The organism is Streptomyces sp. NPDC007162, from assembly GCF_040634175.1.
Classification (GTDB): domain Bacteria; phylum Actinomycetota; class Actinomycetes; order Streptomycetales; family Streptomycetaceae; genus Streptomyces.
The window spans coordinates 1-57671 of sequence record NZ_JBEYFC010000001.1 but is presented as its reverse complement, the minus strand read 5'-3'; the positions used below and the strand labels follow the sequence as shown (position 1 = coordinate 57671).

Below are 57671 nucleotides of genomic sequence, written 5' to 3'. Positions count from 1 at the left end.
ACCCGCACATCTTCGACATACTGCGGCGCACCGAGCCGGGCCGCGGCGGCGAGATCCAGCTCACCGACGCCCTCCAGCAGCTCGCCCAGGACGAAAAGGCCGGCGGACCGGTGCACGGCGTCGTCTTCAAGGGCCGGCGTTACGACACCGGCGACCGCGGCGACTATCTGCGTGCCATTGTCAGACTCGCGTGCGAACGTGAAGACCTGGGCCCGGACTTCCGGGCCTGGCTTCGCAGTTACGTAGCCGAGGAGATGCAGCAGAGTTGAGCAGCGCCGCGACCCGCCCCGCCGGCCCGGACCGCCTGTGGTCGGTGGACGAGCACCTGGAGGACATCCTCTCGACCGTCCGCCCCCTGGACCCCATCGAGCTGCAACTCCTCGACGCGCAGGGCTGTGTCCTGGTCGACGACGTCATGGTGCCGGTCTCGCTGCCGCCGTTCGACAACAGCTCCATGGACGGGTACGCGGTACGGGTCACGGACGTGGCGGGCGCGAGCGAGGAGTTCCCGGCCGTCCTGGAGGTCGTCGGGGACGTCGCGGCGGGCGCGGCCGAACTGACCGCCGTCGGCCCCGGCCAGGCGGCCCGCATCATGACCGGCGCCCCGCTGCCGCCCGGCGCGGAGGCCGTCGTCCCCGTGGAGTGGACCGACGGCGGGCTCGGCGAGGGACCGGTCACCGGGATGCGAGCGAGCAGCCTCGCGCCCGAGGGCGCCCGGGGGCACGTGCGCGTGCACCGGCCGGCCGAGGCACGCGCGCACGTGCGCGCGAAGAGCAGCGACGTGAAGGCGGGCGACCTCGCCCTGGAGGCCGGCACCGTGCTCGGCCCGCCGCAGATCGCCCTGCTCGCCGCGGTCGGCCGCGGCACGGTGCGGGTGCGCCCGCGCCCGCGCGTGGTCGTCGTGTCCACCGGCAGCGAACTCGTCCAGCCCGGCGAGGAACTGGGCAGCGGCCAGATCTACGACTCCAACAGCTTCGCCCTCACCGCCGCCGCCCGGGACGCCGGTGCCATCGCCTACCGGGTGGGCGCCGTCGTGGACGACGCCGAGACGCTGCGCTCCACCATCGAGGACCAGCTCGTCCGCGCCGACCTGATGGTCACCACCGGCGGGGTGAGCGTGGGGGCGTACGACGTCGTCAAGGAGGCGCTGGCACACGTCGCCGACGAGGACGAGGCGGGTGGCGGCATCGACTTCCGCAAGCTCGCCATGCAGCCCGGCAAGCCCCAGGGCTTCGGCTCCATCGGCCCCGAGCACACCCCGCTGCTGGCCCTGCCCGGCAACCCCGTGTCGTCGTACGTCTCCTTCGAGCTGTTCGTCCGGCCCGTCATCCGCACCCTGATGGGACTGCCCGACGTCCACCGCCCCCGCGCCAAGGCGACGCTCAGGGCGGGCAAGGCGCTGAGCTCCCCGAAGGGACGCAGGCAGTTCCTGCGCGGGGCGTACGCGGACGGCGAGGTCACCGCTGTGGGCGGGGCCGGCTCGCACCTGGTCGCGGCACTGGCACACGCCGACGCTCTGATCGTCGTACCGGAGGACGTGGAAACCGTCGAGCCGGGCACCGAGGTCGAGGTCGTCCTGCTCGGTTAGCCCGGTGGGCGGTGCTGCCCGGCGGGCGGTCCTGCCCGGTCGTGTGCGCCCGCTTGGCGGTACCGTGTCGCGCACAGCAGGCCCGAGCGCCGCACCGCGACGGGCCCGGACCGGGAGCGCCACACAGCATGACTGAGCCCTTCCGGGGGGAGACCCCCGGACCCCCTGTGCCCGAGCGTCTGACGCACATCGACGACGCGGGCGCCGCCCGCATGGTCGACGTGTCCGGCAAGGACGTGACGGCGCGCACCGCCCGCGCGAGCGGACGCGTCCTCGTCTCGCCCCGCGTGGTGGAGCTGCTGCGCGGCGAGGGCGTTCCCAAGGGCGACGCCCTCGCCACCGCGCGCATCGCCGGGATCATGGGTGCCAAGCGCACCCCCGATCTGATCCCGCTGTGCCACCCCTTGTCGGTCTCCGGTGTGAAACTGGATCTGTCGGTCGCGGACGACGCGGTGGAGATCCTGGCCACCGTGAGGACGACGGACCGCACGGGTGTCGAGATGGAGGCCCTCACGGCGGTCTCCGTCGCGGCGCTCACCGTGATCGACATGGTCAAGGCGGTCGACAAGGGAGCGGTCATCACGGACGTACGCGTGGAGGAGAAGACGGGCGGCAAGTCGGGCGACTGGAGCCGGACGTGACGGGCGGCCCCGCGGGCGGCGGGGCGCCGTACCGGGCGCTCGTCGTGACCGCGTCCAACCGTGCCGCCGCCGGGGTCTACGAGGACCGGGGCGGCCCGCTGGTCGCGGCCGGCCTCAGGGGCTTCGGGTTCGCCGTCGACGGACCGCGGGTCGTGCCCGACGGGGAGCCCGTGACGGCCGCGCTGCGCGCCGGGGTCGAGGCCGGGTACGACGTCGTGGTGACCACCGGCGGCACCGGCGTCTCGCCCACCGACCGCACCCCCGAGGCGACCCGCGCGGTGATCGACTACGAGGTCCCGGGCATCGCGGAGGCCGTCCGGGCGTTCGGACGGGAGAAGGTGCCCACCGCCGCGCTCTCCCGGGGCCTGGCCGGGGTGGCGCGCCGGACACTGATCGTCAACCTTCCGGGGTCCACCGGCGGGGTGCGGGACGGCCTCGCCGTCCTGGAACCGCTGCTGGCACACGCCGTCGACCAGATCCGCGGCGGCGACCACCCCGGAACTGGCAGTGGAGGTGCGAGCTGAACAGCCCTTCCTGGCCCGTGGTGCTGGTGGACGGCGAGGTCGTCCTGCGGCCCATAAAAGTGCGCGACCAGCGGGCCTGGCGCGAGGTCAACCGGCGCAACCGGGACTGGCTGCGCCCCTGGGAGGCGACCATTCCGCCGCCCACCCCCAGCGGGCCGGTCGCGCACCGCCCGACCTTCCGGCAGATGGTCCGGCACCTGCGCTCCGAGGCGAACGCGGGGCGCATGCTGCCGTTCGTCATCGAGTACCAGGGGCGGCTGGTGGGGCAGCTGACGGTCGCCGGGATCACCTGGGGGTCGATGTGCTCGGGGCATGTCGGCTACTGGGTGGACCGGTCGGTGGCGGGCCGCGGGGTGATGCCGACGGCCGTCGCGCTCGTGGTGGACCACTGTTTCCGTACCGTCGGGCTGCACCGCATCGAGGTCTGCATTCGCCCGGAGAACCGGCCCAGCCGCCGGGTGGTGGAGAAACTCGGATTCCGCGAGGAGGGGCTGCGGCCGCGTTATCTGCACATCGACGGAGCCTGGCGTGACCACCTCGTCTTCGCCCTGACGGCGGAAGAGGTGCCCGAGGGGTTGCTCGCGCGCTGGCAGCGGGCACGCTCCAGGAGTGCGTCCGCGAAGGCGCCGGACACGACGGGCGGCCCGAACGCCCCCTGGAATCAGCAGAACACGTCGGGGAATCCCGGCTAGCCCCGGAAATGGAATACATGTTCGAAATTGATCGGTTGATGACCGTCTCCGGGCGTTGAATTCGCGACTCCGGTGGCCTGTTGATCGCATCGGTCACAAAAAAAGCTCGAAATATCAGCCGGATCGTGCGACACACCGACGCAATTGGCAGATGGCCCCACGCAAACCCCTCTACCGTGTGAGGCGTGAGCAGCAGCGGCCTCATCTACGCAGTCATTGTCGGGGCCTGGGCCGCCTACTTGGTGCCGATGTGGCTCCGTAGGCAGGACGAGCTGAACGAGGCCCGTCCGACGGAACGCTTCAGCACCGCCATCCGGCTGCTGTCCGGACGGGCGGGGATGGAGCGCCGGTACGCCAGGGACCTAAGGGCGCGCTCCGCCTCGGAGGGGGAGCAGGACGCCGGTGATCCGGACGCCACCGACTCGGTGGACGTCCGGGCCTTCGCCATGCCTCCGACCCGCCGTCAGGTTCGGGCGGAGGCGGAGCCGGAGGCACCCGGGTACCGGGAGGCGGCCCGCGACCAGCAGGCCGCTGTGGCGGCCAAGTCGCCCTCCGCGCCGGCACGTCAGCAAGGCGGCACGGCCGCCTCCGGGCAGGCTCCGGCATCCACCTCCGCGACCGAACCGGACGCGGCGCGCAAGCGGGTCCCGGCGGCCCGACGCGCGCCCAGCGCGCAGACGGCGGCAGCGCGCGCCCAGCGCTCGAAGGTGCTCGCCCGCCGTCGGCGCACCACCGTCCTGCTCTTCGTCGCCTTCACGCTCGGCGCGATCGTCGCGGCCGTCGGCGGGCTGGCGTTCCTGTGGGCGCCCGGCGTGCCCGCCGTGATGCTCAGCACGTACATCGCCCACCTGCGCACGCAGGAACGGCGCCGCTTCGCCTACCAGATGGACCGGCGTCAGGCCGAGGCCGCCGCACAGCGGTTGCGTGAGCGGCAGCCCCGGCGGCGCGCGCCCCTCGAACCGGGCGCGGTCGCCGACGAACCGGACGAGGGCCCGGCGACCGAGACCGACCCCGGGCTGTCCGCGCTCGCCGCCGACCGGCGTGCCCTCGTCGAGCAGACCGACCACGCCGAGTGGGTCGACCAGCAGCGCGAGCGGCAGCGGCGGCCCGGACAGGGAGACAGCTGGGACCCGGTACCGGTGCCGCTGCCGACCTACGTGACCGCGCCGGTCGCGCCGCGCGCCACCTCCGACGTGGACCTCGGGGCGCCCGACGCGTGGAGTTCCGCGCGGTCCAGCTCCGTCGCACCGGAGCAGGAGGCGAGGCCGGCGGCGCCGGAGGCCGAGGCGCAGGAGCCCGCCACCGACGACGACAGGCCGGACGACGGCCGCACCGACGCCCGCCGGGCGGCCTCCGCGCGCAGGGCACGGGAGCGCGGCCGTACGCCGCTCTTCGACCAGTACGAGGACGGCGAGCGCCCGCGCGCGGCCAACGAGTGATCCGCAGCGGGCCCGGGGCTCCCTCGGGACCCCGGTCCTGACCAGTCAGGGAACGGATTTCCAAGCACCCCGACGGGGATGCTAGAGTTTCACTCGTTGCAAGGGCCTGTGGCGCAGTCCGGTAGCGCACCTCGTTCGCATCGAGGGGGCCAGGGGTTCAAATCCCCTCAGGTCCACTGCACATCTGTTCTCGAGTCCGCTCGGGAGCGGTTGACGAGATCCCGTCGATCTTCATGATCGGTCGGGATCTTCGTCGTTTCCGGGGTCCGTTCGAACCCGCTCCCTGTTCGGGGTGGGACAGGGGGGACGGCGGCTGTCGGCGGATTCGGCGGGGAGCGGTGCGCTATGCCGGAGGGGTTGGCCCAGTGGGGATACGAGCTGTTCCTGAGGCGGGAAGCGGCGCGACGGCGCGGCCCGGCACCGGAGAACCACGCGGGAAAGGACATCGCGCAAAGGGGGTTCGAGCCATGCCTGCTGGCCCTGCTCCGGTTGTCGGTGGGCACCGACCCCGGCCCCGGTCTCACCACGGGGTGGTTCCCGGCGGCGCTCGTCCGCACCGGCCACCTCGTCCGCGCGGCCGAGCTGGCCTGGACGATCGGCGACGAACTCGAACGGAGCAGGCAGCTCCTGGCCCTGGTGAAGGCCGCGGCCGACGCCGGGGACCTGTACGGCGCCCAGGCGCTCGCCGAGTCCGTTCCGCTGCCGCAGCTGCGGGACGAGGCGCTGGTCGCCCTCGTACCGGCGTGGGCCCGTGCCGGTGAACGCGACCTGGCCACGGCGCTCGCAGAAGGGATTCGCTACCCGCACAACTGGGCGAGGGCCTGGGCCGTGCTGGCGCGGGCGGTGGCGGACGACGGCGACATCCAGGACGCGCTCGGGTTCGTCGGCCGCGCCGACGACGAGGCGCGGGCTTTCGTCTTCGACGGGACGGGAGAGGTACTCGTCCTTCTCATGGAGGCGGCCGCCGCCACCGGCGACCAGGAGCGGGCCGCCGCACTCGCCGACCGCGTGGAGGACTTCACCCGCTCCCACACCAGGGCGGCCTGGTCCAAGTCCCGGCCCCTGGCGGCGGTATTGGCCCGGGAGGCCCTGAGCGGAGACCTGGACCGGCTCGACACCCTGCTGCGTACCCCGTCAAGACCCTCCGCCGCCGGGGACGTACTGTGCGGTTGGGCGCTCGACGCGGCGGCCGACCAGGGCGGGGCGCAGGCCGACCAGGGCGGGGCGGGGGACGACCAGGGCGGGGCGGAGGACGTGGTCCAGGACTTGACCCGGGACGTGGGCCAAGGCGCGCCCCGGGAAGGAGAGTTCGACGAGTTCAGCCCCCGCCCCCTCCCACCCCGACCCTTCCTCACCGCCTGGGAGCTGGCGTGGGTGCTGGACGCCGTCGCGGAAGCCGCGGACCTGGATGTGGCCCTGGCCCTCGCCGACCGGGCCGAGGCGCTGCTCGAAAGCGGTGGTGCCGGCCGTGATCACGACCATCTGCTGAGGGCCGTGACACTTCTGCTGGCCCGCCGGGGACAGGCGGAGCGGGCCATGGCCCTCGCCGACCGGATCGACGCCGACCTGCGCGCGGGACGGCAGGCGGAGATCGTCGGGGAGCTGGCGCGTTCCGGCGACACGGACACCGCCGAGTCCCTCGCGCACGCGATCACCGATCCCCGGGCACGGGCCAGGGCGTTGATCGAGGTGGTCCGGGAGCTGGCCCGACGCGGTGCCCCGGACGCGGCCGAGACCGTTGCCAACCTGATCGACGACCGCTGGGCACAGGACGAGGCACTGGTGGCGGTCGTCCAGGGGCGGGCCCGGCGCGGCGACCCGGACCGGGCCGAGACCCTCGCCCACTCGATCGCCCACCGCGCGACCCGGGCCCGCGCCCTGGCCGCGCTCGCGGAGGTGTCCGAGCCGTCCCGCGCCCGCCGGCTCGCCGCCCAGGTCGTGGTTCTCGGCGGCTGGGACGCCGCCCTGCCCGTCCTGGAACGGATCGTGCCCCGTTCCACGGCCGTTGTCGTCGACCAGATGATGATCCGCGACGGACTATGACGCCCTGCCCGACCACCGCTGATTGCGAGCAGCCCCCGATGATCCCGAAACTGCCCCTGCACAGCCCTCGTTGGCGTGAACTCGACGGTGTGTCAGCCGAGGAGGTGAGAGCACTCCTGGAGGACATGGCGTCGGACGGTGCCACCGGGAGCGGCGACGCGTGGCCGGGCGCCTGGAAGGACCTGGCCGACGGCCTCATCGACGACGGAACCGTCTTCGACGGAGCCTATGCGGCCCTGCCGCACCTCGTAGCGGCCGCAGCGGCTCTGCCCCCGGACCGGACCGTGGATTTCTGGGTGGACATGGGACTCATCGTGACCGCGGAGGACCGGTCCCCCGTCCCGGCCGATCTCCAGGAGGGCTTCAGCGCCGCACTCCTGCTGGCAGAGCGGGCGGCCGTACGGAGTCTCCTCGCCACCGACGCCCCGGCAGAGGCCCGTACCTCCCTCGCGCTGAGCTGCCTCGCCTTCGCCGGTCACCACATCGGCACCGCCCTGTGGTCCCTCGAACCGCAGGAGGGGTACCTCGGGCTGCTGTGCCCCGGGTGCGGGAGCGACACCGAGATCCCCGACTTCTTCGTGGACCCGGTGCGTCCGCCCCTTGAGGCTCCGCAGCTGCCAGGAGCCGTTCCGGTCCGTCCGGGGGAGCACCCCTGGGGCGCGGTCGCCACCGCGTTGCGCGAGGAGTCGCTGGGGGAGGGGTGGGAACCCTTCCTGGGGGTGGCACGCGACGTCGCGGCGGCCGGCGTACACCCCGCAACGCCGGGCCGGGCCGCCCTGTGCCTGGTCGCCGGCATGGTCGCGGCCGACGGCGCCGGGCAGGCGGGGCGGGCACGGGCCCGCGAACTGATGCAGCTCACCGGGTACTTCAGCTGCTGGGACTGCGAACGGACCTGGACGATCGCCGACGGCCTGGCGGAGAACCCGGACGGCGCGCGCCCTCAGAACCACCCCTCGGCGGAGCGGACGGCCGCCGACCGTCCGGCTCCCGCCGCGGGGTCGGTGCGGGACGCCCCCACGCGTGAAGTGCCGGCCCGGCTCCGGCGGGACGGGAGGGCGCTGGTCACGGCCGACGGCACCGTCTGGGGTCACCTGACGGAGTTCTCCGACTCCGCACCCGACCCCGTGGCTGTCTCCATCGGAGGTGTCGACGCGCTGGCGGCCGTGTCCCGTCCCGGTCGGCCCGCACTCGTCGCCGGTGCCGGGGACCGGGGCGCGGTGTGCCTGTGGGATCCGGCCGACGGCCGGCTGGTCCACGGCCCGCTGCCGGGGTGCCCCGACCGGGTCCGCTCGCTGGCGGCCCTCCCCCTGCCCGACGGCCGCGTCCTCCTGGCCGCCGGGAGTGAGACAGGGACGATCGTCCTGTGGGATCCCGGCACCGGGCAGCCGGTCCTAGAACCGGTCCGCAGCACGCCGGGCGAGGTGGTCGGGATGTGCGCCGCGACCGTCCCCGACGGCCGGACCCTGCTCGTCACCGCCACCTCCCGAGGCGCGGTCCGGTCGTGGGACCCGGTCACCGGCGAGGCCGTCGGGAGCCTCAACCCGTACGGCAGCCCGATCCGGTCGATCACCGCCGTCCCGATCTCCGCCGGCCATACGCTGGTCGTCGCCGCGGACACCGGGGGCGGCGTCCACGTGTGGGACCCGGCCGTCGGCGACCCCTGGGAGCGGGGCGCGGCCGTGCAGTTGAGCGGACGCGCCCTCGGCGGTGTCGTTCACCGGGTGGCAGCCGTGGCGGCCGTACCCGCACCGGACCGCACGCTGCTGGCCACCGCGGACGACCAGGGCGTGGTCAGGCTGTGGGACCTCGCCACCGGAGAGCCGGCCGGCGACGCCCTGCCCGCCTCGACGGGCACCGCGGGCCTCCCGGTGGTGACCGCCACCACGCTGCCCGACGGGCGCCGCGTCCTGGCCGTCGGCAGCAGCCTCGGGCGCCTGCGGATATGGGAACCGGAGACCGGCACGGTGCAGCACATCGCACTGGACCTGGCGCCCACCTGTCTGGCCACCGCGGGTCCCGGCCTGATCGTCGGACACGCCCGCGGAGCAGTCGGGCTCCCACTCACCGGCCGGTGAGAACGCCGCCACCGGCCGCCTGCGGTGGGAGCGGGTGACCGGCCACGTGGACCGAGCCCGGCCCGCGGTGGCCGACGGCACGGCGTACACCGCCGGCGGGAAGCCGCGCGCCCACGAGCACGTCACCACCCCCGCCGTGGCCGACGGCCGGGTCCACCGGTGGTGGCCGACGCCCCCGTCTGCACCGGCGGTCACCACGGCCTGTGCGCGCTGGACGCCGTCGACGGCACGAAGCGCTGGGAGCGGCGCTTCGCCCCCCCCGGGGGCAGCCCGGACTGGCGCGGGCTACAGATCTCCGCCCAGGTCCTTCGCGAAGCAGCGGCTCGACTCGTGGTGGCGGTAGTAGCCGAACTTGGTGCACGGGGCGTAGCCACTGGAGGTGTAGAGGGCGATGGCCTCCGGCTGCTTGGTGCCGGTCTCCAGGACCATGCGCAGCCGGCCGGCCGCGCGGGCGTCGTCCTCCAGGGCCGTGAGGATCCGGCGGGCCAGGCCCCGGCCGCGCATCCCCTCGACGACGAACATGCGCTTGAGCTCGGCGTCGCCGTCCTCGTTGCCCTCACCGTTCGCGTCCTGGCTGCGCCAGCCGCCGGTGGCCACCGGGCGCTCGGACTCGTCGTACGCGATCAGGTAGACCCCGTTCGGCGGTGCGAAATCGGATGCGTCGAGGACCGTGGCGTCACCACCGTCGCCGTAGCGGACGTGGTACTCGGCCTGGACCTCGTCGTTGAGCTTGACGGCGTCGGGATGGTCGAACGCAACGCGACGTATATTCATGTGAGGTATCGTATATTCGTGCGGGCGGCCGGTCGGGCGGCGCGGTGGGCATCGGGACGCCGTCCAGTGTGCCGGTATCGTTCCCGCCGTGCTGACTGTGACCTCGGTGAATGTGAACGGGCTGCGGGCCGCCGCGAAGAAGGGCTTCGTCGAGTGGCTCGCTCAGACCTCCGCGGACGTGCTCTGCCTCCAGGAGGTGCGCGCGGAACCGCAGCAGCTCCCGGAAGAGGCGCGCGCGCCCGGCGGCTGGCACGTCGTGCACGCCCCCGCGGCGGCCAAGGGGCGCGCGGGCGTCTCCCTGTACACCCGGCGTGAGCCGGACCGGGTGCGGATCGGCTTCGGGTCGGACGAGTTCGACACGAGTGGGCGCTACGTCGAGGCCGACCTCCCCGGCGTCACCGTGGCCTCCCTCTACCTGCCCTCCGGCGAGGTCGGCACCGAGCGGCAGGACGAGAAGGTCCGCTTCATGGGCGAGTTCCACGCCCACCTGAAGGAACTGCGCGAGCGGGCCGCCGCCGACGGACGCGAGGTCGTCGTCTGCGGCGACTGGAACATCGCCCACCAGCAGGCCGACCTGAAGAACTGGCGCGCCAACGCCAAGAATTCCGGCTTCCTCCCGGAGGAACGGGAGTGGCTCGGCACCGTCCTGGACCCGGCCGACGGCGGCTACGTCGACGTCGTACGCGCCCTCCACCCGGACATGGAGGGGCCGTACACCTGGTGGTCGTATCGGGGCCGGGCGTTCGACAACGATTCAGGATGGAGGATCGACCTCGCCGTGGCGACCCCTGGACTGGCGGCCCGCGCCGTCAAGGCGTTCGTGGAGCGGGCGGCCAGTCATGAGGAGCGGTGGTCGGATCACGCTCCTGTGACGGTGGTCTTCGAGACGTGAGCCGAGGCGGGCCGTCAGGCGGAGGTGAAGGTCAGGCGTGAGGTGTCGGGCCCGGCCGGCCGGTCAGGTCCGCCACCCGAGCGCCCCTTGCCGACGTTGACGCGCACTCCGTCCCTGAGCAACTGTTCCCGCGTCACCTCACCGGCCGTGCCGAACGCCTCGCGGTAGCGGTTGACGGCGTACTCGTCGAGCCAGTCAGAGCGGATTCCGGTGGAGCGGGGACAGATGTCGCCGCGTGCTGTCGCGCGGCACACGTAGTCGCCGTACGGATAGCCCTTGCATGCGGCGAAGTACATGCGCCCTTCGCGGCCTGCGCAATGCGCGATGCCGGTGAGCAGGGCGGTTGTCCGGCTTCTCGGTCGGCGAGTGCCGTTGGAACGGGCCGCCAGGATGTCCTGCAAGGCTTGGAACTCCTCCTCGGAGAGCAGCGCGGACACGTCGACGCTCCTAGGCGGAGTCGGCCGTACCCCGGGGCTGGTCGCACAGCCGCCGGGGCCTTTCGACTCACTCTCGGAGCACGAACATCATTCCGAGGGGCAGTCTCCGGAAAGTACCCCGAAGGAGTGAGTCCCTGCGGTCGGCGATCTAGCCATGTTTCCGCAGCCGGCGGTCCAGGGCCAGCGAGACCTCCGCCTCCACCACGCTGCGGGCCAGCGGGCGTAGCCGGGCCAGGTCCTCCTCGGAGCCGTGGCGCAGGACGAGGCGGGCGAAGAGGTCGGCGAGGGCGTCGGCGTGTTCGCGTACGCTGCGGCCCGCCGCCAGCACCTCCGCCAGCGGGAGGCCCTCGCGGACCAGGGCCGAGGAGGCGTCGAGGAGGCGGCGGCTGATGTGGACGATGTCGTCGCCGTCGGTGCCCAGGTAGCCGAGCTCCATGGCGGCGGCGAGGTTCTCCGGGGTGACCTCGCCCTCGAAGCGGGCGGCGAGCTCCTCGGGGGTCAGGCGGACCGGTTCCTCCTCGCTGGGGGTGTCCACGCCGAGCAGGTCGGCGACGTCCCGGCCGTGGTCGAGGGCCTCCGCCAGTTCGGCGATGCCGTTGAGGGTGTGGCCGCGCTCCAGGAGTGCCGAGATGGTGCGCAGCCGGGCCAGGTGGTGGTCGTCGTACCAGGCGATACGGCCCTCGCGGCGGGGTGGCGCGATCAGCTTGCGTTCGCGGTAGAAGCGCAGCGTGCGCACGGTTATGCCGGCCCTTCCGGCCAGCTCCTCCATGCGGTACTCGCGCGGTCCGTCGTCTTCTGCCACGGCCGCAGCCTATGTCGTACCACCGGTACCCGCGGCGGAGCCGCTTACGGGAACGTCCTCCGCGCAGCCCCTACCCATCAGTACGGAGCTGCCCTAAAGTGCGACTGCGCCAGTGATTACTGGCGTAATCGCGGTCGAGGTGTGGAGGCTCCGGGATGGCCCAGCACGAACATGCAAGGGTGGCGGTGATCGGGTCCGGGTTCGGCGGACTGGGCGCGGCCGTGCGGTTGCGCCGGGAGGGGGTCACCGACTTCGTCGTCCTGGAACGGGCGGGCAGCGTCGGCGGCACCTGGCGGGACAACAGCTATCCGGGGTGCGCCTGCGACGTGCCGTCCCACCTGTACTCCTTCTCCTTCGCCCCGAACCCCGACTGGCCGCGCACCTTCTCCGGGCAGGAGCACATCCGCGCCTATCTCGAGCATGTCGCCGACACCTTCGGGCTCCGGCCCCATCTGCGCTTCGACGCCGAGGTGAAGCGCATGACCTGGGACGCGCGGCAGCTGCGCTGGGACATCGAGACGGCCGCCGGCACCTTCTCCGCCGACGTCGTCGTCTCGGCCACCGGCCCGCTGTCCGACCCGAAGATCCCCGCGATCCCGGGCCTGGACTCCTTCGAGGGCGAGGTCTTCCACTCGGCGCGCTGGAACCACGACTACGACCTGCGCGGCAAACGGGTCGCCATGGTCGGCACCGGTGCCTCCGCGATCCAGATCGTGCCCGCGATCCAGCCCGAGGTCGCCCGCCTCACCCTCTTCCAGCGCACCCCGCCCTGGGTGATGCCCCGCGTGGACCGCGCCATCGGCGCCGCCGAACGCGGGCTGCACCGGGCGCTGCCCTTCACCACCCGGGCCCGGCGCGGGCTCCTGTGGGGCATCCGGGAACTCCAGGTCCAGGCGTTCACCAAGCACCCCGACGAACTCGGCCTGGTCGAGAAGCTCGCCCTGCGCAACATGGCCCGCGCCGTCAAGGACCCGGCGCTGCGGGCGAAACTCACCCCGGACTACCGCATCGGCTGCAAGCGGATCCTGCTGTCCAGCACCTACTATCCGGCGCTCGCGCGGCGGAACGTGGACGTGGTGGCGAGCGGGCTCGCCGAGATCCGCGGTTCGACGGTGGTCGCCGCCGACGGCAGCACCGCCGAGGTGGACGCGATCATCTTCGGCACCGGCTTCCACGTCACCGACATGCCGATCGCGGAACGGGTCGTCGGCGCCGACGGACGCACCCTCGCGGAGTCCTGGCAGGACGGCATGCAGGCGCTGCGCGGTGCCTCGGCCGCCGGGTTCCCCAACTGGATGACGATCATCGGACCCAACACCGGCCTCGGGAACTCCTCCATGATCCTCATGATCGAGTCCCAGCTGAACTACCTGGCCGACTACCTGCGCCAGCTCCGGGTCCTCGGCGGCCGGGCGGCCCTCGACGCGCGCCCCGGTGCGGTGGCCGCCTGGAACGACAAGGTCCAGGAACGGATGAAGCGCACCGTCTGGAACACCGGCGGCTGCACCAGCTGGTACCTGGACGCGAACGGCCGCAACACCACCATCTGGCCCGGCACGACGACCGAGTTCCGGCGCGCGACCCAGCGCGTGGACCTGGGGGAGTACGACGTGATCCGCCCGCCCCTGCCGGACGACGCGGGCCGCGCGGACGGTGCCAGGTCCGGCGCGGAGGTGGGCGCGTGAGCCGGCTCGCCCATGTGACCAGCGGGCCCTACGCCCCGCCGGTGCCCGCGCGGGAACTCACCGTCGTCTCCGCCGACGGCGCCCGGCTGCACGTCGAGGTGCACGGCCCCGAGGACGCGCCCCCCGTCGTCCTCGCCCACGGCTGGACCTGCTCCACCGCCTTCTGGGCCGCGCAGATCCGGGAACTCGCCGTCGACCACCGGGTCGTCGCGTACGACCAGCGGGGTCACGGGCGCAGTCCCGCGAGCCCCGCGTGCACCACCGGCGCGCTGGCGGACGACCTGGAAGCGGTGCTGGCCGAGACACTCGCACGCGGGGAGAAAGCCGTGATCGTCGGCCACTCCATGGGCGGCATGACGGTCATGGCGGCCGCCGCGCGTCCCCGCTTCCGGGAGCACGCCGCCGCCGTTCTGCTGTGCAGCACGGGGAGTTCACGGCTGATCGCGGAGGCGCTCGTCATACCGTTGCGCGCCGGGGCGGCACGCACCTGGCTCACGGCGCGCGTCCTGGGCTCACGCGCCCCACTCGGACCGGTCACGCCCGTCGCGAAGCGCGTCCTCAGGTACGCGACCATGGGCGCCGGTTCCGCCCCGCACATGGTGGAGGCGTGCGCGCGGATCGTGCACGCCTGCCCGCGCGCCGTACGGCATGCCTGGGCGGGTGTCCTCGCGGAACTCGACCTCGACTCCGGCGTACGGGAGTTGCGGGTCCCCACGGCCGTCCTCACCGGTACGGCCGACCGGCTCACGCCCCCGCTGCACGCCCGCGCGCTGGTCGCCACGCTGCCGCACTCCCTCGGCGTCACCGAGCTGCCCGGCGTGGGCCACATGACGCCGGTCGAGGCGTCGGAGCCGGTCAACGGGAAGATCCGGGAACTCGTCACCACGTATGTGGCGGTCACCCCGGCGGACACCGGCGCCGAGGCGCCCGAGCGGATCACGGAGGGCTCATGAGCAGGGTCGGTCTCGAAGGACAGGTCGCGGTCGTCACCGGAGCGGCGCGCGGGGTCGGCGAGTTGCTCGCCCGCAAGCTCTCCGCGCGCGGGGTGAAGGTGGCGCTCGTGGGGCTGGAGGAGGAGGCGCTGAAGGAGGCCGCCGGACGGCTGCACACCGAAGGCGCCCACTGGTACGCCGACGTCACCGACCACGAGGCGATGAGCCGGGTCGCGGCCGAGGTCAAGGAGCGGTTCGGCAGGGTCGACATCGTGGTGGCCAACGCCGGGGTGGCGAACGGCGGTCCGTTCGCGGACTCGGATCCCGAGGCCTGGCGGCGGGTGATCGAGGTCAACCTGATCGGCTCGGCGGTGACGGCACGGGCGTTCCTGCCGGTGCTCCGGGAGAGCCGCGGCTATCTGCTCCAGGTCGCCTCGCTGGCCGCCATCACACCGGCACCGATGATGAGCGCGTACTGCGCGTCCAAGTCGGGTGTGGAGGCGTACGCGCACAGTCTGCGCGCGGAGATCGGCCACCAGGGCGTGCGCGTCGGCGTCGCGTACCTGTCGTGGACGGACACCGACATGGTGCGCGGCGCCGACCAGGACGACGTGATGCGGGAGTTGCGGCAGCGGCTGCCGTGGCCGTCGAACAAGACGTACCCGCTGGGTCCGGCGGTGGACCGGATGGTCGCCGGGATCGAACGGCGCTCGGCGCACGTGTACGGGCAGTGGTGGCTGCGCGGGATGCAGGGCGTGCGCGGCTACCTGCCGGCGCTCATCGGGACGGTCGGGCAACGTGAGATGAAGCGGTTCGCGCCCCGCCTGCAGGGTGTGCGCACGGGGCTCGTCGGTGCGGGTGGGGCGGCCGACGAGGAGGCGCGCACTACGCAGCGTCACTGATCGACATGCGTGCGTAGCCGGCCCGTGTGAATCTGGTCGAGGCCCCACTGAGGGCCGATTCCCCACACCTTCCACGGGAGTGAACCCACATGGGTATGAAGGACAAGGCCGGCAAGACGCAGGGTCAGGCCAAGCAGAAGGCGCGCGAGGGCCAGCAGCACGGCCAGCAGCAGGCGCAGCAGCACGGCCAGCAGACGCAGCAGCGTGGCCAGCAGGCGCAGCAGCGTGGCCAGCAGGCGCAGCAGCACGGCCAGCAGGCGCGTGAGCGCGGTCGTCAGAACATGGACGACACCGAGCAGGAGATGCAGGACCGGTTCAGCCAGGACTACGACGCCTAGCCGTCGTACCTGGCTGAGCCGGATCGTGTGGGGCGCCCTTCGTTCCGGAGGGTGCCCCGCGCTCTGACGGGGCTCTCCGGTGACGGGGTGCTCAGGGCGCCGTCGGTCTCGGGGGGAGCTTGGGGCGGGAGCGGTCGGGGGTCTCGGTGTAGTCCGGGGGGATCGCCGCCGGGTGGTCGGTCAGCAGGTCCAGGGCCAGTTGGATCGCTTCGTCCATCTCCACATGGCGGCCCTCCGCCCAGTCCAGAGGGGTGCGCAGGACCTCGCGGTCGGGGGCGACGCCGTGGTTCTCCACCGACCAGCCGTACTCCTCGAACCAGGCCGCGTTCATCGGCACCGTGATCACCGTGCCGTCGCCGAGCCGGTGCCGTCCGGTCATGCCGACCACTCCGCCCCAGGTGCGCTGCCCGACCACCGGGCCGAGCCTGAGCAGCCTGATCGCGGCCGTGATCATGTCACCGTCGGAGGAGGTGGCCTCGTCGGTGAGCGCCACGATCGGGCCGCGCGGGGCGTTGGAGGCGTACGACACCGGCTGGGCGTTCCTCGTCAGGTCCCAGCCGAGGATGGTCCGGGTGAGTTTCTCCACGACGAGTTCGCTGATGTGCCCGCCCGCGTTGCCGCGCACGTCGACGATGAGCGCCGGCCGCGACACCTCCCCGCGCAGGTCGCGGTTGAACTGGGCCCAGCCCGAACCGCCCATGTCCGGGATGTGCAGGTAGCCGCACGTGCCGCCGCTCATCTCCCGTACCACCTCACGGCGTTTGGCCACCCAGTCCTGGTAGCGCAGCGGCCGTTCGTCGATCAGCGGGAGGACGGCGACCCGGCGCGGCGGTCCCGGCTCGCCCGCGCCCGGGGTGAACGTCAGCTCCACCGTCGTACCGCCCGCGCCCGCGAGCAGCGGGTAGGGGCCGGTCACCGGATCCACCGGCCTGCCGTCCACGTGGGTGAGGACCGCGCCCTCGCGGATCCCGGTGCCCGCGAGCGGGGAGCGGGCCTTGGAGTCGGAGGAGTCGCCGGGCAGGATCCGCTGGACCGTCCAGCCGCCTTCCCGGCGGGCGAAGTTGGCGCCGAGCAGGCCCTGGAAGCGCTGGTAGTGCGGCGGGCCCTCGTTGCGGCGGGCGGGGGTGACGTAGGCGTGCGAGGTGCCCAGCTCGCCGAGGAGCTCGCGCATCAGGTCGGCGAACTCGTCGGGGGAGGCGACGCGTTCGACCAGCGGACGGTACTGGTCCAGCACCCCGTCCCAGTCGATGCCGCACATCCCGGGGTCCCAGAAGTAGTCGCGGATGAGCCGGCCGGCCTCGGCGTACGCCTGGCGCCACTCGGCGGGCGGGTCGACCTCGTGCAGGATGCGGCGCAGGTCGATCCAGACGGTCGTGTCCCCGTCGCCCGACTCGGTCGACGGGACGGCCCGCAACTCCCCCTCGTCGACCACGACCAGCCGAGTGCCGTCGCCGCTGACCGTGAACCAGTCGAGGTGGTCGACGAGTTCGGCCTTCTTCGCCTTGCTGATGTGGAAGTACTCCAGGGTCGGCCGGCCGCTGGTGTCGGCGGGGTTGGCGAAGGTCTCGCCGAGCGCGCCCGAGATCGGCCAGCGCAGCCAGACCAGACCGCCGCCGGCGACCGGGTACATGGTGGAGTACTTGGAGGCGGCGACCGGGAAGGGGGTCACCCGGTTCTCCAGTCCCTCGACCTCGACCGTCACCGTGCTGCCGTCGCCGGGCTCCTCGTCCTCGACGGGGTCCAGACCGCCGGCGGCGGGCCGTCCGTCCGGGCTGAGGGCGAAGGGGGACGGGGTCGCCGAGGAGAGCGGGACCAGGTAGGGGCGGCAGCCCAGCGGGAAGGAGAGGTCGCCGGTGTGCACGTCGTACACCGGGTCGAAGCCGCGCCAGGACAGGAACGCGAGGTAGCGGCCGTCGCGTGTGAACACCGGGTTCTCGTCCTCGAAGCGGCCGTTGGTGATGTCGATGACGAGCCGGTCGCTGATCCGCGCCATCTTGATCTGCCGCAACGTGCGGCCGATCCCCGGATGCGACCAGGTCAGCCATGACCCGTCCGGCGAGAAGGCCAGATCGCGGACGGGACCGTTGAGCGAGTGGATCAACTCGACCGGATCGACCGGATCGACCGGATCAACGGAATCGGCGGAATCAACGGACTCAACGGACTCAACGGGGTCGGCAGACACGGAATCAACGGGATCGGCAGCGGACTCGGCGCCCTCGGCCCCTTCGGCACCCTCGTCCTGCGGCATGTCGATCAGCAGCAGCCGTCCGTCGTGCGAGGCGACCGCCAGCCGTTCGCCCAGCGGGTCGGAGACCAGTTCGAGCACGCGGCCCAGCCGCCCGGAGGCCAGCCGGTGCGGCGGGCGGTCGCCGCTCGCCCGGGGCAGCGAGGCGACCTCGATCGCGTCCTCGCCCCCGGCGTCCGTGACGTAGGCGATCCGGCCGGTGGAGCCGAGCATCTCCGGGAGCCGTACCCGTACCCCGGGTGTGTCCGCGATGGTGCGGGCCGGGCCGTCGCGGTGGGTGAGCCAGTACAGGCTGCCGCGTACGACGACGGCGCTGGCCCGTCCCGTCTCGTCGACCGAGACGCCGTCGACGTGCTGGGCGGCCGGCACCTGGTAGGGGCGGCGGCCCGCGCGCGGGCCGGACAGCCGTACGTCCAGCCTGCGCGGCTCCGCCTCGGGGCCGAGGTCGTCGACGAGCCACAGGTCGCCTGCGCACTGGTACACCACCCGGGTGCCGTCGCTGGCGGCGTGCCGGGCGTAGAAGGCGTCGTGGTCGGTGTGCCGGCGCAGGTCGGAGCCGTCGTGGGCGCAGGAGTAGAGGTTGCCGATGCCCTCGTGGTCGGAGAGGAAGGCGATCCGGTCGCCGACGAACATCGGGGCGTCCAGATGGCCCCCGATGCCGGCCAGCAGCCGCCGGCCGTGCAGCCACAGCCGGCCCGTGGCACCGCCCCGGTAGCGCTTCCAGCCGGCCGGTTCGTGCGGCGGGGTGCCGGTGAGCAGCAGGGTCCTGCGCTCGCCGGCGAGGTCGGCGACCTGGATGTCGGCGACCGGGCCCCAGGGCAGCTTGCGCCCGGGGTCGCCGTCGGGGGAGACCTTGTAGGCCCAGGTGAAGTAGGAGAACGGCTGGCCGTGCGAGGCGACCGCCAGGATGTCCCCGTCGGGTGTCCAGCCGCACACCCGGGTGTCCGCGCTGCCCCAGTAGGTCAGCTGCCGCCCGGGGCCGCCGTCGACGTCGGTCAGGTGGATCTCGGGCACCAGGCTGCGCCAGCTCGTGTACGCGACCCGGCGGCCGTCGGGGGAGAATCGCGGATGGCCGACCTTGGTGCGGTCGACGGTGAGCCGCCAGGCGCGGCCCGGGGTGTCGAGGGAGGTCAGCCAGAGGTCGTCCTCGGCCACGAAGCACAACAGGTCGCCGTGGAGATGCGGCAGGCGCAGATAGCTCACCTCCCCATGCTTTTCCGGGCCGGGAGGGGCAGCAACTCGTGGAGACGTACGCGTGCGACACGCGGCGTGAGAGAGCACACGTACGAAACGGTTTCGTTTCTATAGATCTCGGGGTATCTTCGTGGTGTAAGCGGGAAGACACCGATGGAGCAACGGAGGGTGAGTGGCATGACTGAGGTCGCAACGGCGCGTCGCAGTCGGATCACGCCCGAGCGCGAGGCCGAGCTGTACGAGGCCGTGCTCGACCTGCTCCGGGAGGTCGGCTACGACGCCCTCACCATGGACGCCGTCGCCGCCCGCACCAAGTCCAGCAAGGCCACCCTCTACCGCCAGTGGGGCGGCAAGGCCGAGCTGGTGGCCAAGGCGGTCCGGCACAACAAGCCGGGCGGCTTCGGGAACATCGACACCGGCTCGCTCAAGGGCGACCTGCACGCCCTCACCCTGCGCTCGGACGACTGCCAGATGGAGCAGAGTTCCGCGCTCATGCGAGGGCTCGCCATGGCGGTCCACGGCAGCCCGGAGCTCCTGGCGGCGTTCAAGGAGCACCTGATCGAGCCCGAGATGATCGAGTTCCGCCGCGTGCTGCAGCGGGCGATCGACCGGGGCGAGGTCCGTGCGGACAACCCGGCCATCGACTTCGTGATGCACATGATGATCGGCGGGTTCGCCGCCCGTTCGCTGATCGACGAGCAGCCTCCCACCCAGGACTTCCTGCTGCAGTACATCGACGCCGTGGTGCTCCCCGCCCTCGGCGTCTGCACCCACTGACCCTTCCCCGCAGCCTGCCCACCTGACGCCTCCGCTCACGTCGTCGGGCCGATCACCCCTGCCACCCACCGGGTTGATCACCCCTGCCCTGCACACCCCACGACCTGACCAGGAGTACGCCCTCGTGGCCACGTTCCTCTACAAACTGGGCCGGCTCGCCTTTCGGCGACGGCACTTCGTCACCCTCCTGTGGGTGGCGCTGCTGACCCTCGCGGGGGTCGGCGCGGCCAGTGCCCCCGCCGCGGGCTCCACGTCCTTCTCGATCCCCGGCACGGAGGCGCAGAAGGCCTTCGACCTGCTGGACCAGCGCTTCCCCGGATCGAGCTCCGACGGCGCCACCGCGCGGGTCGTCTTCAAGGCCCCGGCGGGCGAGAAGATCTCCGACACGCTCAACAAGGCGACCGTCGAGAAGACCGTGCGGAAGCTGGCCGACGGCTCCGAGGTCACCTCCGTCGCCGACCCGTTCAAGACCAGGGCCGTCAGCGAGGACGGCACGACCGCCTACGCCTCGGTGCGCTACGGCGTCTCCGGCATGGAACTCAAGGACTCCTCCCGCGAGGCGCTGCAGGCGGCCGGCCACGACGCGCAGAAGGCCGGGCTGACCGTCGAGATCGGCGGTGACGCCCTGCAGGCCGGGGCCGAACCGGGGGCGGCCGGCGAGGTCGTCGGCCTCGCGATCGCCGCCGTCGTCCTGGTCGTCACCCTGGGCTCGCTGGTCGCGGCCGGGCTGCCGCTGCTGACGGCGATCGTCGGCGTCGGCATCGGCGTCTCCACCATCACCACGCTCGCCAAGACGCTCGACCTCGGCGACACCACGTCCACGCTGGCGCTGATGATCGGCCTCGCGGTCGGCATCGACTACGCGCTGTTCATCGTCTCCCGCTACCGCGGCGAACTGGCCGAGGGCCGCAGCCGCGAGGAAGCGGTCGGCCGCGCGGCCGGCACCGCCGGTTCGGCGGTCGTCTTCGCGGGCCTCACGGTCGTGATCGCGCTGGCCGGCCTGTCCGTCGTCGGCGTCCCGATGCTGACCAAGATGGGTCTCGCGGCGGCCGGCACGGTCGTGGTCGCCGTCCTGATCGCACTGACCATGATCCCGGCGCTGCTCGGCTACGCGGGCAAGCGGGTCAAGCCGGCCGGCGAGAAGCGCGGCAGGCGCCGCGGCGCCGACGGCGAGAAGCGCGGCAGGCGCCCCTCGGCCGCTGCGGGCGGCTCGGCCACCGCCCGTACCTCCGCCTCCGCGGGCGCCACCCCCGCCGCGGTCTCCGGCGTCCCCGCCAAGCCCGGTCTGGGGGAGCGCTGGGCGAGCTTCGTCGTCCGCCGCCCGGCCGCCGTGCTGCTGCTCGGCGTCGTCGGCCTCGGCGCGGTCGCCCTGCCGGTCTCCCAGCTGGAGCTGGGCCTGCCCGACGACGGTTCGCAGCCCACCTCCACCACCCAGCGCCGCGCCTACGACCTCCTCTCGGAGGGCTTCGGCCCCGGCTTCAACGGCCCGCTGATGATCGTGGTCGACGCCAAGGCCAGCGCCGACCCGAAGGCCGCGGCCACCACGGTCACGAACGGCATCAAGGACCTCAAGGACGTCGCCTCCGTCAGCCCGGCGATGTTCAACAAGGCCGGCGACACCGCGATGATCACCGTGGTCCCGTCGTCCAAGCCGTCCTCCACCCGGACCGAGGACCTGGTGCACGCCATCCGCGGCGAGGGCACCGAGGTCCGGGCGGACACCGACGCACGGGTCCTGGTCACCGGCACCACCGCGATGAACATCGACTTCTCGCAGAAGCTCAACGACGCGCTGGTCCCGTACCTCGCGCTGGTGGTCGGTCTCGCCTTCCTCCTGCTGATCGCGGTCTTCCGGTCCGTCCTGGTCCCGCTGAAGGCAGCCCTCGGCTTCCTGCTCAGCGTGCTCGCCGCGCTCGGCGCCGTCGTCGCGGTCTTCCAGTGGGGCTGGCTCGGCGGTCTGCTCGGCGTCGAGCAGACCGGCCCGATCATGTCGATGATGCCGATCTTCATGGTGGGCGTGGTCTTCGGACTCGCCATGGACTACGAGGTGTTCCTCGTGACCCGGATGCGGGAGGCGTACGTCCACGGCGAGACCCCCGGCCAGGCCGTGGTGACCGGCTTCCGGCACAGCGCGCGCGTGGTGGGTGCCGCGGCGGTCATCATGATGTCCGTCTTCGGCGGGTTCATCACCTCCAGTGAGTCCATGATCAAGATGATCGGCTTCGGCCTCGCCATCGCCGTCTTCTTCGACGCCTTCGTCGTCCGCATGGCGATCGTCCCGGCGGTGCTCGCGCTGCTCGGCAGGCGCGCCTGGTGGCTGCCGAGGTGGCTGGACCGCGCGCTGCCCAACGTGGACGTCGAGGGCGAGGGCCTGCGCACCACCGCCGGCGGGAACGCGGGCGGCGACAGCGGACAGGACGAGGAGGACCGGGAGCTGGTACGCGTCTGACGCGGGGCGCGTGACCGACCGCCGGTGAGGGCCCGTGGGGACGGGAAGCCCTCACCGGCTTCCGGCGTTAACGGCTCGCAGCCCGCGTGCCCTCTTCGTTAGCGTGCCCCGTATGACGACGACAGCCGCCACCGACGCCGATGCCCGGGGCCCCGGAGCCCACCCTCGGTTCGCCGCCGCCCTGGCGGAACTGGGGCTCGGGGAGCTGACCGAGCGGGTCCGCCGGTTCCCGGACGCGACCCGTACCGCGGCGGAGGCCGCCGCGGCGCTCGGGTGCGAGCTGAGCGAGATCTGCAAGTCGCTGATCTTCGCGGCCGACGGCGTCCCGGTGCTGGTGCTGATGGACGGCGCCTCCCGGGTCGACGTGGAACTCGTCCGCGAGGAGCTCGGCGCGGAGAAGGTGACGAGGGCCGGGGCCGACACCGTACGCGAGACGACCGGGTACGCCATCGGCGGCGTACCGCCGTTCGGGCACCGCACCCGCACACGCGTGCTCGCCGACCGGGCGCTGCTGCGGCACGACGTGGTGTGGGCCGCCGCGGGCGACCCCCACACGGTCTTCCCGATCGCGCCCGCCGCCCTGGTGGCACACGCGGGCGCCACCGTCGTGGACGTGCGCGAGCCCACCGCGTGACCCCACTGGTCACCGCGGCCGTGCTGACCGCGGCCGTCACGCACGCCAGTTGGAACGCGATCGCCCACCGGATCAGCGACAAGCTGGTCGGCTCGTCGCTGATCGCCGCCGGGGGCGTCCTGATCGGGCTGCTGCTGATGCCGTTCTCGGCGACACCGGCGGCCGGCGCCTGGCCGTACCTCCTGACCTCCGCGGTCGTCCATGTCGCGTACTTCGCGCTGCTGATGCTCTCCTTCCGGCTCGGCGACTTCGGGCAGGCGTATCCCCTCGCACGCGGCACTGCGCCGCTGCTGGTCACGCTGTTCGCCGCCGTCTTCGCGCACGAGGTGCCGGACGCTCCGGCGGCCGCCGGGATCGCCGTGTCCTGTGCCGGGCTCACCGGGGTCGCGCTGTGGGGGCTGCGCGGCCGCCGGCCCGACTGGGCGGCGATCGGCGCGGCCCTCGCCACCGGCCTGACGATCGCCGCGTACACGGTCATCGACGGCCTCGGCGTACGGGCCTCGGGGTCCCCCGTCGGCTACATCGCCTGGCTGATGGCCCTCCAGGGGCTGGTGATCCCCGCGTACGCCCTCGCCCGCAGGCACGGCGAACTGCTCACCGCGGCACGCCCGTTCGCGGCCCTGGGACTGTTCGGCGCCCTCCTGTCCGTCTGTGCCTACGGCCTGGTCCTGTGGGCCCAGACCCGCGCCGAACTCGCCCCGATCGCCGCACTGCGCGAGTCGTCGGTCATCGTCGGAGCCGCCATCGGCGCCCTCTTCTTCAAGGAGCGGTTCGGGGCGCCCAGGATCGCGGCGGCCGGTCTCCTGGTCGTGGGCATCGGGCTGATGCTGCACGCCGGTTGACCGGTGGCCCCTCAGTCGCGCCGGGACGACAGCAGGCGCGCTGCCAGGGCCAGCAGGAGTGCGGCGCCGACGAGGTACAGGCCGAGGCGGGCCTCGGGTACCGCAGGTGACCACACCCGCCAGGCGGACCGCGGGTAGCTGTCTGCTGCCAGGTAGGCCCCGTAGATGCGCGGCGGTGCGGTCTGCCCCCGCACCCACAGCAGAGCGCCCAGGGCGCCGCAGGTCGCGGAGACCGCGTAGAGGGCCGTGGCGCGGCGTGGGGCCGGTCTGTTCACGAAGGCACCTTCGCTTTCGGTCGGGGTGGGGGGATTCTCGCCGCTCGTGTCCGTCACGTCCGCACCGGGTCGGGGCCGCCGGCGGCCGTGCGTGCGGCGGCCCCGCGGAGTCCGGCCCGCACCGAACTCGGCCGGTACGCCCCTTGCGTCGACCGCCCGTCCGGTGGACTTGCCGTTGCCTTGACGAACCGTTCGTCGAACGTTCAGACGCCCGCCTGTGCCCGGGTTGTGTGCTCTCCGTAAGGTCCCTGCGGATTGCGGAAGAAGGGACGCATGGGACTCATGGACACACTCCACGCAGTCCGGGCCCGCGGGATCACCAAGTGCTTCGGTGACGTCGTCGCGCTCGACGGCGTCGACCTGGACGTGACGCAAGGTCAGATCCACGGCCTGGTCGGTCCCAACGGCGCCGGAAAGACGACTCTGCTGGGCCTGCTGCTGGGCCTGGCCGTCGCCGACGGCGGCCGCCTCGAGATCCTCGGCACGCCGGTCGAACGGGCCCTCACCGCCCCCGACGGCGTCGCCGGCTTCGTGGACGCACCCGGTCTCTACCCCTCGCTCACCGCCCGGCAGAACCTCGCCGCCCTCGCCGCGCTCCGCGGTCTGGACACCGGGACGGCGCTCATCGACGAGGTACTCGCCGAGGCCGGGCTCACCGATGTCGCCGACGACAAGACCCGCGGCTTCTCGCTCGGTATGCGCCAACGGCTCGGACTCGCCGCGGCCCTGCTCACCGGACCCCGGCTGCTCGTCCTCGACGAGCCGTCCAACGGCCTGGACCCGGCCGGCAAGAGACACGTGCACGGCGTCCTCAACCGGCTCGCCGCCGACGGCACCGCCGTGGTCCTCTCCAGCCACCGGATGGACGACCTGGAGGCCCTGTGCTCCGAGGTCACCATTCTCGCCACCGGACGTGTCGTGTTCTCCGGGCCGCTCGGCAAACTGGCCGCCGAGAACCGTGAACTCGACTACCGGCTGCGCACCTCCGACCCCCTCACCGCGCGCCGGATCGCCGGTGACACGGCCGGGATCCGGATCGTCGACGACAGCGGCGTACGGCAGGACCCCGACGTGCTCGTGGTCCGCGCCCTGGTGCCCGCCCTCGACCGGCTCGTGGCCGAGGTCGTGCGCGCGGACGTCGCGGTCCGTGAACTCGCCCCGGTCGTCTCGCCGCTGGAGGCCGCCTTCCTCGCCCTCACCGAGCAGCAGGAGGCCGGCCGATGACCGCGACCACCGCCCCCACGACCGTCACCGGGCCGCCCCCGGCCGCCGCGCGCCGGGTCCCGGTGTCCCGCGGCTACCGCTTCGAACTGGTCAAACTCGTCTCGCAGTGGCGGATCCGGCTGCTGGTCCTCGCCTGCTGGACCGTTCCGGGGCTGTTCGTCGCGGGGGTCGGCAAGCAGAGCACGCTCCCCTCCGACACGCTGTTCGGACGCTGGATGCACGCGACCGGCTGGGCCGGACCGCTGGTGATCCTCGGCTTCGCGGGCACCTGGGCGCTGCCCCTGCTGACCTCGGTGGTCGCCGGTGACGTGTTCGCCTCCGAGGACCGGCTCGGCACCTGGCGCCACCTGCTGGTCGCGGTCCGCTCGCCCACCCGGATCTTCGTGGCGAAGTCACTGGCCAGCCTCACCGTCATCGTGCTCCTGGTGGCCGGACTGGCCTGCTCCAGCGCGGTCGGCGGACTGCTGGCGGTCGGCGACCAGCCGCTGGTCGGCCTCGACGGTCATCTGCTCACCCCGGGGGACACGGCCGTCAGGGTCCTGCTGGCCTGGGCCGCCGCCCTCGCTCCGACCCTGGCCCTCGCCGCGATCGGACTGCTCGGCTCGGTGGCGCTGGGCCGTTCCCCCATGGGGCTGCTGCTGCCCCCGGTCGTCGCGCTCGCGATGTCGGTCGCCCAGATGCTGCCGCTGCCCGTCGCCGTGCGCCTCGCCCTGCCCGGCTACGCCTTCGTCTCCTGGAACGGGCTGTTCACCAGCCCCACCCAGCTCGCACCGCTGCTGACCGGCGTCGCGGTGAGCCTGGCGTGGGCGGCGCTCGCCACGATCCTGGCCCATGTGCTGTTCGTACGGCGGGACTTCACCAACCCCGCCGACGACGGTTCCGGACGCCGCGCGCTCACCCTCGGTGTGCTGCCGCTGGCGGCGCTGACCGCCGTCACCGTCGGGGCGGTCGCCGCGGCCACCCCCTCGACGGGCTCCGGCATCCGGCAGGACAAGGTGCAGAAGTCCCTCGCCACGGCCTTCGGGCACCTCTACCGCCTGCAGACGCAGGAACTCCATCGACCCGCCGTCACCGAGAAGCAGTTGGGGGCCACGGCGGCGTGCACCAAGAGCGACGGCCAGGCCGCCCAGGAGGGCGCGGGGAACGACTGGCGTTGCGTCGTGAGCTGGCACCTCCCCGGCGTCCCGGTGACGGGGACGGCGATCTACCAGCTCGACATCACCTCGGACGGGCGGTTCGTGGCCGACGGTGACGGTCCCAAGGAGGTCAACGGTTACTTCCTCGTGCGGACCTCCACCGGCGACGCCCCGAATCCGCTGTGGCAGTTCGACGGCAACGTCGATCTGCTCGACATCCACTGAAGGGAACAGTTCCGTGCAGGTAATCCGCCAGCGCCGGATCAGTGAGAAGAGACAGGTCAACCTTTTCGGCCGCCGCGTCGGCCGCCGGGCCCTGATGGTGACGGCGGGTATCGCCGTCGCCCTCGGCGTCACGGGCACCGCGGTCGCCTCGACGTACCAGTTCGGCACCCAGCAGGTGGGCCAGAAAACCGCCAACGGTCAGGTCGTCTCCGCCGACCAGTACATCAACCCCTACGGCACCCGCACCGTCATCAACGACGGCAAGATCATGTCGTCGACGGTCAGCCCCGACGGCACCCACCTCGCCGCCTCGATCGCCGACGGCGACGCCTCCCTGGTCGTCATGGACCTGAGCACCGGTCAGGTCAAGCAGAAGATCGGCACCAGCACGGCGGACGACCTGCGGATCAGCAGCGGCGCGGTGGGCCAGGAGGGCCCGACCTACTCGCCCGACGGCAAACAGCTGTGGCTGGGGCAGGCGAACGGCTACACGAAGTTCACCGTCAACGCCGACGGCACCCTCGCCGATCCGACGGCCGTCACCATCGCGGCCGACGGCTCCAAGCAGGCGCTGGTGGGCGCGGCCGTCTTCTCGGCCGACGGCTCCACCGTGTACTCCGCGGTCAACGGCCAGAACAAGGTGGTCGCGATAGACGCGGCGACCGGCACGGTCAAGCAGACCTGGGCGGTCGGCAACGCCCCGCGCGGCATCGCGCTGATCGGCGGCAAGCTCTACGTCAGCAACGAGGGCGGGCGCCCGGCCGAGGCCGGCGACACCACCATCAACTCGTACGGCACCGACGTCGTGGCGGACCCGAAGACCGGGGCCAGCACCACCGGCACGGTCAGCGTCATCGACACCGCGGACCCGTCCGCCGCCGTCGGCAGCATCGCCGTGGGCCTGCACCCGACCGCGGTGTACGCGAGCCGGGGCGCGGTGTTCGTCACCAACACCGCCGACAACAGCGTGTCGGTCATCGACAGCCGCAGGGACCGGGTCGTCCAGACCATCGCCACCCAGCCGTGGCCGGAGGCGTCGGTCGGCTACGAGCCCAACGCGGTCACGCTCACCGAGGACGGACGCCTGCTGGTCACGCTCGGCCGCGCCAACGCCGTCGCCGTCTACCGGTACACGTCCCCGCAGATGCCGGCCCGTTACGTCGGCCTGCTCCCGACGGACTACTACCCGTCGGGGGTCTTCGCCGACGGGAAGAAGATCGTCGTCGCCAACACCCGCGGCGTCGACGCGCTGCGCCCGGACGCCGCCGGCCACAACACGCACGACACCACGTCGAGCCTCACCCGGTTCACGCTGCCGAGCGACCAGGTCGTCAGGTCCGAGACGGCCAAGGTCTTCAGGCAGAACGGCTGGACCGCCGGCTCGGTGCGGACCGCCAAGGGCTACGGCCACGCCAAGGCCGTCCCGGTCCCCAAGCGGATCGGCGACCCCTCGACGATCAAGCACGTCTTCCTGCTCGTCAAGGAGAACCGCACCTACGACCAGGTCTTCGGCGACCTCCCGCAGGGCAACGGCGACTCCTCGCTCACCCAGTTCGGCGCGAACGTCACGCCCAACCAGCACGCGCTGGCCCAGCAGTTCGGTCTGTACGACAACTTCTACGACATCGGCACCAACTCCGCCGAGGGCCACAACTGGCTGATGCAGTCGGACAACCCGGAGTACACCGAGTCGTCGGCCGGCGAGTACACGCGCAGCTACGACACCGAGAACGACGTCCTCGGCCACCAGAAGAGCGGCTTCATCTGGACCGGTGCGCAGGCGGCCGGCAAGTCCGTGAAGGACTTCGGCGAGTTCCAGTCGGACGAGACCAAGCCGGCCGGGGCGACCTGGCAGAACCTGTACTGCGACAGCAAGAACATGGCCGCGACCGGGGCCTCGACCGCCTATCCCATCAAGACGGGCTCGGCGATCCCCTCGCTCAACGACGTGTCGGTGCAGGGCTTCCCGCTGTTCGACCTGAGCGTCCCCGACATCTACAAAGAGCAGATCTGGAAGCAGGACTTCGAGAAGAACGGCCCGGCGAACCTGAACATGTTCTGGTTCTCCAACGACCACACCGGCGGCCCGGCCAACGCCGCCGCCGAGGTCGCCGACAACGACCTCGCGGTCGGCCGGACGGTCGACGAGATCACCCACAGCAAGTACTGGAAGGACTCGGCGATCTTCGTCGTCGAGGACGACTCCCAGGCCGGTCTCGACCACGTCGACGGCCACCGTGCCCCGGTCCAGGTCATCAGCCCGTACGCCCAGCACGGCGCGGTCGACGATCACTACTACTCGCAGATCACCATGATCCGCACCATCGAGCAGATCCTCGGGATCCAGCCGATGAACCAGCTCGACAGCGCGGCCACCCCGATGTACGGGGCGTTCACCGGCAAGGCGGACGACACCCCGTTCACGGCGGTCCCCAACCGGACCTCGCTCACCCTCGGCGTGAACCCGCAGCCGACCTGTGGCTCGGACACCCCGGCGGCCCAGGACACCAGGGCGGCCGCCGCGCCGACGTCGGTGGCGGTGCCGGCGGCCGAGAAGCAGCTCGCGGCGCAGTGGCAGAGCTGGGCCTCGCACCAGCGGCTGACCGGCAAGAACGCGGTGCCGGACTACGCCAACCCCACCCAGATGAACCGCTACACCTGGTACCAGACCCACAACTGGACCAAGCCGTACCCGGGTGACAAGAAGATCTACACACCGGACGAGGTCCCGGGCGCCTACCTGCCCTCCTCGGAGAACGACGGCTGATCCCGCCCGCGCACCCCAGGGGACCCCGGCCGGCGCCGGGGTCCCCTGTGTCTTCCGGCCCGAAGCGGGTAGGCGTCGCGCGCAGCCGACCGCCGTGCGCCAAGCTGGCCTGCGGAACGTACGAGGACAGGGAGACGTCATGACCGACAAGCCGACCGTCGCCGTGCTGGGCACCGGCATCATGGGCGCCGCGATGGCCCGCAACCTCCTGAAGGCCGGGCACCCCGTCCGCGCGTGGAACCGCACCCGCGCCAAGGCCGAGCCGCTCGCGGCCGACGGCGCCCGGGTGACCGGCACCCCGGCCGAGGCCGTCGAGGGCGTCGACGTCGTGCTGACCATGCTGTACGACGGTGCCACCGCCCTGGCGGCGCTGCGCGAGGCCGCCCCGGCGCTGCGGCCCGGCCTGCCGTGGGTCCAGTCGACCACCGCGGGACTCGACCAGATCCCCGACCTGGCCGCGTTCGCGAGCGAGCACGGCCTGGTCTTCTACGACGCCCCGGTGCTGGGCACCCGCCAGCCCGCCGAGGCCGGACAGCTGACCGTCCTGGCCGCCGGGCCCGAGCAGGGCCGGGAGACGCTCGCGCCGGTCTTCGACGCCGTCGGCGCCCGCACGCTGTGGACCGGCGACGACGGGTCCTCCGCGGCCGCGACCCGGCTCAAGCTGGTCGCCAACAGCTGGGTGATCGCGGCCACCGCGGCGACCGGCGAGGTGGTGGCGCTGGCGCAGGCCCTCGGTGTCGACCCGCAGGACTTCTTCGACATCATCGAGGGCGGCCCGCTCGACATGGGCTATCTGCGGGCCAAGGCCAAGCTGATCCTCGACGGCCAACTGACCCCGCCGTCCTTCGCGGTGGACACCGCCGAGAAGGACGCCCGGCTGATCGTCGCCGCGGGTGCGGGCAACGGCGTGCGCCTCGACGTCGCCGAGGCCGCCGCCGAACGCTTCGCCCGGGCCGCCGCCCAGGGCCACGCCGACGAGGACATGGCCGCCGCGTACTTCGCCAGCTTCGACAAGGAGTAGCCCCCACCCGACGTGACGGCCCGGCCCTTCGGGAGCACCCTGGAAGCAGCGATTCCGGAAAGGTGGTGCTCATGATGCGGACCGCTGTGGGATGGCATGTGGAGCTGGAGTTCCTGGAGGACGAGACGCACACGCGCGCGGTGGCCCTGGTCCGCCTGCCCGACGGCACCGAGGTACGCGCGCACGGCCACGCGAGCCGGCACGACTCCGACAACAACCAGCCCAGGGTCGGCGAGGAGATCGCAGGCGCCCGCGCCCTGAACGAACTGGCCATGCAACTGCTGACCAAGGCGCACGGCGAGATAGACGCCGACTCGGGCCGCCACTCGCACCCGATCAACGTGTGAGGGTCCGAGGCCGGTCCGGGGGCCGCGCGCCGGTGCTACGACAGCGCCGTGCGTACCGCCCGTACCAGTGCCTGGGCCCGTGGGTCCGCCGTCACGCTCTTGCGGAAGCCGTTGGTGACGTAGCCGAAGGCGATGCCCGAGACGGGGTCCGCGAAGGCCAGCGAGCCGCCGCGGCCCGGGTGGCCGAAGGAGGCCGGGGAGAGCAGCGGTGAGGCGCTGCCGTCCAGCATGTAGCCGAGTCCGAAGCGGGTGGAGACGACCAGGACACGGTCGGGCCCCGCGGACTGCTCGGCGCGGGCCCGTTCCGCGGTCTCGCGGGTGAACAGCCGGCGGCCGCCGTCGACCTCGCCGATCAGGGACGCGTAGAAGCGGGCCAGGCCGTCGGCGGTGGCGATGCCGTTGGAGGCGGGGAGGGCGGCCGCGTGATAGACGGGGTCGTTCTCGTCCGGGAGCGGGCTGATCGCGCCGAACGCCCGGCGGGTCAGCGATCCGGGGTCGGCGTACGCCTCGGAGACGGCCCGCTTCGGCCGGGTCCGCAGCCCGCCGGCGGCCTCCGGCGCGGCCACCGGCCCGACCCGCCCCACGCGCGCCTGCTCGGCCTCGGGCAGCCCGAGCCACAGGTCGGCGCCGACCGGCCGGGCGATCTCGTCCGCGATCCACGCGCCGACGCCGCGCCCGGTCACCCGCCGCACCAGCTCGCCGGTCAGCCAGCTGAAGGTCTGCGCGTGGTAGCCGTGGTCGGTGCCCGGTTCCCACACCGGTGCCTGCGCGGCCACCGCCGCCGCGCCCACCTCGGGGTCGGCGGCCTCCTCGGGCGTCAGGGGCCGGTCCAGCACCGGCACGCCCGCGCGGTGCGCGAGCACCTGCCGTACCAGCGTGCGCTCCTTGCCCGCCGCCTTGAACTCCGGCCAGTACTCGCCCACCGGGGCGTCCAGGTCCAGCTCCCCGCGCTGCCACAGGAGCAGCAGTGCGGCGGCGGCCACGCCCTTGGTGGCCGAGCGCACGACCTGCGCGGTGCCCCGCTCCCAGGGGGCGGTGCCGTCGACGTCCTTCGCGCCCGCCCACAGGTCGACCACCCGGTGGCCGCCCCGGTAGACGGCCACCGCCGCGCCGCGGTCCCCCAGCAGCTCGAAGTTCCGGGTGAACGCGTCCCTCACCGGCTCGAAGCCCTCGGCCACAGTGCCGTTCACGTCCACGTGCGTACTCCTCGCTGGGCGGCGCCGCCGCGCTGTCGCGCTGTCGTTTCCTCTCTCAACCAAGCACGATCGTCACGTCGATGTTCCCGCGGGTCGCGTTCGAGTACGGGCACACCTCGTGGGCGGCGTCCACCAGCTTCGCCGCGACGTCCGCGTCCAGTACCGGGAGCGAGACGCTGAGGGCGACCGCGAGGCCGTAGCCGCGCTGCTTGTTGGGGCCGATGCCGACCTTCGCGGCGACCGTGGAGCCGGTGAGGTCGTAGCCGGAGCGGTTGCCGACGAGGATCAGCGCGTTGTGGAAGCAGGAGCTGTAGCCGGCCGCGAACAACTGCTCCGGGTTGGTGCCGGTCCCGTCGCCGCCCAGCTCCGGCGGCATCGCGACCTTGAGGTCGATCCGGCCGTCCTGGCTGGTCACATACCCGTCCCGACCGCCGTGCGCGGTCGCCTCCGCGACATACATGATCTTCGTCGGACGGGTGTCGACGGTGGCGCCTTCGAGCACGGCGGGACCTCCCCCAGAGCGGAAACGGTGGTGGGCAACACAGAAGTGCGCAAGCACATCGTGCACAAGGTACCGACCGGTAGGAAGGGCTGTGACGAGCAGGGGGTGGAAACCGTGGGTAACAGGCGGTGGGGCTACACCTGGTGCCAGGCCGACCGGCCGGCCCGGTCCGCGAGCTCCCGCAGCTCCTCGCGCAACCGCGCCACCTGCGCCCCGCCCAGCCCCGTCGTCGTGAGCAGCGCGCCCGGTATGCGCGCCGCACGCTCCCGCAGCTCCCCCGCGCGCTCGGTGCACGCGACGAGCACCGAGCGCTCGTCGTGCTCCGAGCGCTCCCTGCGCACCAGGCCCGCCGCCTCCAACCGCTTCAGCAGGGGTGAGACCGTGCCGTAGTCGAGGCGGAGCGCGGCGGCCAGCTCCTTCACCGTGGTCTCGCCCCGCTCCCACAGGACCAGCAGCACCAGGTACTGCGGGTAGGTGAGCCCCAGTTCGTCGAGGAGCGGGCGGTATGCGGCGGTCACGGCACGCTGTGCGGCGTACAGCGCGAAGCACAGCTGGTCGTCCAGGCGCGGCACCCTGGCGTCCTCTTCTGTCGTCACGTGCCCATTGTCACGGACGCGGGCATGTGCGGGACGGCCGTCACGGAAACGCGTCACATCTTCTGGTGCCGCGCCGTCGCCGCGCGCGGGTCGAAACCGAAGGGGAGTTCCAGCCGGTGGGCCCGCAACAGGGCCTCGTCGGAGAGGAGTTCACCGGTGGGGCCGTCGGCGGCGATCGTGCCGTCGCTCAGGATCAGGGTGCGCGGGCACAGTTCGAGGGCGTAGGGCAGGTCATGCGTGACCATGAGGACGGTCACGTCCAAGGTGCGCAGGATCTCCGCGAGTTCGCGCCGGGAGGCGGGATCGAGGTTGGAGGAGGGCTCGTCGAGGACGAGGATCTCGGGCTCCATGGCGAGGACGGTGGCGACGGCGACCCGGCGTCGCTGCCCGAAGGACAGGTGGTGGGGCGGCCGGTCGGCGAAGGCGGCCATGCCGACGCGGTCCAGGGCGGCCCGCACACGTGCGTCGAGCTCCGCGCCCCGCAGCCCGGCCGCCGCGGGTCCGAACGCGACGTCCTCCCGCACGGTCGGCATGAACAGCTGGTCGTCCGGGTCCTGGAAGACGATGCCGACCCGGCGCCGGATCTCCGCCAGGTGCTGCCTGCCGACGGGCAGGCCGGCCACCGTCACCGTGCCGGCGCCCCCGCCGAGGATGCCGTTGAGGTGCAGCACGAGGGTGGTCTTCCCGGCGCCGTTCGGGCCGAGCAGCGCGACCCGTTCGCCGCGTCCGATCGAGAAGTCGACGCCGAAGAGGGCCTGGTGGCCGTCGGGGTAGGCGAAGGCGAGGCCGGAGACCTCCAGCGAGGCGGTGGTGGTCACAGGACCCGTCCCAGCAGGCAGACGACGAGGGCGGACGTGGGCAGGGCGAGGGCGCGGGTCCACTGGGCCCCGGATGCGGTCACCTCGTCGATGACCGGCATCGAGCCGTCGTAGCCACGGCTCACCATGGCCAGGTGGACACGCTCCCCGCGTTCGTAAGCGCGGATGAACAGCGCGCCCGCGGACTTCGCGAGCACGCCCCAGTGGCGCACGCCCCGTGCCTCGAAGCCCCGGGACCGACGGGCGATCCGCATCCGGCGCAGCTCGTCGGTGACGACGTCGCCGTAGCGGATCATGAAGGAGGCGATCTGGACCAGGAGCGGCGGGAGCCTCAGCCGCTGGAGTCCCAGGAGCAGTTCCCGCAGCTCCGTGGTGGCCGCCAGCAGGACGGAGGCGGCGACGCCGAGGGTTCCCTTGGCGAGGACGTTCCAGGCGCCCCACAGGCCGGGCACGCTGAGCGGGAGGCCGAGGACGTCGACCCGGTCGCCCTCCGCCACGAACGGCAACAGCACCGCGAAGGCGACGAACGGCACCTCGATCAGCAGCCGGCGCAGCACGAAGGAGGCGGGCACGCGCGCGTGCTGCGCGACGGCCGCGAGCAGTACGGCGTACAGCGCGAACGCCCACATCGCCGTGCGCGGGGTCGAGACCACGACGACCACGAAGCCGAGGACGGCGGCGAGCTTGGTGTGCGGCGGCAGCGCGTGCACGGGGGAGTGCCCGGGCCGGTAGAGCCGGTGGGCGTGCCCCGCCCCCATCAGCGCGCCTCGGAGGGGGCGCTCGTACGGCGCCTGCGCACCGCCCAGAACACCCCGCTGCCCGCGACGACGGTCGCGCCGACGCCGATCACGCCCGCGAGGCCGCCGGAGAGCCGGGCGTCGGAGACGTCCCGGACGCCGTAGTCGGCGAGCGGGGACCCGGCGGCGGCGTGCTCCTCGGTCCTCGCGTCGATGCCGTGGTCGTGGGCGACCTTCTCCAGCCCGTCCGGGTCGGCGGAGGCGTAGAAGCTGACGAACCCGGCGAGCACCAGGGAGGCCGCCAGGCCCGTGAGCCACAGCGCGCGCCGGGAGGTGCGGGCCGCCACGGGCGCCGGAGCGGGCGCCGGGGCGTCCACCAGTTCGCCGTCGATCCTGAGCTTCAGCCGCTGCCGCAGTCCGCGCGCCCCGTGCACCAGGTCCGGGCGTACGGCGATCACCGCGCCGACCGTGAGCGCGGTGATCGCGGCCTCGCCGAGGCCGATGAGGACGTGCACACCGATCATGGCCGTGGCCACCTTGCCGAGGGCGACGTCGGTGGTGCCGCCGACCGCGTAGAGCAGCGTGAAGGCGACGGCCGCGGCGGGCACGGAGAGCAGGGCGGCGACGAAGGCGGCCGCGGTCACCGGGCGCCGGCCGCGCGGCAGGACCTTCACGAGGCCCCGGAAGACGGCGTACGCGACCACGGTGGTCACGAGCGCCATGTCGGTGATGTTGACGCCGAGCGCGGTCAGGCCGCCGTCCGCGAACAGGATGCCCTGCATCAGCAGCACCACGGACACGCACAGCACGCCGGTGTACGGGCCGACCAGGATCGCGGCCAGCGCCCCGCCCAGCAGGTGGCCGCTTGTTCCGGCCGCGACGGGGAAGTTGAGCATTTGTACGGCGAAGATGAACGCCGCCACCAGACCGGCCAGCGGAGCCGTCCGGTCGTCGAGTTCACGGCGCGCGCCCCGCAGGCCGACCGCGAGCGCGCCGGCCGCGAGGACCGCGGTGGCCGCCGAGGTGGGAGCGTCGATGAATCCGTCGGGTACATGCACGGTCCCGATTTTAAGGTGTTGTTGCGAAGCTTTTGCAAGAGCTGGAAACTTGTGACCCTCCGCAAGCGCATTCCGGAAAATGTGCGACATTGGAGAGAAAGCGGATGCACAGTCTTCGCAGAGATCACGGAGCGTAGAGGGCAGTCCGATGTCTGTAGTCGAGCAGTACGCGCGCGCCCACATCGTCACGGACGAGGACGCCCGGGACGAGCCGCCCGCGGTACCCGTCGTCCTGCGGTACGACCCCGACGCGGACCCGCGGTCGGTACGGGTCGGCCTGCCCGGCACGGACGAGTGGACGTTCTCGCGCTCGCTCCTCGAACAGGGCCTCAGGGCGCCGGCGGAGAGCGGTGACGTCCGGGTGTGGCCGCTCGGGCGGGTGCAGGCCGTGGTGGAGTTCCACTCCGACCACGGCACCTCGGTGGTGCAGTTCGAGTCCAAGGCGCTGCTGCGCTTCCTCAGGCGCACCTACATGGCCACCCCCGTGGCCGGCTGAGGCCCTACAGGGACGATCCCAGCTTCAGCAGCGCCGCCACGATCGGACCCGCCGTGTCGCCGCCGTGGCCGCCGGCCTGGACCACGCCCGCGGCCGCCAGGTCGCCCTTGTAGGCGGTGAACCAGCCGTTCGGCTTCTTCTGCCCGTCGACCTCCGCAGAGCCCGTCTTGGCGCCGTAGTCCGGCCCGAGCCCCGCCATCGCCTTGGCCGCCGTGCCGTACGCCGCCGTGTAGGACATGACCTCCTTCAGCTCGGACTGGGTCTTCGCGGACATCGTGCGCGAGGCCTTCGCGAGCGTCCGGTTGTCGACGCTCGGCGCGACCAGGTACGGCTGGTGGAAGGTGCCGGTCTCGACGGTGGCCGCCACCGACGCCATGTTCAGCGGGTTCATCCGCACCCCGCCCTGACCGATCAGCGAGGCGCCCATCTGCGCGCCGCTCTGCACCGGGACCGAGCCGTCGAAGGTCGGCACGCCGATGGCCCAGTTGTTCATGCCGAGGCCGTAGACCTGCTGGGCCTCGGTGGTCAGGTCGCTGTCGGAGAGCTTGGGCGCGAAGTTGATGAAGGCGTTGTTGCAGGAGGCGCCGAAGCTCAGCTTGAACGTGCCCTTCTTGATCTCGGAGTCGTCGTCGTTGTGGAAGGTCCACCCGGCGAGCTTGTACGTCTTCGGGCAGGGGTGCGACGCGTCCGGGGTGATCAGGTTCTTCTCGAAGAGCATCGTCGAGGTGATGATCTTCATGGTGGAGCCGGGCGCCAGGGAGCCCTGGAAGGCGACGTTGAAGCCGTGGCCGGAGTTGGCGACCGCGAGGATCTCGCCGGTCGAGGGGCGCACCATGACGACCGAGGCGTTCTTCCGGGTCATGACCTGCTTCTCGGCGGCCGCCTGGAGGGTCGGGCTGAGGGTGGTCTTCACCGTGCCCGGGGTGCCCTTGCTGAGCTCGACCAGCGTCTTGTCGGAGAGCTTCGCCTTCTCGGACGCCTTGCCGCGCACCACGCGCAGTTCGACGCCCGCCTTGCCGCCGGCCTTCTTGCCGAACTTCTCCCGCAGTCCGTCGAGGACCGGACCCAGCGACGGGTACTCGGCGGTGGTGATCTTCCCGCCGTCGCGGTCCAGGGCGGTGACGGGCGGGGTGCCGGACTCGCCGGTGACCAGGGTGTCGCCGTCCTGGAGGTCGGGGTGGACGACGGCGGCGTGCCAGTCGACCAGCGGCTTGCCGTCGCTCTTGCGCCGGACGACGGTGAAGGAGGAGTTGTACGAAAGCGGTTTGCTGACGCCCTTGTAGGACACCGTCGCCTTCACCGAGAACGGCACCTTCGCGCCCGTGCGGGCGCCCTCGGTGAGGGTGACGTCCTTGATGTGGGCGTCCTTGCCGTAGCCGGTGAGCAGCCTGACGCAGGCCGCGGGGTCGTCCGTGACGGCGGCGGCCCGGGTGGTCCTGCCCTGCTGCCAGGAGGCCAGGAAGGTCCTGGCCGTCGTCTGCACCTCGGTCGCCGACAGCGGGCCGGTCCTGACGTCCTTGTGGTCGGCGGTGCCGGAGGCCGCGTCCGCGGCGGCCCCGCCGTCGTACAGCGCGTAGCCGCCGAACCCGGCGGCGCCGACGACGACGGCGATCACTCCGCCGATGACGGCGGGTCTCTTCTTCCGCCGCTCGGCGACGCGCCTTCTCTTGCCCACAGCTCAGTTCCTCCGCGCACTTCCCCAGGGTCCCCGCCGCCCCGTAGCCCTCACGCTCCCCAACGACTGCATCAGCCTAGAGTCCCGCCCTGTGGGAGTGACGTCAGCCACCGATCCGTAGCACACTCGCGACAATCGGACCGGCCGCGTCGATGCCGTGCCCGCCGTCCTGGGTCATGGCCGCGGCGGCCACGTCGTTGCGGTAACCGGCGAACCAGCTGTTCGACTTGGACTGCCCGTCGACCTCCGCCGAACCCGTCTTGGCGCCGATGCTGCCGCTCAGCCCGCGCATCACACCGGCCGCGGTGCCGCTGGTCGCGGTGCGGTTCATCATGGCGCGCAGCTGTGCGGTCGTACCGGCCGACAGGCCCTTGGCGGTGGCCAGTTCACGCCCGTCCAGCTTCTGGGAGACGAGCACCGGCTGCCGGAAGGTGCCCGTCATCGCGGTCGCCGCGACGGAGGCCATGTTCAGCGGACTCATCTGCACCTGGCCCTGGCCGATCAGGTTGGCCGCGGTGTCCGGGCCGCCGGAGGCGGGCACCCGGCCGTCGAAGCTGGGGATGCCGACCTTCCAGTCGTTCCTCCCGAGCCCGAAGCGGTCCTCGGCCTCCTTGGTGAGCGAGTCCACCTGGACCGAGTCCGCGTACTTCACGAACGCCGTGTTGCAGGAGCGCGCGAAGCTGTCCGCGAGGGTGGCCTTCTCGTCCGGCTGAAGTCCCTTGAGGTTGCTGAACGTCTGGCTCTGCCAGGTCGCCGTCGGCGGACAGGGCGCCGGGCCGGTCGAGGTCGTCAGGCCGGTGTCGATGAGGGTGGCGGCGCTGATGATCTTCATGGTGGAGCCGGGCGCCAGCTCGCCGAGGAAGGCCGCGTTGAAGCCGTCCACGCGGTTGTTGGCGACCGCGAGCACCTCGCCGGTGCTCGGCTTGACGGCCACCACGGAGGACTCGGCGTACTTCGTCACCGCCGTCTCGGCGGCGGCCTGCACGCGCGCGTCGAGCGTCGTGCGCAGCTTGCCCGCCCTGCCCTCGGTGAGGGTCAGGAGCGTGGTGTCGGCGGCCTCCTGGGAAGCGTGCCGGATGACCAGCTCCACGCCCGGGGTGCCGCCCGCCTTGTCGCCGTACCGGCTGCGCAGCTCGTCCAGGACCGGGCCGAGCGACGGGTACGTGTCCTTGGTGAGGACCTTGCCCTCGCGGTCGACGGCCTCGATCGGCGGGCTCGCGGCCTCACCGGTGGCCAGGGTGTCGCCGCGCCGCAGCTGCGGATGGACCACGGAGGGCTGCCAGTCGACGAGCGCGCGGTGCGTGGTCTCGCCGCGCACGATCCGCAGGGAGCTCTTGTAGGCGAGCGGTTTCGACTTCCCGCCGTAGGTCACGGTCGCCCTGACGCCGAACGGCACGGTGGCGCCGTGGGCCGTGCCGGGTGTGATGTGCACGTCCTTGATGTGCGCGGTGGCGCTGAAGGAGGTGAGGACCGGTTCGGCGTCGGCGGAGTTGTTCGTGAACGACGCGGCGCTCACCGACCGGCCCTGCTCCCACGCCGTGAAGAACTTCTGCGTGGTGTCCTTGATCTCGTCCTTGGTGGGCGGCCCGGTCCGGACGGTCGGTGTGCTGTCGCCCCTGAGTGCCGACAGCACGTTGTACGCGCCGTAGCCCGCCCCGCCCACCACGACGGTGCAGACGCTGCCGACGATGGCCGCCTTGACCCCCTTGCGCATGGCGCGAGTCCCTCCCCGTGCTTCTGCCGCATTTTATGAACGCGTTCAAAAACTGGCTGTGACTCGCACTGTAGGTCGTTGTGGGGCCCCTGTGGCAGGGGTTGACCGATTGTTGTCCGAATGGAGATCAGGGATGTGTCTCAGACCCAGGTGTCCAGCCACATCCGTGAACGCCAGGAGTCGATGGGGATCGCCGTGCCCGTGTACAGGGGCCAGAAGTAGATGAAGTTCCACGCGATCAGCAGCACCAGGACGCCCGCACCGGAGGCGCCGACCAGCCTGCGGGTGTCGCTGGAGCCCGGCGGGCCGATGATCGCGCCGATCATCATCGCCACCGCCAGACACAGGAACGGCACGAAGACGACGGCGTAGAAGAGGAAGATCGTGCGCTCCTGGTACATGAACCAGGGCAGGTAACCGGCCGCGATGCCGCAGGCGACGGCGCCGGCCCGCCAGTCCCGGCGGAAGGCCCAGCGCCACAGGACGTAGGCGATCGCGAAACAGGCCGCCCACCACAGCAGCGGCGTGCCGATCGCGAGCACCTCACGGGCGCACTTCTCACCGGCGTCCGACGGGCAGCCGTCCGCACCGGGGGACGGCGACTCGTAGTAGTACGACACCGGGCGGCCCAGCACGATCCAGGACCACGGGTTCGACATGTACGTGTGCGGCGACGACAGGCCGATGTGGAACAGGTACACCTCGTGCTCGTAGTGCCACAGGCTGCGCAGCCAGTCGGGCAGGAACGTCCAGTTGCCGCCCTTGCCGTCGCCGGCCGCCCAGTTGCGGAAGTAGCCGCCGGTGCCGTCGGTGGGGGAGAGGATCCAGCCGATCCAGGACGTCAGGTAGACGGCGATCGCCACCGGGACCGTCGCCAGGAACGTGATCCCCGTGTCGTGCGTCAGGACCGCCCGGTACGGGTGCGCGGCACCGGCCACCCGGCGGGCGCCCACGTCCCACAACAGTGCCATCACGCAGAACGCGGCCAGCACGTACAGCCCGTTCCACTTGGTGCCGATCGCGAGCCCGAGCAGCAGGCCGGCGGCCCACCGCCAGGGGCGCCAGCCGAAGCGGAAACCGTCGGCCACGCGGGCGTCGGGACGGATCCGGCCGTCCGCGTCCGGCGGCAGCGCGGCGGCGAGCTTCGCCCGCGACCTGTCCCGGTCGACGACCAGACAGCCGAACGCGGCCAGTACGAAGAACATCAGCACCCCGTCGAGCAGCGAGGTGCGGCTCATCACGAAGTGCAGGCCGTCCACCGCCATGAGCGCGCCCGCGAGGCAGCCCAGGAACGTCGAGCGGAACAACCGGCGCCCGATCCGGCACAGCAGCAGCACGCTGAGCGTGCCCAGCAGCGCCGTCATGAAGCGCCAGCCGAACGGGTTGAAGCCGAAGATCAGCTCACCGAGCCCGATGACGTACTTGCCGACCGGCGGGTGCACGACGTACGCCGCGTCCGCCGGGATGGTCAGGTGGCCGTTCGACTGCAGGATCAGGTCGTTGGCGTTCTTGTCCCAGTTGACCTCGAAGCCGCGGTGGACGAGTGCCCAGGCGTCCTTCGCGTAGTACGTCTCGTCGAATATCACCGCCTTCGGGCTGCCCAGGTTCCAGAACCGCAGCAGACCCGCCATCAGCGTCACCAGGAGCGGGCCGCCCCACGCCGACCACCGCGTGATCCGGTCGGCGAGCACCGGGGGCACACCCAGGGCGAGCCACAGCCGCGAACCGGGCTCGGCGTACGGCGGCACCAGACGGTCGACGACACCGGCGCCCTCGGTGCCTCTGCCGTCGGCGATGTGCGCCGTGCGCGCCGGGCTCTGCGGGTAGCCGAACCGGCGCAGCCGCTGCTGCCACGCCGGCCGCTGGTCGAGCGCCGCCTGGTCCTGCCGGGTGTCCGTGGAGGACGCGGTACTGGTCACCGCGCCATCGTAGGGAACCGTTCTGTGTGAGTCCCGTGCAATGGGTCTTCACGGTGGGTTCCTTTGCGATCGGCCCGGGCTGGGAGGATGGGGGAGTGACTGGAACCCTTGTCCTCGCAGGCACCCCCATCGGCGACGTCGCGGACGCGCCGCCCCGGCTCGCGGCCGAGCTGACCGGCGCCGACGTCATCGCGGCCGAGGACACCCGGCGGCTGCGGTGGCTCACCCAGGCGCTCGGTGTCACGCCCAAGGGCCGCGTGGTGTCGTACTTCGAGGGCAACGAGGCCGCCCGCACGCCCGAACTGGTCGAGGAACTGGTCGGCGGCGCGCGCGTGCTGCTCGTGACCGACGCCGGGATGCCCTCCGTCTCCGACCCCGGCTACCGGCTGGTCGCCGCGGCCGTGGCGAAGGAGATCCGCGTCACCGCTGTCCCGGGGCCGTCCGCGGTGCTCACCGCGCTCGCGCTCTCCGGACTGCCCGTCGACCGGTTCTGCTTCGAGGGCTTCCTGCCCCGCAAGGCCGGTGAGCGCCGCTCCCGGCTCCAGGAGGTCGCCGAGGAGCGCCGCACCCTCGTCTACTTCGAGGCCCCCCACCGCCTCGACGACACCCTCGCCGCCATGGCCGAGGTCTTCGGGGCCGAACGCCGGGCCGCCGTCTGTCGTGAGCTGACCAAGACGTACGAGGAGGTGCGCCGCGGCCCGCTGGCCGAGCTGGCGGTGTGGGCCGCCGAGGGCGTGCGCGGCGAGATCACCGTGGTGGTGGAGGGCGCGCCGGAGCGGGGGCCCGAGGAACTGGACGCGGCGGAGCTGGTGCGGCGGGTGCGGGTGCGGGAGGAGGCCGGGGAGCGGCGCAAGGAGGCGATCGCGGCGGTGGCGGTGGAGGCGGGAATTCCGAAGCGGGTCGTTTTCGACGCCGTGGTCGCAGCGAAGCGTGCGGAGGGGTGAGGTCGGGTTCCGTAGCGCCGCGTGATTGCTTTTGTGCAGTCTTCCGCGGGGCGGTGGGGGCTGGTCGCGCAGTTCCCCGCGCTTCTGGAGGGGCGCCTCGGCGACCGGCGTTCCAGGGGGGCGCTCCTGATCTTCGAGCGCGACGCCTCTCCTTTGAGCGTGCGCCCCTGACCTGCGCAGATGTGTCCTCTGAGCAGGGGGCATCTCCTCTGAGCGCGCGCCCCACAGGAGGGTAAAGCTGGGCGGGGAAAGGCAAAGGCAATCCCCCCTTCCCGAGGCCGATTCGGCAAGTGGAGTCCAAATCGCCTCCAACACTCGACAGCCCTGCTGCATTCGCGCCGGTGAAGGCGTCCACTGGTCAGCAGGGACGCACCCGTCCCTCACCCCCATGGGATTCCGGGGGGAATCCCGCGCCGGGGGTGCTTGTCCAGCGGACAAGAGGAGCTGGCATGAGTGAGATCGCAGGGCAGACCGGCCTCCGCGGTGCGGCCGCAGCCGTCGTCCACGAGTCGTATTCCTTCGCCTGCATGCGCTGCGGGCACGGCTGGGAGCAGTCGTACGAGATAGAGCACCACACGGACGCCGACAACCACGAGTTCGTCATGTATGTGGCGAACGGCCATGTGGTGCCGTCCCCGCTGAGCCGGCCCGCGTGCCAGAACTGCGACGGTCAGGTCGTGCGGATCATGCGCGCGGGGCAGGTCTCGTCGGTGCAGAACGCGGCCCACCGGGCGCAGCAGCACCGGCCGCCGCAGCCCCGGCCGGCCGGGGAGGACGGCACGGAGCCCGGACCCGAGGCGGCGGCGACGGAGGCCTCCGCACGGGTCGGGGCGGACCACCACTGGCACCTGTCCGATCTCCTGCATCCGTTCCAGCGCAAGGCGAGCTGACCGGGCGCGGGTCCGGCGGGGCATGCCCCTTCCGTAGGATCGGGGCATGCCTTCGAACGCCGCCGGTACCGGCGCCTCCGGTACGTCCGACAAGAACGCGGCTCCGCCGCTGCCGGAACCCCTCCGGGTACCGGTCGCCGACTCCCACACCCATCTCGACATGCAGTCCGGCACCGTCGAGGAGGCCCTCGCGAAGGCCGCGTCGGTGGGGGTGACGACGGTCGTCCAGGTCGGCTGCGACCTCAAGGGCTCACGCTGGGCCGTCGACACCGCGGCCGCCCACGACAGCGTCCACGCGACCGTGGCGCTGCACCCGAACGAGGCCCCGCGCATCGTGCACGGTGACCCTGGGGGTGAGCGGTCGCGGCAGGGCGCCCGCACGGCGGGCGGTGACGCCGCGCTGGACGAGGCGCTGGCCGAGATCGACCGGCTGGCCGGGCTGCCCCAGGTGCGGGGCGTCGGCGAGACCGGCCTCGACCACTTCCGCACCGGACCCGAGGGCATGGCCGCGCAGGAGCGTTCCTTCCGTGCGCACATCGAGATCGCCAAGCGGCACGGCAGGACCCTCGTCATCCACGACCGCGACGCCCACGCCGACGTCCTGCGGGTCCTCAAGGAGGAGGGCGCCCCGGAGCGGACCGTCTTCCACTGCTACTCCGGGGACGCCGGGATGGCCGAGGAGTGCGCCCGCGAGGGCTACTTCATGTCCTTCGCCGGCAACGTCACCTTCAAGAACGCCCAGAACCTGCGGGACGCGGTGGCGGTGGCCCCCCTCGAACTCCTCCTGGTGGAGACCGACGCGCCCTTCCTGACCCCGGCGCCGTACCGCGGACGGCCCAACGCCCCGTATCTCATTCCGGTCACGGTGCGCGCGATGGCCGCGGTACGGGGGATCGACGAGGACGCGCTGGCGACGGCCCTGGGCGCCAACACCGCCCGCGCCTTTGGCTACTGAGGGTATATCGATCATAACTGACGTGTAACGACCGCGGGGTTGCGGCTTCGGTCGGGTGGCGACCGTGCGTAGTCGCGCCGCTTTGGAGAGTGACGGGAGCTCCGCTAGGTTCTGGGGGCCCGATCCGGACCCGTCTGGCCCTCTGGAGCGTGTCGGCGTGAGCGCATCGCAGTACGAGACGCCAAAGGCGTACGACCCCTACGGCATGCCGGGGGCGCACGGCGCCGTCGGCGCACCCCCGGCGCAGGGGGACTTCCGGGCCCCCGGCGCGTGGGGCGGGCACGGGGAGCACGGTGCCTACGGCACGCCTGGGGCGCACAGCGCCCACGGCGTACACGGTGCCTATGGCACGTATGGCGGCCATGGGGCGCCGGGGGTGGTCGGCGCGCAGGGCGTGCACGGCGCACAGGGCATGCAGGCGATGTACGACGCCGAGACGCTCGGATACGGCCTGACCTACGGCGTCGGCGACACCTACCGGCCCGCCTACGAGATGGCGGCCGGGGCGGTCCCGTCGGCGTCGGCGGCGCAGGGGCGGGCGCAGGCACGCGCGCAGGCCCAGGCCCAGGCCCAGGTGCAGGCGGACGGCCGGCAGGCGGCGGCCCGCGCGTACGCGAGCGAGCCGGCGTCCGCGCGGCACGGCGGACGCGGGCCGCAGGGCGAGGTGCGGGAGGCGGGTGCGCACGCCGTGGGCGGCCGGCGTGCCGCACGCCGGCGCAGGGCGCGATACGGACAGCGGCCGGAGTCAGCCGTCCGCCGCCTGCTGCCCCAGGCGCTGGTGGTCGTGTTCCTCGCCGGCGGCACCACCGCCTTCCTCGCCAAGGACAAGGCGGTCGAACTGACCGTCGACGGCAGGCCGCGCACCCTGCACACGTTCGCCGACGACGTCACAGGCCTGCTGGTCGAGCAGGGCGTACCCGTGGGCGTGCACGACGTGGTGGCGCCCGCCCCCGGCACCGCCCTGGCCAGCGGCGACGAGGTCGCGGTGCGCTACGGCCGCCCCGTACGGCTCACCTTGGACGGCGAACCGCGCGAGGTGTGGACGACGGCACGCACGGTCGACGGGGCGCTCAGGCAGCTGGGCGTGCGCGCCGAGGGCGCGTACCTGTCGGCCTCACGCTCCCAGAGCATCGGACGCGCCGGCCTGGCGCTCGACGTCCGCACCGAGCGCACCGTCACCGTCCTCGCGGACGGCCGGACCCGCACCATCCGCACCAACGCCGCGACCGTCGGCGAGGCCGTCGAGGAGGCCGGCATCACCCTGCACGGCCAGGACACCACCTCCGTGCCGCGGACCGGCTTCCCGCGTGACGGGCAGACCGTGACCGTGCTGCGCGTCGCGGGCAGCAAGGAGGTGCGCGAGGAGGTGATCCCGTTCGAGGTGCGGCGGACCCAGGACCCGAGCCTGTTCAAGGGCACCGAGGTGATCGAGCGGGCCGGGCAGCCCGGCCTGCGGCGCGTCACCTACTACCTGCGGACCGTCAACGGGGTCCGGCAGAAGCCGCACCGCGAGTGGTCCGAGCTGGTGCGCGAACCGACCGCGCAGCTCGTGAAGGTGGGCACCAAGCCGCACCCCGACTCGGTCAAGGGCGCCGACGGCCTGGACTGGCACGGTCTCGCCGTCTGCGAGTCCGGTGGCCGCGCCCACGCGGTGGACCCCTCAGGGACGTACGGAGGGCTGTACCAGTTCGACACCCACACCTGGCACAGCCTCGGCGGCAGCGGCCGTCCGCAGGACGCCCCGGCCGACGAGCAGACGTTCCGGGCGAAGAAGCTCTACGTGAGCCGCGGCTCCACCCCCTGGCCGCACTGCGGGGCCCGGCTGCACGGGTGACCGGCGGGAGTCGTCCCCGGCGGCCCGTACCCTTGTCCCGTGAGCAGCCCCACCCCCGACGCCCTCCTCGGCCCCGCCGACATCCGTGAGCTCGCGGCAGCACTCGGTGTACGCCCCACCAAGCAGCGCGGCCAGAACTTCGTGATCGACGCCAACACGGTCCGCCGTATCGTCCGCACCGCCGGGGTCCGCCCGGACGACGTCGTCGTCGAGGTCGGGCCCGGGCTCGGGTCCCTCACCCTCGCCCTCCTGGAGGTCGCCGACCGGGTCACCGCCGTCGAGATCGACGACGTCCTGGCGAGCGCCCTGCCCGCGACGATCACGGCGCGCATGCCGGCGCGCGCGGACCGCTTCGCGCTGGTCCACTCCGACGCGATGCACGTCGCCGAGCTGCCGGGGCCCCCGCCGACCGCGCTCGTCGCGAACCTCCCCTACAACGTCGCCGTCCCCGTCCTGCTGCACATGCTGGAGACCTTCCCGAGCATCGAGCGGACGCTGGTGATGGTGCAGTCCGAGGTCGCCGACCGGCTCGCCGCCGCACCCGGCAACAAGGTGTACGGCGTGCCCTCCGTCAAGGCCAACTGGTACGCCGAGGTGAAGCGCGCCGGCGCCATCGGCCGCAACGTCTTCTGGCCCGCGCCGAACGTCGACAGCGGGCTGGTCTCCCTCGTCCGGCGCGCCGAGCCGCTGCAGACGAAGGCGTCCAGGAAAGAGGTCTTCGCGGTCGTCGACGCGGCGTTCGCGCAACGGCGCAAGACCCTGCGGGCGGCGCTCGCCGGCTGGGCCGGGTCCGCGGCGAACGCCGAGGCGGCCCTGGTCGCGGCCGGTGTCTCGCCGCAGGCACGCGGGGAGTCGCTGACGGTGGCGCAGTTCGCGAGAATCGCCGAGGCCGCGACCGTGGACCGCGAGGCGTCCCCCGAGCCCCAGGCAGAGGAGTCCGGCAAGTGAGCGTCACCGTACGCGTGCCCGCCAAGGTCAACGTCCAGCTCGCGGTCGGCGCCGCCCGCCCCGACGGCTTCCACGACCTCGCCAACGTCTTCCTCGCCGTCGGCCTGTACGACGAGGTCACGGTCACCCCCGCCGACGAGCTGCGCATCACCTGCGAGGGCCCGGACGCCGACCAGGTCCCCCTGGACCGCACCAACCTCGCCGCGCGCGCCGCACTCGCCCTCGCCGCGCGCCGGGGCATCGAACCGGCCGTGCACATCCACATCGTCAAGGACATCCCGGTCGCCGGCGGCATGGCCGGGGGGAGCGCCGACGGGGCGGGCGCGCTGTTCGCGTGCAACGAGCTCTGGCAGGCCGGCGCCTCCCGCGCCGAACTCCTCGCCATCTGCGCCGAGCTGGGCAGCGATGTGCCGTTCAGCCTGATCGGCGGCGCCGCGCTGGGCACCGGCCGCGGCGAACGCCTCACCGCCCTCGAAGTCGGCTCCACCTTCCACTGGGTGTTCGCGATGGCCGGGCGCGGGCTGTCCACCCCGGCCGTCTTCCGCGAGTTCGACCGGCTCGCCGACGGGCACGACATCCCCGAGCCCGTCGCCTCCGACGACCTCCTCCACGCGCTCGCCAAGGGGGACCCGGACGCGCTCGCCGCCGCCGTCTCCAACGACCTCCAGCCCGCCGCGCTCTCCCTCTTCCCGGAACTCGCGGCCACCCTCGACACCGGCAGGGCGGCCGGTGCCCTCGCCGCGCTGGTCTCCGGCTCCGGGCCCACGACGGCGTTCCTCGTCCGCGACGCCGGGACGGCGGCAGAGGTGTCCGAGGCCCTCCGCGCCTCCGGCACCTGCCGCACGGTACGCACGGCGGCGTCCCCCGCGCCGGGTGCGCGGGTGCTCACCCCGACGAAGGCGCCGGCGCAGACCCCGACGAAGGCCTCGACGCAGGATCCGGGCTCCCCCGTCGGCGCGTGAGCCCCGGCGCCGCCCACCCCCGCGCGGCCCGGCGCTGGCCGGACCGCACCTGGGAGGGTGTGCCGGTCAACCGGCCTGGCGTACGGCGTGCAGGGATCCGCTCAGCGTGCCCTCCTGCTGCTCGTAGTGGGACAGGGCGAGACCCAGACCGATGAAGGTGGGCGCCCACTCGCCGACGAAAATGCCCCAGCGGTCGGCGCGTTCCACACCGGCCCGCTCGGCCTGGAGGCTGGTCAGCCAGGAGGCGAAGCTCAGCCCGATCGACGCCAGGCCGGCCAGGTAGGCGTGCTCGCTGCGAACGCCCATGTCGTGAAGCTTCTTGATCACCATAGGGCTGTCTCCGTTCTGTACGGGATCACGTATCGGAGTAACCCCCAGCCCCTGGCCCATTCGCGAGATCTGCACTAATTTCTCCCCCTTTGTCTTTTTGGCTGCCCTGAGCCCTGTCGGGCCGCCGGGCCGGACTGTAGGTGATCTGTAGGCGACGTGTCGGCGGCCGCTGGAACCGTGGGGACCGAGTTGCCCGGCAGTCAGCCGCAGCCGTCCTCACCGGCAAGGGAGCCCCGTCGCCATGTCGTCCGCATCCTCCACCCCGCCCTGGAACGTCCACCGCCTGCCGCGCGCCGACGGCAGCGTCTTCCTGGTCACCGGCGGCAACGCCGGCATCGGCTACTTCGTCGCGGAGCAGCTGGCGGCCACCGGGGCGACCGTCGTGCTCGGCAGCCGGAGTCCGGCGAGGGCCGAGGACGCCATGGCCTCGATACGCGCGCGTGTCGCCGGCGCGCGGGTGCGGGCGGTACGGATGGACCTCGCCGACCTCTCCTCGCTCCGGGAAACGGTGGAGTCGCTGGAGCCGGGTCGTCTCGACGCGGTGGTCCACAACGCCGGCGTCGCGCTCGACGACCCCCCGCGCCAGGAGACCGGGGACGGTCACGAGCTCATGTTCGGCACGAACCACCTCGGGCACTTCGCGCTGACCCGGTGGCTGATGCCGTTGCTGTCGGCCGCGCCCGCGGCCCGCGTCGTGACGACGGGCAGCTTCGCGGCGAAGTCCGAGCGGCTCGACCTGGACGACCTCCAGTCCCGGAGGGACTACCGGCCCAAACGCACCTACGGGCGCTCCAAACTGGCGCAGATGTACTTCGGCGTCGAACTCGACCGCCGCCTGCGTGCCGCCGGCAGCACGGTGGCGAGCGTGGTGGTCCATCCCGGCGGCGCGCTGGACTCCCTCACCCCCGCACGGCCGCCCGTGCACGTGCGGACGGCCGGTGCGCGGCTGGGCGCGGCACCCGCCGCCCTCCTCCTCCAGGGCAAGCACGCGGGCGCGTGGCCCGCGGTCCGGGCGGTGCTCGACCCGGCCGTACGCGGCGGCCTGCTCTGGGGCCCGCGCGTCTTCGGCCTGCGCGGCGAGCCACGCCCCGAACCCCTGTGGGACCACCTCGCCGACACCGGCACCGCGGCCCGGCTGTGGGCCGCCAGCCGCGACCTGACCGGCACCGATCCCGTCACCGCCATCGGCTAGCCGCGGGCGGGCGGAAAGCGGCTCCCGGCCGGACGGCCTCCCCGCGCGCATTACGCTGGGAGGCTGACCGTCCCCGTGCGCAGGAGTGAAATGGCCGTCAACCTGGTCAATGTCGAGAACGTCAGCAAGGTCTACGGCACCCGTGCCCTGCTGGACGGCGTCTCGCTCGGCGTGTCGGAGGGCGACCGCATCGGAGTGGTGGGCCGCAACGGCGACGGCAAGACCACTCTCATCCGGATGCTCGCCAAGCTGGAGGAGGCCGACACCGGACGGGTCACGCACTCCGGCGGACTGCGCAGCGGCGTCCTCACCCAGCACGACTCCCTCGACCCGGCCGCCACCGTGCGGCACGAGGTGATCGGCGACATGGCCGACCACGAATGGGCCGGCAACGCCAAGGTCAGGGACGTCCTCACCGGCCTCTTCGGGGGACTGGACCTGCCGGGCTTCCCCAAGGGCCTGGACACCGTGATCGGCCCGCTGTCCGGCGGTGAGCGGCGGCGCATCGCGCTCGCCAAGCTGCTCATCGAGGAGCAGGACCTGCTCGTCCTGGACGAGCCCACCAACCACCTCGACGTCGAGGGCATCTCCTGGCTGGCCAGGCACCTGCGCGAGCGCCGCTCGGCGCTGGTCTGCGTCACCCACGACCGCTGGTTCCTCGACCAGGTCTGCACCCGCATGTGGGACGTGCAGCGCGGCGCCGTCTACGAGTACGAGGGCGGCTACTCCGACTACGTCTTCGCCCGCGCCGAGCGCGAGCGGATCGCGGCCACCGAGGAGACCAAGCGGCAGAACCTGGTCCGCAAGGAGCTGGCCTGGCTGCGCCGGGGCGCCCCCGCCCGTACCTCGAAGCCGCGTTTCCGGGTCGAGGCCGCCAACGAGCTGATCAAGGACGTGCCGCCGCCGCGCGACAGCTCCGAGCTGATGAAGTTCGCCTCCTCCCGGCTCGGCAAGACCGTCTTCGACCTGGAGGACGTGACCGTCCAGGCCGGCCCCAAGGTGCTGCTCAAGCACGTCACCTGGCAGCTCGGTCCCGGCGACCGCATCGGCCTGGTCGGCGTCAACGGCGCGGGCAAGACCTCGCTGCTGCGCGCCATGGCCGAGGCCGCGCGGACCGACGGCGAGGCGCAGCCGGCGGGCGGCCGGGTCGCCGTCGGCAGGACCGTCAAGCTCGCCTACCTGTCCCAGGAGGTCGCCGAGCTCAACCCGAACACCCGGGTCCTGGAGGCGGTCCAGCAGGTCCGCGAGCGCGTCGACCTCGGCAAGGGGCGCGAGATGACCGCAGGTCAGCTGTGCGAGACGTTCGGCTTCAGCAAGGAGAAGCAGTGGACGCCGGTCGGCGACCTCTCCGGCGGCGAACGCCGCCGCCTCCAGCTGCTGCGCCTCCTCATGGACGAGCCGAACGTCCTCTTCCTCGACGAGCCCACCAACGACCTCGACATCGAGACCCTCACCCAGCTGGAGGACGTCCTCGACGGCTGGCCCGGCTCGATGATCGTCATCTCCCACGACCGGTTCTTCGTGGAGCGCACCACCGACCGCGTCTTCGCCCTGCTCGGCGACGCCACCCTGCGGATGCTGCCGCGCGGCATCGACGAGTACCTGGAGCGCAGGCAGCGCATGGAGGAGGCGGTGGCCGCCACCGCCGTCGCCCCGAAGGCGCCCTCGGCCGAGCGCAGCGCCGCCGACCAGCGCGCCGCCAAGAAGGAACTCCAGAAGATCGAGCGCCAGTTGGACCGCATCTCCGAGAAGGAGAGCAAGCTCCACGACCAGATCGCCGCGAACGCCACGGACTTCACCAAGGTCGCCGAACTGGACGCCCAGCTGCGGGTCCTGAGCGGTGAGCGCGAGGAACTGGAGCTGTCCTGGCTGGAGTTGGCGGAGGACGCGTAGCACTTCCACCGGCGCGAATCAGCCGCGCACTCCCGGGCGCACAACCCCCTTGCGTGCGCCCGGTGAAGGGGGCGTGAAGGCGCGTAACGGTGGCATCACGGGGCGGTTCTGCCTTGGGAACGGCGGGAGAGACGGCCCCGGGGCCTGTCGGTGCCGGGTGATAGAAAGGTCGGTCTGAGAGCAGTCTGAGAACGTCCTGAGCCCGCCGAGGGTCCCGGGACGTGGCTAAAAATCAGTGAACGGGGGAAGAGCGCTGATGACTCAGCCACCGAACCAGCCGCCGCAGGGCGGCTTCGGACCACCACAGGGCCAGCCACCGGCCGGTGGCTTCGGCGCTCCGCAACAACCGCCCGCGCAGGGGGGTTTCGGCGCGCCCCAGGGCACCCCTCCGGGCGCCCCCGGCACCCCGCCGCCCCCTGCCCAGCCGCCCCAGCCGGGCTACGGCTACCCGCAGCAGCCCGGCACGCACGCCGGGCAGCCCGGCCCCTACGGCCAACAGCCCGGCCCCTACGGCCAGCCGGCCGGCCCGTACGCCGCGCCCGGTCCCTACGGCTATCCGCAGCCGCCCACGGCCCCGCAGTCCGGCTACGGCCATCCCCAGCAGCCGCCGCAGTACCCGGGCGGCGGTCCCTTCAAGGGGAAGCCCGCGCTGGTCGTCGCAGCTGTGGTGGCCGGGCTGTTGGTCGTCGGGGGCACGGTGTACGCCGTGACCGGCGGCGGGAACGGCGGCAAGAAGCCGGTCGCCCACCCGTCGCAGGCACCCGGGACGTCCGCCGAACCGGTCGATCCGGGCGACGGCAGCGGCAACGGCGGTGCCGACCCGGAGAACCTCAACGAGGGCCGCAAGTCCGGCGAGGCCAAGGTGCTCTGGTACAAGTCGGCCCCCGACGCACCGGCGAACGGCGCCGACGCCCCCGGCATGTGGATCACCGGGAAGACGGCGGTCAAGGCGGCGTACAAGCAGGTCTTCGCCTACAAGGTGGGCAACGGCGATCCGGCGTGGGGCCCGATCACGTTCCCGCAGAAGATCTGCGCGGTCACCTCCGCCAAGTCCGCGGACGACAAGGTCGTCGTGGCCTCCATGAGCGGCACCAGCGACCGGGCCAAGTGCAACCAGCTCCAGGAGATCGACCTGGACACGGGCCGCAAGGGCTGGACCGCGACCGTCGCCGACGGCGGACTGTTCGACAGCGCCCTCAGCATCGAGCTGACGATCAGCGGAAAGACACTGATGGTGGGCCGTTCCCAGTCGGGCACGGCCTACGACCTCGGCAGCGGCAGGAAGCTGTACGACAAGGAGAAGTACGGCGCGGCCTGCTTCCCGTCGGGCTTCGCGGGCGGCACGGACCGGCTGGTCGAGGTGGCGTCCTGCGGCGCCGGCGGCAGCAACGAGCACGACGAGATCTCGGAGCTCGAACCGGCCACCGGCAAGGTGAAGTGGACGCGGCCGGTCAAGAAGGGCTGGAAGGTGGGGCGGACCTACTCCGTCGACCCGCTCGTGGTCTACATGACCAACGAGGACAAGAACGCCTGGAACATCTCGACGCTGGACGGCAAGGGCACGTTCCGCTCGGAGGTCAAGGTCGACGAGAAGTTCGCCCCCCAGTGCGGCTGGGCGCTCCTCGACAGCGACCTCCAGGGCTGCCAGGGCGTCGCCGTCGACGCCGACACCCTCTACCTGCCGACGGACGTGAGCGGCGGCGCCAACGAGATCGTCGCGATCAGCCTCACCGACGGCAAGGCGAAGTGGCGGGTGAAGTCCCCGACGGACGAGTCGATGTCCCCCGTCAAGGTCGAGGGCGGCAGGCTCGTCGCCTACGTACGGCCGTCGTACGACGCCGGCGGCCGGGTCGTGTCGATCCCGACCAGCGGCGCCACCCACACCCCGGCCAGGCTGCTGCAGAACCCGCAGCACACCGCCGACATCGAGGACGGCTTCTACGACGGCGCGGTCGACTGGGTCGACGGCCGCTTCTACGTCTCCTCCACCCGGCTGACCGGCAGTGACCAGGCGAAGGAGAAGCTGATGATGGCCTTCGGCAACTGAGCGGGCCGCCCCGTGCCGTCCACCTGTCAGCGCCGTCCCCAGCCGCCCGCCCGCGTGCCGTCCCCCGAGGTAGCCCCGTCATGACCCAACCGCCCCCGCCCAACCAGCCCCCGCAGCAGCCCGGTTTCGGCGCCCCCGCGAACCCGCCGCAACCGCCGCCCGGTCCACCCGTCCCGCAACCGGGCTACGGCTATCCGCAGCAGCCCCCCGCCCCGCAGCCCGGTTACGGCTACCCCCAGCAGCCGGCCCAGCCCGCCACCCCCGGCTACGGCTACCCCGCCCAGCCCCCCACGGCCGGCAACCCCTACGCCCAGCAGCCCGGTTACGGCTACCCCGGCGGCCACCCGGGCCACCCGGGCCACCCGGGCCACCCGTTCCAGCCCGGTGGCCCCGGCCCCGGTCCCGGACCCTCCGGTCCCGGCCGGAACAACGCCGTGCTGCTCATCGTCACCGCCGCGGTCGTCGCCATCGCGCTGATCGTCGGCGGGGGCATCTGGTACGCCAGGTCCTCCGGCGGCGACGGCAAGAAGGACGACACCGCGAACTCCACGGGCGGCAGCACCGGCGGCCGGAAGACCGGCGGCGGCAAGGGCACCGAGAAGGTCCCCGCCGACCCCACCTCCAAGGTCCTCTTCCAGGTGCCGATGCCCGCGGCGAACGACACCACGGTCACCGCGGGCTCCTGGCTCACCGACGAGGTGTACGCGAAGACCGGCGTCGCCGGGATCACCGGCTACGACCCCGACTCGGGCGCAACGCTGTGGACGGTCCCGCTGCCCGGCCCGGTCTGCTACGCCACCGGCCACGTCAGCACCGACGGCAGGACCGCGATCGTCTTCCAGCCGAAGACGCCCCCCAAGGGCTCCAGCGCGGGGTGCTCCCAGGTCGCCGCGATCGATCTCAAAGCCGGCAAGAAGCTGTGGACCAAGTCCGTCAAGTCCGGTGACGTTCCGGTCAACTTCAACAACGTGACGGTCGCCCGGCAGACCGTCGCGGTCGGCGGCACCAGCGGCGGCGCCGCCTTCGACCTGGCCACCGGCAAGGTGCGCTGGCAGCCGAAGTCGACCGACACCTGTTACGACGCCGGTTACGGCGGCGGCACCAGACTGGTCGCGGTCCGCAGGTGCGGCAGCGGCGACTCGGCCCAGCTGCACATCCAGACCATCGACCCGGTCTCCGGCAAGGTGGTGTCCGAGTACAAGATGACCTCGGGCATCGAATACGCCAGCATCGTGTCGACCGACCCGCTCGTGGTGGCCGCCGACGTCAACGACAGCGCGGGCGACGGCAGCGGCTTCTCCGACGTCTTCTCCATCGACAACGCCACCGGGAAGCTGCGCACCCGGATCTCCACGCCGGGCAGCTCGTACGCGGTCCGCTGCGACGGCATCTACGAGGTGGAGAAGTGCAAGGGCGTGGTCGTCGGCAACGACCGGCTGTACCTGGCCACCGAGGAGCACGACGGCAGCGGGGCCTACGCGAAGACCAACGAGATCGTCGCCTTCGACCTCGCCACCGGCGAGCAGACGGGCCAGCGCGCCGACGCCGGCAACAACTACACGATCACACCACTGCGCATGGACGGCACCAATGTGATCGCGTACAAGAGCGCCCCGTACAACAAGGGTGCTCAGGTCGTCAGTATCGACGGTGGCTCGTTCAAGGAGACCAGGCTGCTGGAGAATCCGGTGAGCACCGCGGTCAAGGCGGTGGAGACCAGCATGTCACCGCAGTACGCGGAGGCCCTCTACTCGCAGGGCCGGCTCTACCTGTCCGCGGTGTACGCCCACGCCGTCGGTTCGTCGACGTCGGGGAAGGAGTACCTGGTCACCGCGTTCGGCGCGGGAGGCTGAGGCCAGGTCAAGTGGGTGCTTACCGCACCACACCCGCTCTTCACCCGCGAATACGAGAAAAGCCTGAGATTCCTCCGATCCGGGGCACTTCTCATCAGTAGGGGCAGCGCAACGTCGAACAAGCGTGTAGCTTCCGGGGGCATGAAAGGACGGGGTGCCGGGGGGCCTCTGTCCATGCGGACCAGTGGGCATCCATAGTGGGGCATCCATTGGGGGGACTGGGGGGTTGCTCTATGGGAGTGCGGCTCATGGTGGTCGACGACCACCGGTTGCTCGCCGAGGCGCTGGCGTCTGCGCTGAAGCTGCGCGGCCACCGGGTGCTCGCGGCGGCGGCACCGGCGGCGGGCGCGGCCGAGCTGGTGATCACACGGGCGCCCGAGGTGTGCCTGCTGGGCACGGCGACCCCCGCCGAGCCGGGCATCTTCGACCCGGTGGTGCGGATCAAGAAGGAGCGCCCGCAGGTCGCGGTGCTGGTGCTGGGCCCGGTGCCGTCCCCGCGGGGCATCGCGGCGGCCTTCGCCGCGGGCGCCTCCGGGTACGTACGGCACGACGAGCGGATAGAGGGCGTGGAGCGCGCCATCATGAAGGCGAGGTCCGGCGAGGCAGCGGTGGCGCCCGCCCTCCTCCAGGGTGCGTTCAGCGAGCTCCTCAACCCCGCCGCCCAGCCCGACGACGAGGGCCAGCGCCTCCTGCAGATACTCACCCCGAGGGAGGTCGAGGTCCTGGTCCGGGTGGCCGACGGCGAGGACACCCGCCTCATCGCCGCCGGCATGGGCATCGCCCCCAGCACAGCCCGCACCCACGTCCAGCGGGTCCTGATGAAACTGGGCGTGGGCTCCCGCCTGGAAGCGGCGGCCCTGGCAGCCCGAACAGGCCTGCTGGACAGGGCCGGCCCTCTCAACGGCGGCACCCAGGCGCCCCTTTAGGGGCGCGGGGAGTGCGCGACCAGCCCCCACGCACCCGCAGACGACACACGATCCGCCCTTACTCCTTCGGTTCCTCCGGAGGTACCGGAGGAGGCGTCGGCCGCACCCACAGCCACACCAGAAAGAACACCCCCAGCAACAGCATCCCGATCCCCGTCCACAGGTTGATGTTGATCCCCTGTGCCTTGTCGATCTCGGCCTGCGAGTCCGTGATCCCGGTGATCGTCACGATGATCCCGTACAGCACGAACAGCCCACCGATGATCCGCCGCAGGTCGAAGATCCGCGCGGCGGTCGTGGACCGCCCCTCCAGCTCGGTGACCTCGCGCTGGACGTCCTGCTCGGAGTAGTGGAACCCGGTGCGCTCCGGGCGCCCGAAGTCGTCGGTCATGGTCTCTCTCTCCTTCCTTCATTCTCCAGCGACGGCGGTCAGAACGAGAACGGGATGTAGCAGAGGGCCGCGAGGACCACCGCCCCCCAGCCCAGCAGCGCCGGCCGCCGGTACCAGGCCTCGTCCCCGGGCGCGGGCGGCTCGGCCATGCCGGGGGAGCTCGTGCCGTAGACGAGCCCTGCCAGCTCCGCCTCCGGCTTCGGCGCGGTGAACAGGGACACGATCACCATCACCACCGCACCGGCGACGAACCCGGCGATCGCGGAGACGAAGTTGGCGCCCTGGTCGGTGGGGATGTCGATGATGTGCCGCTTGTAGAGGACGAAGTAGTTGACCATCGCGGTCACGGTCCCCGCGAGCAGCCCCCAGAAGCCGGATTTCGCCGAGGCGCGCTTCCAGAACATGCCGACGATGAAGACGACGAACATCGGCACGTTGAAGAAGGAGAACAGCGTCTGGAGGTAGCTCATGATGTTCGAGAACGACGACGCGAGGAACGCCGTCCCGATGGACGCGCAGACGCCGATCGCGGTGATCAGCCGCCCGAAGCGCACGTAGTAGCCGTCCTCGCGGCCCTTCACCACGTACTTCGCCCAGATGTCGGTGGTGAACACCGTGTTGAAGGACGACACGTTGGCGGCCATGCCCGCCATGAAGGCCGCCAGCAGACCGGTCACCGCGATGCCGAGCACCCCGTTGGGCAGCAGCTGCGACATGAGGTACGGGATCGCGTCGTTGTACTGGAGGCCGGACTTCGCGGTCCCGATGTTCGGCACCAGCGCGGCGGCGACCAGCCCCGGGATCATCACCAGGAATTCAGGACCGGCATCGCGGCCATCGTGGTGCAGTTCGGGTTGGCGATGATGCCCTTGGGGCGGTTCCCGATCGCGTG

50 protein-coding genes, 1 tRNA gene and 1 pseudogene (1 of these 52 running past the window's edge) are annotated in these 57671 nt (G+C 72.4%); 35 read left to right on the top strand and 17 right to left on the bottom strand.

Annotated features, from left to right (window positions below; translation table 11 throughout):
* The 9 genes from galU to ABZ646_RS00220 all read left to right on the top strand — a co-directional run.
* Positions 1–269: the 3' end of a UTP--glucose-1-phosphate uridylyltransferase GalU gene (galU, locus tag ABZ646_RS00260; RefSeq protein WP_360511328.1), read on the top strand. Its footprint begins 643 nt before the window's first position; only the last 269 of its 912 coding nucleotides appear in the window; its start codon lies beyond the left edge, outside the window; the stop codon is at positions 267–269.
* Complete coding sequence (gene glp / locus ABZ646_RS00255; RefSeq protein ID WP_360511327.1) at positions 266–1588, top strand: gephyrin-like molybdotransferase Glp; 1323 nt, start codon at positions 266–268, stop codon at positions 1586–1588. Before galU ends, glp begins: the two co-directional genes overlap by 4 nt.
* Before the next feature lie 128 nt (positions 1589–1716).
* Positions 1717–2229 (top strand): cyclic pyranopterin monophosphate synthase MoaC, encoded by a 513-nt coding sequence (gene moaC, locus ABZ646_RS00250; RefSeq protein ID WP_360511326.1) that lies wholly within the window; start codon positions 1717–1719, stop codon positions 2227–2229.
* Positions 2226–2753 (top strand): molybdenum cofactor synthesis domain-containing protein, encoded by a 528-nt coding sequence (locus ABZ646_RS00245; protein ID WP_360511325.1) that lies wholly within the window; start codon positions 2226–2228, stop codon positions 2751–2753. Before moaC ends, ABZ646_RS00245 begins: the two co-directional genes overlap by 4 nt.
* 20 nt (positions 2754–2773) lie before the next feature.
* Positions 2774–3445 carry a GNAT family protein gene (locus ABZ646_RS00240; protein WP_360511361.1) on the top strand — a complete coding sequence of 224 codons (672 nt, stop codon included), beginning with the start codon at positions 2774–2776 and terminating at the stop codon, positions 3443–3445.
* Between the two features lie 185 nt (positions 3446–3630).
* Complete coding sequence (gene glpR, locus ABZ646_RS00235) at positions 3631–4884, top strand: gephyrin-like molybdotransferase receptor GlpR (protein ID WP_360511324.1); 1254 nt, start codon at positions 3631–3633, stop codon at positions 4882–4884.
* A 102-nt stretch (positions 4885–4986) separates the two neighbouring features.
* Positions 4987–5060, top strand: a tRNA-Ala gene (locus tag ABZ646_RS00230).
* A 169-nt stretch (positions 5061–5229) separates the two neighbouring features.
* Positions 5230–6927 carry a hypothetical protein gene (locus ABZ646_RS00225; protein WP_360511322.1) on the top strand — a complete coding sequence of 566 codons (1698 nt, stop codon included), beginning with the start codon at positions 5230–5232 and terminating at the stop codon, positions 6925–6927.
* 104 nt (positions 6928–7031) lie between these two features.
* Positions 7032–9002 (top strand): hypothetical protein, encoded by a 1971-nt coding sequence (locus ABZ646_RS00220; protein ID WP_360511320.1) that lies wholly within the window; start codon positions 7032–7034, stop codon positions 9000–9002.
* A 285-nt stretch (positions 9003–9287) separates the two neighbouring features.
* Here the strand turns inward: ABZ646_RS00220 and ABZ646_RS00215 are convergent, their stop codons facing one another.
* Positions 9288–9776, bottom strand: a complete 489-nt coding sequence (locus ABZ646_RS00215) for a GNAT family N-acetyltransferase (RefSeq protein ID WP_360511318.1) — start codon at positions 9774–9776, stop codon at positions 9288–9290.
* Positions 9777–9864: 88 nt separating this feature from the next.
* Between ABZ646_RS00215 and ABZ646_RS00210 the strand changes: the two genes are divergently transcribed.
* A complete protein-coding gene (locus tag ABZ646_RS00210; RefSeq protein ID WP_360511316.1) occupies positions 9865–10668 on the top strand; it encodes an exodeoxyribonuclease III in 804 nt (267 codons plus the stop codon).
* A 14-nt stretch (positions 10669–10682) separates the two neighbouring features.
* Here the strand turns inward: ABZ646_RS00210 and ABZ646_RS00205 are convergent, their stop codons facing one another.
* Both ABZ646_RS00205 and ABZ646_RS00200 read right to left on the bottom strand, forming a co-directional pair.
* The gene (locus tag ABZ646_RS00205; protein WP_360511314.1) at positions 10683–11105 is read right to left on the bottom strand and encodes a hypothetical protein; all 423 of its coding nucleotides are present in this window, start codon (positions 11103–11105) and stop codon (positions 10683–10685) included.
* 148 nt (positions 11106–11253) lie between these two features.
* On the bottom strand, positions 11254–11874 hold the full coding sequence (locus ABZ646_RS00200; RefSeq protein WP_360511359.1) for a MerR family transcriptional regulator: 621 nt from the start codon (positions 11872–11874) through the stop codon (positions 11254–11256).
* A 188-nt stretch (positions 11875–12062) separates the two neighbouring features.
* Here ABZ646_RS00200 and ABZ646_RS00195 point away from each other — a divergent pair, with 188 nt between their 5' ends.
* From ABZ646_RS00195 to ABZ646_RS00180, 4 genes are all read left to right on the top strand, one after another.
* Positions 12063–13592 carry an NAD(P)/FAD-dependent oxidoreductase gene (locus tag ABZ646_RS00195; RefSeq protein ID WP_360511312.1) on the top strand — a complete coding sequence of 510 codons (1530 nt, stop codon included), beginning with the start codon at positions 12063–12065 and terminating at the stop codon, positions 13590–13592.
* Positions 13589–14545, top strand: coding sequence for an alpha/beta hydrolase (locus tag ABZ646_RS00190; RefSeq protein ID WP_360511310.1), 957 nt, complete (start codon positions 13589–13591; stop codon positions 14543–14545). The genes ABZ646_RS00195 and ABZ646_RS00190 overlap by 4 nt, the downstream gene beginning before the upstream one ends.
* The gene (locus tag ABZ646_RS00185; protein WP_360511308.1) at positions 14542–15426 is read left to right on the top strand and encodes an SDR family oxidoreductase; all 885 of its coding nucleotides are present in this window, start codon (positions 14542–14544) and stop codon (positions 15424–15426) included. The genes ABZ646_RS00190 and ABZ646_RS00185 overlap by 4 nt, the downstream gene beginning before the upstream one ends.
* Positions 15427–15515: 89 nt before the next feature.
* Positions 15516–15764 (top strand): hypothetical protein, encoded by a 249-nt coding sequence (locus ABZ646_RS00180; protein ID WP_360511306.1) that lies wholly within the window; start codon positions 15516–15518, stop codon positions 15762–15764.
* A 91-nt stretch (positions 15765–15855) separates the two neighbouring features.
* On the opposite strand, the gene ABZ646_RS00175 is transcribed toward ABZ646_RS00180, so the two are convergent.
* Entirely contained in the window at positions 15856–19215 is a 3360-nt protein-coding gene (locus ABZ646_RS00175) for a S41 family peptidase (RefSeq protein ID WP_360511304.1), read from the bottom strand.
* Positions 19216–19383: 168 nt separating this feature from the next.
* On the opposite strand from ABZ646_RS00175, the gene ABZ646_RS00170 reads away from it, so the two are divergent.
* The 4 genes from ABZ646_RS00170 (at position 19384) to ABZ646_RS00155 (ending at position 23908) form a co-directional block, all read left to right on the top strand.
* Entirely contained in the window at positions 19384–19983 is a 600-nt protein-coding gene (locus ABZ646_RS00170) for a TetR/AcrR family transcriptional regulator (protein ID WP_360511302.1), read from the top strand.
* 124 nt (positions 19984–20107) lie between these two features.
* Complete coding sequence (locus ABZ646_RS00165) at positions 20108–22432, top strand: MMPL family transporter (RefSeq protein WP_360511300.1); 2325 nt, start codon at positions 20108–20110, stop codon at positions 22430–22432.
* Positions 22433–22544: 112 nt separating this feature from the next.
* On the top strand, positions 22545–23066 hold the full coding sequence (locus tag ABZ646_RS00160; protein ID WP_360511298.1) for a YbaK/EbsC family protein: 522 nt from the start codon (positions 22545–22547) through the stop codon (positions 23064–23066).
* The gene (locus tag ABZ646_RS00155; RefSeq protein ID WP_360511296.1) at positions 23063–23908 is read left to right on the top strand and encodes a DMT family transporter; all 846 of its coding nucleotides are present in this window, start codon (positions 23063–23065) and stop codon (positions 23906–23908) included. Before ABZ646_RS00160 ends, ABZ646_RS00155 begins: the two co-directional genes overlap by 4 nt.
* Before the next feature lie 11 nt (positions 23909–23919).
* On the opposite strand, the gene ABZ646_RS00150 is transcribed toward ABZ646_RS00155, so the two are convergent.
* The gene (locus tag ABZ646_RS00150) at positions 23920–24183 is read right to left on the bottom strand and encodes a hypothetical protein (RefSeq protein WP_360511294.1); all 264 of its coding nucleotides are present in this window, start codon (positions 24181–24183) and stop codon (positions 23920–23922) included.
* 282 nt (positions 24184–24465) lie between these two features.
* On the opposite strand from ABZ646_RS00150, the gene ABZ646_RS00145 reads away from it, so the two are divergent.
* From ABZ646_RS00145 to ABZ646_RS00125, 5 genes are all read left to right on the top strand, one after another.
* The gene (locus ABZ646_RS00145; RefSeq protein WP_360511357.1) at positions 24466–25407 is read left to right on the top strand and encodes an ABC transporter ATP-binding protein; all 942 of its coding nucleotides are present in this window, start codon (positions 24466–24468) and stop codon (positions 25405–25407) included.
* Entirely contained in the window at positions 25404–26768 is a 1365-nt protein-coding gene (locus tag ABZ646_RS00140; protein ID WP_360511292.1) for an ABC transporter permease, read from the top strand. Before ABZ646_RS00145 ends, ABZ646_RS00140 begins: the two co-directional genes overlap by 4 nt.
* 13 nt (positions 26769–26781) lie before the next feature.
* Positions 26782–29535, top strand: coding sequence for an alkaline phosphatase family protein (locus tag ABZ646_RS00135; RefSeq protein ID WP_360511290.1), 2754 nt, complete (start codon positions 26782–26784; stop codon positions 29533–29535).
* A gap of 139 nt (positions 29536–29674) precedes the next feature.
* Positions 29675–30556 carry an NAD(P)-dependent oxidoreductase gene (locus ABZ646_RS00130; RefSeq protein WP_360511288.1) on the top strand — a complete coding sequence of 294 codons (882 nt, stop codon included), beginning with the start codon at positions 29675–29677 and terminating at the stop codon, positions 30554–30556.
* A gap of 71 nt (positions 30557–30627) precedes the next feature.
* A complete protein-coding gene (locus tag ABZ646_RS00125) occupies positions 30628–30903 on the top strand; it encodes a DUF1876 domain-containing protein (RefSeq protein ID WP_132891924.1) in 276 nt (91 codons plus the stop codon).
* Positions 30904–30938: 35 nt separating this feature from the next.
* On the opposite strand, the gene ABZ646_RS00120 is transcribed toward ABZ646_RS00125, so the two are convergent.
* The 6 genes from ABZ646_RS00120 to ABZ646_RS00095 form a co-directional block, all read right to left on the bottom strand.
* A complete protein-coding gene (locus ABZ646_RS00120; protein ID WP_360511286.1) occupies positions 30939–32099 on the bottom strand; it encodes a serine hydrolase domain-containing protein in 1161 nt (386 codons plus the stop codon).
* A gap of 55 nt (positions 32100–32154) precedes the next feature.
* Positions 32155–32559 (bottom strand): organic hydroperoxide resistance protein, encoded by a 405-nt coding sequence (locus ABZ646_RS00115; protein ID WP_360511355.1) that lies wholly within the window; start codon positions 32557–32559, stop codon positions 32155–32157.
* Between the two features lie 176 nt (positions 32560–32735).
* Entirely contained in the window at positions 32736–33197 is a 462-nt protein-coding gene (locus tag ABZ646_RS00110; protein ID WP_360511284.1) for a MarR family transcriptional regulator, read from the bottom strand.
* 53 nt (positions 33198–33250) lie between these two features.
* Positions 33251–34015 (bottom strand): ABC transporter ATP-binding protein, encoded by a 765-nt coding sequence (locus tag ABZ646_RS00105; RefSeq protein WP_360511282.1) that lies wholly within the window; start codon positions 34013–34015, stop codon positions 33251–33253.
* Complete coding sequence (gene cbiQ / locus ABZ646_RS00100; RefSeq protein ID WP_360511280.1) at positions 34012–34773, bottom strand: cobalt ECF transporter T component CbiQ; 762 nt, start codon at positions 34771–34773, stop codon at positions 34012–34014. Before cbiQ ends, ABZ646_RS00105 begins: the two co-directional genes overlap by 4 nt.
* The gene (locus ABZ646_RS00095) at positions 34773–35810 is read right to left on the bottom strand and encodes an energy-coupling factor ABC transporter permease (RefSeq protein WP_360511278.1); all 1038 of its coding nucleotides are present in this window, start codon (positions 35808–35810) and stop codon (positions 34773–34775) included. The genes cbiQ and ABZ646_RS00095 overlap by 1 nt, the downstream gene beginning before the upstream one ends.
* Before the next feature lie 148 nt (positions 35811–35958).
* Here ABZ646_RS00095 and ABZ646_RS00090 point away from each other — a divergent pair, with 148 nt between their 5' ends.
* Positions 35959–36306 carry an SsgA family sporulation/cell division regulator gene (locus ABZ646_RS00090; protein WP_360511276.1) on the top strand — a complete coding sequence of 116 codons (348 nt, stop codon included), beginning with the start codon at positions 35959–35961 and terminating at the stop codon, positions 36304–36306.
* 4 nt (positions 36307–36310) lie between these two features.
* On the opposite strand, the gene ABZ646_RS00085 is transcribed toward ABZ646_RS00090, so the two are convergent.
* From ABZ646_RS00085 to ABZ646_RS00075, 3 genes are all read right to left on the bottom strand, one after another.
* Positions 36311–37981, bottom strand: coding sequence for a penicillin-binding transpeptidase domain-containing protein (locus ABZ646_RS00085; RefSeq protein ID WP_360511274.1), 1671 nt, complete (start codon positions 37979–37981; stop codon positions 36311–36313).
* A gap of 103 nt (positions 37982–38084) precedes the next feature.
* On the bottom strand, positions 38085–39695 hold the full coding sequence (locus ABZ646_RS00080) for a penicillin-binding transpeptidase domain-containing protein (protein ID WP_360511272.1): 1611 nt from the start codon (positions 39693–39695) through the stop codon (positions 38085–38087).
* A 140-nt stretch (positions 39696–39835) separates the two neighbouring features.
* Positions 39836–41614 (bottom strand): phospholipid carrier-dependent glycosyltransferase, encoded by a 1779-nt coding sequence (locus ABZ646_RS00075; protein WP_360511270.1) that lies wholly within the window; start codon positions 41612–41614, stop codon positions 39836–39838.
* 95 nt (positions 41615–41709) lie between these two features.
* Between ABZ646_RS00075 and rsmI the strand changes: the two genes are divergently transcribed.
* From rsmI to ABZ646_RS00045, 6 genes are all read left to right on the top strand, one after another.
* Positions 41710–42558: a 16S rRNA (cytidine(1402)-2'-O)-methyltransferase gene (rsmI, locus tag ABZ646_RS00070; protein WP_360511268.1), complete on the top strand. Its 849-nt coding sequence runs from the start codon at positions 41710–41712 to the stop codon at positions 42556–42558.
* 449 nt (positions 42559–43007) lie between these two features.
* Complete coding sequence (locus tag ABZ646_RS00065; protein ID WP_360511266.1) at positions 43008–43448, top strand: hypothetical protein; 441 nt, start codon at positions 43008–43010, stop codon at positions 43446–43448.
* Positions 43449–43494: 46 nt separating this feature from the next.
* A complete protein-coding gene (locus tag ABZ646_RS00060) occupies positions 43495–44403 on the top strand; it encodes a TatD family hydrolase (protein ID WP_360511263.1) in 909 nt (302 codons plus the stop codon).
* A gap of 412 nt (positions 44404–44815) precedes the next feature.
* A complete protein-coding gene (locus tag ABZ646_RS00055) occupies positions 44816–46237 on the top strand; it encodes a ubiquitin-like domain-containing protein (protein WP_360511353.1) in 1422 nt (473 codons plus the stop codon).
* Positions 46238–46276: 39 nt separating this feature from the next.
* Positions 46277–47185 (top strand): 16S rRNA (adenine(1518)-N(6)/adenine(1519)-N(6))-dimethyltransferase RsmA, encoded by a 909-nt coding sequence (rsmA, locus tag ABZ646_RS00050; RefSeq protein ID WP_360511261.1) that lies wholly within the window; start codon positions 46277–46279, stop codon positions 47183–47185.
* Positions 47182–48147, top strand: coding sequence for a 4-(cytidine 5'-diphospho)-2-C-methyl-D-erythritol kinase (locus ABZ646_RS00045; RefSeq protein WP_360511259.1), 966 nt, complete (start codon positions 47182–47184; stop codon positions 48145–48147). The genes rsmA and ABZ646_RS00045 overlap by 4 nt, the downstream gene beginning before the upstream one ends.
* A gap of 66 nt (positions 48148–48213) precedes the next feature.
* Here ABZ646_RS00045 and ABZ646_RS00040 read toward each other — a convergent pair whose 3' ends face one another.
* Positions 48214–48477 carry a hypothetical protein gene (locus ABZ646_RS00040; RefSeq protein ID WP_360511258.1) on the bottom strand — a complete coding sequence of 88 codons (264 nt, stop codon included), beginning with the start codon at positions 48475–48477 and terminating at the stop codon, positions 48214–48216.
* 241 nt (positions 48478–48718) lie between these two features.
* Between ABZ646_RS00040 and ABZ646_RS00035 the strand changes: the two genes are divergently transcribed.
* The 5 genes from ABZ646_RS00035 (at position 48719) to ABZ646_RS00015 (ending at position 56388) form a co-directional block, all read left to right on the top strand.
* Complete coding sequence (locus ABZ646_RS00035; protein ID WP_360511256.1) at positions 48719–49669, top strand: SDR family NAD(P)-dependent oxidoreductase; 951 nt, start codon at positions 48719–48721, stop codon at positions 49667–49669.
* A gap of 90 nt (positions 49670–49759) precedes the next feature.
* Positions 49760–51562, top strand: coding sequence for an ABC-F family ATP-binding cassette domain-containing protein (locus tag ABZ646_RS00030; RefSeq protein ID WP_360511254.1), 1803 nt, complete (start codon positions 49760–49762; stop codon positions 51560–51562).
* Positions 51563–51818: 256 nt separating this feature from the next.
* Entirely contained in the window at positions 51819–53609 is a 1791-nt protein-coding gene (locus ABZ646_RS00025; protein ID WP_360511252.1) for a PQQ-binding-like beta-propeller repeat protein, read from the top strand.
* An 80-nt stretch (positions 53610–53689) separates the two neighbouring features.
* The gene (locus tag ABZ646_RS00020) at positions 53690–55462 is read left to right on the top strand and encodes a PQQ-binding-like beta-propeller repeat protein (RefSeq protein ID WP_360511250.1); all 1773 of its coding nucleotides are present in this window, start codon (positions 53690–53692) and stop codon (positions 55460–55462) included.
* A 233-nt stretch (positions 55463–55695) separates the two neighbouring features.
* The gene (locus tag ABZ646_RS00015) at positions 55696–56388 is read left to right on the top strand and encodes a LuxR C-terminal-related transcriptional regulator (RefSeq protein WP_360511248.1); all 693 of its coding nucleotides are present in this window, start codon (positions 55696–55698) and stop codon (positions 56386–56388) included.
* 58 nt (positions 56389–56446) lie between these two features.
* Here the strand turns inward: ABZ646_RS00015 and ABZ646_RS00010 are convergent, their stop codons facing one another.
* Together ABZ646_RS00010 and ABZ646_RS00005 are read right to left on the bottom strand one after the other, a co-directional pair.
* Positions 56447–56779 carry a hypothetical protein gene (locus ABZ646_RS00010; RefSeq protein ID WP_360511246.1) on the bottom strand — a complete coding sequence of 111 codons (333 nt, stop codon included), beginning with the start codon at positions 56777–56779 and terminating at the stop codon, positions 56447–56449.
* Positions 56780–56817: 38 nt separating this feature from the next.
* A pseudogene (locus tag ABZ646_RS00005) lies at positions 56818–57617 on the bottom strand (Na+/galactose cotransporter); the annotation flags it as partial.
* Positions 57618–57671: the final 54 nt, after the last annotated feature.

Excerpts from the sequence above, each read along its gene's own strand:
- moaC (WP_360511326.1), top strand. The coding sequence starts at position 1,717 with ATGACTGAGCCCTTCCGGGGGGAGACCCCCGGACCCCCTGTGCCCGAG.
- ABZ646_RS00225 (WP_360511322.1), top strand. The coding sequence starts at position 5,230 with ATGCCGGAGGGGTTGGCCCAGTGGGGATACGAGCTGTTCCTGAGGCGG.
- ABZ646_RS00215 (WP_360511318.1), bottom strand. The coding sequence starts at position 9,776 with ATGAATATACGTCGCGTTGCGTTCGACCATCCCGACGCCGTCAAGCTC.
- ABZ646_RS00200 (WP_360511359.1), bottom strand. The coding sequence starts at position 11,874 with ATGGAGGAGCTGGCCGGAAGGGCCGGCATAACCGTGCGCACGCTGCGC.
- ABZ646_RS00195 (WP_360511312.1), top strand. The coding sequence starts at position 12,063 with ATGGCCCAGCACGAACATGCAAGGGTGGCGGTGATCGGGTCCGGGTTC.
- ABZ646_RS00185 (WP_360511308.1), top strand. The coding sequence starts at position 14,542 with ATGAGCAGGGTCGGTCTCGAAGGACAGGTCGCGGTCGTCACCGGAGCG.
- ABZ646_RS00180 (WP_360511306.1), top strand. The coding sequence starts at position 15,516 with ATGGGTATGAAGGACAAGGCCGGCAAGACGCAGGGTCAGGCCAAGCAG.
- ABZ646_RS00170 (WP_360511302.1), top strand. The coding sequence starts at position 19,384 with ATGACTGAGGTCGCAACGGCGCGTCGCAGTCGGATCACGCCCGAGCGC.
- ABZ646_RS00160 (WP_360511298.1), top strand. The coding sequence starts at position 22,545 with ATGACGACGACAGCCGCCACCGACGCCGATGCCCGGGGCCCCGGAGCC.
- ABZ646_RS00145 (WP_360511357.1), top strand. The coding sequence starts at position 24,466 with ATGGACACACTCCACGCAGTCCGGGCCCGCGGGATCACCAAGTGCTTC.
- ABZ646_RS00140 (WP_360511292.1), top strand. The coding sequence starts at position 25,404 with ATGACCGCGACCACCGCCCCCACGACCGTCACCGGGCCGCCCCCGGCC.
- ABZ646_RS00130 (WP_360511288.1), top strand. The coding sequence starts at position 29,675 with ATGACCGACAAGCCGACCGTCGCCGTGCTGGGCACCGGCATCATGGGC.
- ABZ646_RS00125 (WP_132891924.1), top strand. The coding sequence starts at position 30,628 with ATGATGCGGACCGCTGTGGGATGGCATGTGGAGCTGGAGTTCCTGGAG.
- ABZ646_RS00115 (WP_360511355.1), bottom strand. The coding sequence starts at position 32,559 with ATGTATGTCGCGGAGGCGACCGCGCACGGCGGTCGGGACGGGTATGTG.
- cbiQ (WP_360511280.1), bottom strand. The coding sequence starts at position 34,773 with ATGGGGGCGGGGCACGCCCACCGGCTCTACCGGCCCGGGCACTCCCCC.
- ABZ646_RS00090 (WP_360511276.1), top strand. The coding sequence starts at position 35,959 with ATGTCTGTAGTCGAGCAGTACGCGCGCGCCCACATCGTCACGGACGAG.
- ABZ646_RS00080 (WP_360511272.1), bottom strand. The coding sequence starts at position 39,695 with ATGCGCAAGGGGGTCAAGGCGGCCATCGTCGGCAGCGTCTGCACCGTC.
- ABZ646_RS00065 (WP_360511266.1), top strand. The coding sequence starts at position 43,008 with ATGAGTGAGATCGCAGGGCAGACCGGCCTCCGCGGTGCGGCCGCAGCC.
- ABZ646_RS00060 (WP_360511263.1), top strand. The coding sequence starts at position 43,495 with ATGCCTTCGAACGCCGCCGGTACCGGCGCCTCCGGTACGTCCGACAAG.
- ABZ646_RS00055 (WP_360511353.1), top strand. The coding sequence starts at position 44,816 with ATGCAGGCGATGTACGACGCCGAGACGCTCGGATACGGCCTGACCTAC.
- ABZ646_RS00040 (WP_360511258.1), bottom strand. The coding sequence starts at position 48,477 with ATGGTGATCAAGAAGCTTCACGACATGGGCGTTCGCAGCGAGCACGCC.
- ABZ646_RS00035 (WP_360511256.1), top strand. The coding sequence starts at position 48,719 with ATGTCGTCCGCATCCTCCACCCCGCCCTGGAACGTCCACCGCCTGCCG.
- ABZ646_RS00030 (WP_360511254.1), top strand. The coding sequence starts at position 49,760 with ATGGCCGTCAACCTGGTCAATGTCGAGAACGTCAGCAAGGTCTACGGC.
- ABZ646_RS00025 (WP_360511252.1), top strand. The coding sequence starts at position 51,819 with ATGACTCAGCCACCGAACCAGCCGCCGCAGGGCGGCTTCGGACCACCA.
- ABZ646_RS00020 (WP_360511250.1), top strand. The coding sequence starts at position 53,690 with ATGACCCAACCGCCCCCGCCCAACCAGCCCCCGCAGCAGCCCGGTTTC.
- ABZ646_RS00015 (WP_360511248.1), top strand. The coding sequence starts at position 55,696 with ATGGGAGTGCGGCTCATGGTGGTCGACGACCACCGGTTGCTCGCCGAG.
- ABZ646_RS00010 (WP_360511246.1), bottom strand. The coding sequence starts at position 56,779 with ATGACCGACGACTTCGGGCGCCCGGAGCGCACCGGGTTCCACTACTCC.